Source organism: Microbacterium sp. SL75, assembly GCF_026625865.1.
Classification (GTDB): domain Bacteria; phylum Actinomycetota; class Actinomycetes; order Actinomycetales; family Microbacteriaceae; genus Microbacterium.
Genome location: NZ_CP113067.1, coordinates 400890 through 455322, shown reverse-complemented (window position 1 = coordinate 455322; position 54433 = coordinate 400890). Strand labels below are relative to the sequence as shown.

Genomic DNA, 54433 nt, shown 5'->3' with positions numbered 1-54433 from the left:
CGCGTGCTCATGGGTGCGGGTGCCGCCGCAGGCGGTGTCGTGGCCGCGGCCATCATCCGCGACCTGTTCGGCGGTCGCCGGCTCGTCGTGATGCTCTCGCGCATGGCCATGGTCTCGGGCGTCGCGCCCGTGCTGGCGCCCCTCGCCGGCTCCGCTCTGCTGCTGGTGATGAACTGGCGCGGCATCTTCGTCGTCCTCGCCGTCTACGGCGCCGTCATGCTCGTCTCGGCGATCCTGTTCGTACCTGAGACCCTTCCGCCGGCTCGCCGCGGCGGACCCGGTGCCACGACCGTCTGGCAGCGCTACGCGAGCGTGTTCCGCGACCGCGTCTTCATCGGGGTGCTCATCATCGGTGCGATGACCTTCAGCGGGCTGTTCTCGTACCTGTCGGCATCCTCGTTCCTCTTCCAGGTGACCTACCAGTTCAGCGCGCAGGGTTACGGCGTGCTGTTCGCCGCGAACTCCATCGGCGTCGTCGTCGGCGTGCAGGTGGCCTCGCGCCTCGCCGCCCGGTTCGGGCCGCAGTGGGTGCTGGCCGTCTCGACAGCGGTGCTCGTGCTTGCGGGCGGTGCCATCGTGCTGACCGACCAGCTGGGCCTCGGACTGTGGGGCACGATCGTGCCGCTGTTCTTCTTCATGACCGCGTGCGGATTCACGTTCCCGTGCGCCCAGGTGCTCGCCCTCGACCGCCACGGCAAGGCCGCGGGAACCGCGCAGTCGATCATCGGTGCGGCGAACTTCGGCGTGGCCGGGATCATCTCGCCGCTGGTCGGTCTGCTCGCCACCGGTTCGGGAATCACCGCGACGACCATGGCCTCGGTCATGCTCGGCTGCGCGGTCATCGGCGTGCTGTCGCTGTGGCTGCTCGTGCGTCCGCGCACGGTGGAGCGCCTCGCGCCCTGACCAGCCTCGCCAGCCGGTCGGCGGCGCGCACATTACCAGGTCGGTCCCGGGGGTTCGCTCCCGGGACCGACCCATTCCCCCGTCGCCGCCGAGGCGGCATCATGAGGCGATGGATGCCTCCGCGATCGACGACGTGCTGAACACGCGCCCGCAGCGATTCCGTGCGACGGTGGGCGTGGTGTGCATCGCCCTCGCGTGCGCGCTCGGCGCATGGGTGTTCTTCCGCGGACCGAGTCCGTTCGCGCTCGACGTGTGGTGGAACCAGCTCTTCGCGTCGTCGCCGTCCCAGCCGCTGCTGATCTTCTCGATCGTGATGGACACGGTCGGGGGTCATCTCACCGCCGTCGTGATCGTGCCGGTCCTGGGTGCTCTGGCACTCTTCCTCTCGCGTAGGCGATGGTCGGCGCTGTACTTCCTGACCGCCTCGGTGGGCAGCGCTCTGCTCGTGCAGGTCGTCAAGCACACGTTCGGCCGCGCGCGACCGGAAGACATCCTCATCATCAGCGATTACGGATCGTTCCCCTCGGGGCACACGGCCAACGCGGCGACCATCGCGGTCGTCGCCGCCGTGCTCTTTCCCGCGTTCTGGGTACGGATTGTGGGGGTGGCGTGGGTGGTGCTGATGGCGTTCAGCCGCACGTACCTGCACGCGCACTGGCTCTCGGACACCGCGGGTGGAGCGCTCATCGGCGCCGGTGCCGCCCTCGTCCTGGCGGCGGCGTTCTCGCGTCTGCGCGCCCGCGACGAAGACCGACTGGCGATTCGCAAGACACGCGAATCGGATGCCAGGGCATCGGTCGAGTCGTAGGCTGTCGCGCATGAGCGAGCCCGGCGACGCGCCCTCCGTTTCCGTCGAAGATCGATCGGCGGCCGATGCCGAGGTCGCGCGTCTGCGCGCCGAGGCCGACGCGGCCGAAGCCGAGCTCCGGCTGGCGCGCGCTCGCGCCGACCTCGCCGCGGCGGAGGCGGCCGCTGCGGCGGCGCGTGCTCGGGCGGCGGGTGCGGCAGCGCCCGGCTCCGCGTCGGTCGTGCCGCCGGAGGAGCGGTCGGCGACGCCCCCCGCGTCGACCGACACTGCCGCGACGTCGACGCCCCCCGACACGGCCCCGGCCCCGGCCCCGGCCTCGCCCCCGGCCCCGGCCCCGGCCCCCGTCTCGTCCGTCGACGGCCCCCTCTCCGCCGCGCAGATCGCCGAGATCGCCGCCGGATACGCCGCCACCGGCGCAACCCTCGACCTGGGCGTGCTCGTGAACGGTGGACCGGTGGCATCCGTACCCGTACGTATTCCCCTCGCGATGACGAACCGCCACGGTCTCGTGGCCGGCGCGACGGGAACGGGTAAGACACGCACGCTGCAGCTGCTCGCGGAGCAGCTGTCCGAGAACGGCGTGCCGGTGTTCGCCGCCGACATCAAGGGCGATCTGTCGGGCTTGGCCGCCGAGGGCGTCTCGAGCGAGAAGCTCCTCGCGCGCACCGCCGCTCTCGGCCAGGCCTGGTCGGCGCGATCGTTCCCGACGGAGTTCTTCGCCCTCGGCGACGACGTGGGGTCGGGCATTCCGGTGCGAGCGACGGTGTCGGGTTTCGGCCCCCTGCTGCTCAGCCGTGTGCTCGGTCTCAACCCGACCCAGGAGTCGAGCCTCGGCCTCGTCTTCCACTACGCCGACGAGAAGGGACTGGCGCTCGTCGACCTGTCCGACCTGCGCACGGTGCTGACCTACCTCACGAGCGAAGAGGGCAAGCCGGAGCTGAAGGGCATCGGCGGGCTCTCGGCCGCGACGGCGGGCGTCATCCTCCGGGAGCTGGTGGCTTTCACCGCCGTCGGCGCCGACACCTTCTTCGGCGAGCCCGAGCTCGACGTCTCGGTGTTCTTGAGGACGGATGCTGCGGGCGCGGGCATCGTGAGCTTGCTCGAGGTGCCCAACGTCGCGGCACGGCCCCAGCTGTACTCGACGTTCCTCATGTACCTGCTCGCGGAGCTGTACGAGGCCCTCCCCGAGGTGGGCGATCTCGACAAGCCCAAGCTCGTGTTCTTCTTCGACGAGGCGCACCTGCTGTTCCGGGACGCGTCGAAGGCGTTTCTCGAGGCGATCACCCAGACCGTGCGGCTGATCCGCTCGAAGGGCGTCGGCGTCTTCTTCGTCACTCAGACGCCGAAGGACGTCCCCGGCGACGTGCTCGCGCAGCTCGGCTCGCGGGTGCAGCACGCTCTGCGTGCTTTCACTCCCGACGACGCCACGGCCCTGCGAGCCTCTGTGCGCACCTACCCCGACTCGGGTTACGACCTCGAGCGGGTCCTTCAGGAGCTCGGGACGGGCGAGGCGATCATCACCGTGATGAGCGAACGCGGGGCGCCCACCCCGGTCGCGTGGACGCGGATCTTCGCGCCGCGTGCGTCGATGTCGCCCCTCCCCGCCGAGGCGATGGCGTCGGCGGTGTCGGCATCCCCCCTCTTCTCCGCCTACGGAACACCGATCGATCGCGAGTCGGCACGCGAGATCCTCGGTGCGCGCATGCAGGCGGCGGCCGAGGCGAAGGACGCGGCGGAGCGGGCGAAGAGAGAGGCCGCGGACGCCGCCGAGTACGCCAAGCAGAAAGCGGCGATCGACAAGGCCAACGCCGAAGCGCAGAAGAAGGCGCAGCGCGAGTACGAGCGGATCCTCAAGAGCACCGCGGCTCCGCGCTCTCGCACCGCCACACCGACCGCCGGACTGGACGGCCTGCTCGGGCGCGGGGCGACCAAGAGCATCGTCAACGGGGTCATTCGCGGACTGTTCGGCAACGGGCGGCGCCGCTAGCTCCCCATCGACGACGAGACGGGACCGGATGCCGGTCACCCGGCATCCGATCCCGACGTCGTGGTCGCGGCTTAGGGGCGGTGCAGCTCGAGCGGCATGGTGGACGTGTCGATGAGCGGGTCGTCGTCCTGGCGCGCCACCAGGGCCTTCGCCTCGCCGGGAGTCTCGACCGTGGGGACCGAGCCGAGCAGCGGCCGCTTGGCCGTCTCGGGCATCGCGATGAGGGCGACCAGACCCATGGCGGCGAAGAACATGATGTAGAACGCCGGCATGAGGGTGTTGCCCGTCCAGTCGATCAGCGCCTGGCTGAACAGCGGGGTCGTGCCGCCGAACAGCGAGACCGACACGTTGTAGGCGATCGCCATCGCCCCGAAGCGCGAGGCGGTGGGAAAGAGCGCGGGAAGAGTGGATGCCGCGATGCTCGCGTAGAACGCCACGGGTACCGCCGCGAGGACAAGGGCGATCATCACGGCCCACAGCTCGCCGATCTGCATGATGAGGAAGGCCGGCACGAGCAGCACGAGAGCGGAGCCGGCCGCGAGGACGTAGATGGGCTTGCGGCCGACCTTGTCGCTCAGCCGTCCGAAGATCGGGAGCATGGCGGACATCAGCAGCAGGACGGGGACGGTGGCGACCGCCGACCCGACGTTCGAGATGCCGACCTCCTTCTCGAGGTACACCGGCATGTAGCTGGTGAGCGCGTAACCGGCGGTGTTGGTCGCGGCGACCAGGGCGATCGCGATGAGCAGTGGCTTCCAGTGATGGCGCACGATGCCGGTGAGACCCTGTCGCGACATCGGATCGTCCTTGTCGATCTCGTTCTGGGCCTCGGCCGCGTGCGTCTGCTCGAACGAGGGGGTCTCGGGGATCTTGAGCCGGAACCAGATCGCGACGATACCGAGGGGCACCGCGAGAAGGAACGGGATGCGCCAGCCGTACTCGGTCATCGCGTCGGGGCCCGAGACGCTCGTGACGACCGCCGTGGTGATGGCCACGGCGCCGGCGCCCGCGGCGAAGCCGACGTAGGAGCCCACGTCGAGCCACGACGACCAGAAGCCGCGGCGCTTGTCGGGGGAGAACTCCGATACGTAGGTGGTCGCACCGGCGTACTCGCCGCCGGTGGAGAAGCCTTGGACCATCTTCAGCAGGTACAGCGGGACGATGGCCCAGAGTCCGATCTGAGCGGAGGTCGGCAGGATGCCGATGAGGGCGGTGGCCGTGGCCATCATCGCCATCGTGAGGAAGAGCACCTTCTGTCGGCCGATGCGGTCGCCGAGCGGGCCGAGGACGAAGCCGCCGAAGGGGCGGACGAGGAAGGAGATGGCGAATCCGAGGAGGGTGACCAGCAGACCCCACGGGTCGGGCAGATCGGAGGCGAAGACGGCGGTGAGCGTCACGGCGAGGTATCCGTAGATGCCGAAGTCGAACCACTCCATGAAGTTGCCGACGACGGTGCCGCCGATGGCGGTGCGCACGCGCTTCTTGTCGACGACGATGACGTCGTCGACCTCGAGCCGGGGGGCTTCCGATGTCGAGGGGGGTTTCTCGTTTATCCTTCTACCGTTACCCGCATCCGTCCTTCGTTTCCAGTCCGGCCGGTGCGTGCGGGCGGTGTGATAACCAGGCGGGAGTGCTGCCACGTCAAGCCCCCGAGGATGTCGGGGGTCCGGCGTACCGTGACGGGCATGCCCGAGCTCTCCGCCCCCACCGGTCGCGAACCGGCGCTCATCGCCCAGCCCCGCCCCGACGGATCGGCGCCGCGCGCGCTGGTGCTCGGAGCCACCGGTTACCTGGGGGGAAGGCTCGTGCCGCGGCTGCTGTCGGCCGGCTACCGGGTGCGCGTCCTCGCGCGCGATGCGCGCCGGGTCGAGGCCTTCCCGTGGGGTGACGACGTCGAGACCGCCACCGGCGACGCGACCGACGCCGATGCCGTCCGCGCCGCGGTCGAGGGCGTCGACGTGCTCTACTACCTGATCCACTCGATGGGCAGCGGCCGGGATTTCGAGGCGACCGATCGCGTGGCGGCCCAGACCGTCGCCGACGCCGCCTCGGCGGCATCCGTCTCGCGCATCGTCTACCTCGGCGGCCTGCACCCCGATGACGCCACCCTGTCGGCGCACCTGCGCTCGCGTGTGGAAGTGGGCGAGATCCTGCTGCACAGCGGCGTGCCCACCCTGGTCTTGCAGGCCGGGGTCGTGATCGGCTCGGGCTCGGCGTCGTTCGAGATGGTTCGCCACCTCACCGATGTGCTGCCGTACATGCCCGCGCCCAAATGGGTGCGCAACCACATCCAGCCGATCGCCGTGCGCGACGTGCTGCACTACCTGCTGGGGGCGGCGCGTGTGGCGCCGAACGTCAACCGCGCCGTCGACATCGGCGGGCCCGACGTGCTGCGCTACGGGCAGATGATGAACGGCTACGCGATGGAGGCCGGGCTGCCGCAGCGCGCGATCGCCCCGCTGCCGGTGCTCACCCCGCGCCTCGCCTCGCACTGGGTGAACCTCGTCACCCCGATTCCCCGGGCCATCGCCCGGCCGCTCGTGGAGTCGTTGCAGAACGACTGCGTGGTCAAGGACCGCGCGATCGACGATCTGGTCCCGCGACCCGAGGGCGGCCTGCTGCCCTACCGCGAGGCCGTGCGCCGGGCCCTGGGCCGCGTGAACGATGACGCGATCGAGACGAGTTGGCAGGACTCCGAGGTCTCGGGCGCCCCGAGCGACCCCCTGCCGAGCGACCCCGAGTGGTCGGGACGATTGGTCTACACCGACGTGCGCTCGATGACCACGAAGGCGAGTTCGGCGCAGCTGTGGTCGGTGATCGAGGGGATCGGCGGAGAGAACGGCTGGTACTCCTCGCCGGTGCTCTGGGCGATCCGCGGGTGGATGGACCGACTTGTCGGCGGGGTGGGCCTGGCCCGCGGTCGTCGGAGCCGGTCGGTGGTGACGGTGGGCGACGCCCTCGACTTCTGGCGCGTCGAGGCGATCGAGCCCGGCCATCTGCTGCGCCTGCGCGCCGAGATGAAGGTGCCGGGCGGGGCGTGGCTCGAGCTGCGGGCGACGCCCGACGGCGAGGGGGCGCGCTTCGACCAGCGGGCGCTGTTCTTTCCCACGGGCCTCGCCGGCCGTCTGTACTGGCTCGCGGTGCTGCCTTTCCACGGACTGATCTTCAGCGGCATGGCCCGACGCATCACCGCCGCGGCCGAGCACGTGCAGCGCGACGATCTCGAGCCGAAGTCGAAGGCGGGCCGTATCGCGCCCGAGATCGCCGAGGTCGAGACGACCGCCGCGCCCTCGTCCGAGGACGTCTCCTCGGGTCGGGCGACAGCCCGCCGCCCCGGCGGCCGCAGCGCTTAGGCTGATCGGCGTGCCCCATGTCGCCCGCGTCCTGACCGTCTCCGATCGCTCGGCCGCGGGCCTGCGAGAGGACCGCGGGGGTCCGCTCGCCGTCTCCCTGTTGCGCGAGGCGGGCTTCGTCTGCGCCGACCCGGTGGTCGTGCCCGACGGTGCCGACAGCGTCGAGCGGGCGCTGCGCGATCTCGTCGCAGACGGCGCGGGGCTCGTCGTCACCACCGGAGGCACCGGGATCGCCCCCACCGACCGCACACCCGAGGGCACCGCGCGTGTTCTCGACCGCGAGCTGCCCGGCATTGCCGAGGAGCTGCGGCGTCGGGGCCTCGCCGACACCCCCATGGCGGTGATCTCTCGAGGGCTCGCGGGGATCGTCGACCCCGGCACGCTCGTCGTCAACCTTCCCGGGTCGACGAGGGCCGTGGCATCCGGGATCGCCGTCGTCTCAGAGCTGGCCCCGCACATCCTCGACCAGCTCTCCGGAGGAGACCACGCATGAGCGCTGTCCGCATCGCCCGCTTGTCCGAGACCCCGCTCGACCTCGACGAGCACCTGGACGCCGTCGAGGAGTCGTCGTCGGGGGCGGTGACGACCTTCGTCGGACGCGTGCGCGACATCGACCCCGACGCCTCGGGCGCGGTCGTGGCGCTCGAATACAGCGCGCACCCTGACGCCGAGCAGACCCTGCACCGCATCGCCGAGACCGCGGCGGCGGGGACCGATGCGATCGTCGCCGTCAGCCACCGCGTCGGCCGTTTGGGCGTCGGAGAGGCCGCGGTCGTGATCGCCGTGGCATCCGGTCACCGCGCCGAGGCGTTCGAGGTCTGCCGCGCCGTGATCGAGACCATCAAGACCGAGCTCCCCGTGTGGAAGCGTCAGGTCGAGGCCGACGGCACAACGGAGTGGAAGGGCCTCGGGGGCTGACGGCTTCTCACGCCCGCAACGGATTCGGATGATCGGGGCGCATCCGGAGACCGCAGCGAGGGTGCGCCCGGATCCCATGCACGGATCCGCATCCGGTGGGCGGCGCGCGCCCCGGGCTCAGCCGCCCCGGGCTCAGCCGCCCGCGAAGGGCGGGAGCACGTCGACGTACGTGACGCCGTCGAGGGGGACGTCGTCGTCGTGGCGCGTGCCGTCGACGAGCACGGCGCAGCGATCCAGGATGCCGCCGAGCGCGGGGTGGTCGGCGACGACGGCCGTGCGCAGAGCGGCGAGGGTCGGTTCGGTGCGATCCTCGGCATCGGTTCCCGCCGCCTCCGCCGCCGCGGCGAAGTAGCGCACGCGCACGCTCACGCGGGTTCTCCCTCGGCGGTGGCGTCTTCGCCCGGGCGCAGCCAGTCGCCGGACTTGCCGCCGGTCTTCGACACGATGCGCACGTTCTCGATGAAGGTGCCCTTGTCCATGCCCTTCACCATGTCGACGACGGCGAGAGCGGCGACCGACACGCTCGTCAGCGCCTCCATCTCCACGCCCGTGCGGTCGGCGGTGCCGACGGTCGCCTCGATCTCGACGCCTTCGTCGGTGACCTCGAGATCCACCGAGGCGCGGTGCACACCGATGACGTGCGCGAGGGGGAGAAGGGCGGGAGTGGACTTCGCGGCCTGGATGCCGGAGATCCGCGCCACGGCCAGCACATCGCCCTTGGGGGCGGTGCCGTCGCGGAGGGCGGCGACCACCTCGGGCGCGCAGCGCACGAAACCGCGCGCGGTCGCGGTGCGGACGGTGGGCTGCTTGAGCGTGACGTCGACCATGCGGGCGTGGCCCGCGGCATCCAGATGGGTGAAGGTCATGGAATCAGCATGACATCGAGCGGGTCGCCCACCGACACGGTGGACACCTCGGCGGGGACGATCGCGAAGGCCTCGGCGCGGGCGAGGGAGGCGGCCAGGTGCGAGCCGGAGCCGCCCGCGGTGGCGGGGCGGACGGTGCCCTCGACGAGGTCGATCGCCGCCGGAAGGTACTGGCGTCGGCCGGGGGGCGTCGTCCAGCTCTCGGATGCCGTGAGTCGGGCCAGGCGTCGGTCGATGACCGTGCGCCCCTGCAGTGCCAGCAGCGCGGGGCGCACGAACACCTCGAACGACACCGCGACACTCACGGGGTTGCCGGGGAGACCGAAGACGAGGCGGCCGTCGTCGAGGGCGCCGAAGGCCTGCGGCTTGCCGGGCTGCATCGCGACCTTGTCGAAAGAGATGCGGTCGGAGAGGGCGAGGCGGACGGGCTCGTAGGCCCCGGCGCTCACACCGCCCGTGAAGACGACGACGTCGGCGTCGACGGCGCGCGAGAGCACTGCGTCGATACCGGCGGGGTCGTCGCCGACACGGTCGACGAGCACGACGTCGGCGTCGGATGCCGCGACCATCTCGGCGAGGAGCGTCGCGTTGGAATCGGGCGTCTGACCGCGTCCCGGAGCCGTGCCGGGAGCGACCAGCTCGCTGCCGGTCGACACCACGGCCACGCGAGGACGGCGCCGCACCACGACCTCGGCGACGCCGGCGGCAGCCGCCGCCGCCAGAGCAAAGGATCCCAGGCGCTCGCCGGCGGAGAGCACGTCTGCTCCGGCCTGCGTGTCGCCGCCCCGGCGCCGGATGAATGCACCCGCGGCGGCCGGAGCCCGCCGCACCTCGACCGCGCCGAGTGAATCGGCGAGGCCCCCCGCGGTGTCTTCGAACGGGACGATCGCGTCGGCGTCGGCGGGGACGGCGGCCCCCGTCATGATGCGTGCGGCCTCACCGGGTGCCAGGGCGGGGTCGTCGTCGGAACCGGCCGGCAGATCGGCGACCACTCTCACCGACACCGGGTGGTCGGCATCCGCCCCCTCGACGTCGGCGAGGCGCACCGCGAAGCCGTCCATCGACGAGTTGTCGAAACCGGGGAGGTCGTGCGCGGCGCGCACGGGCTCGGCGAGCGTGCGACCGCTCGCGTCGGAGAGGACGACGGTCTCGGCGGGCAGGGCCGAGACGGCGGCGAGCACGCGGGCGCGGTGCTCCTCGACGGTGAGCAGCGGGGTCATCGGGGCCTCCGGGGTCAGGGTGAGACGGCAGGGCGTGCCGCCGGGACGAGCGGGATCACGTCGTGCCGGGCGCGCAGGGCGTCGATCACGACGAGCCGGCCGAGCAGGGGGTCGCCGGCGCCGGTGACGAGTTTGATCGCCTCGGTGGCGAGCATGCCGCCGACCTGGACGCAGAGAGAGCCGAGAACGCCGACCTGCGCGCACGTCGGGGGCTCGCCGGCGGAGCCCGCGGGGAACAGATCGCCCAGGACGACCGGGGCGTAGCCCTCGGGCGGGGCCGACCAGAACACCGTGAGCTGCGCCGCCCACTCCTGCACGGCTCCCCAGACGAGGGGGATGCCGAGCTCTTCGGTCGCGGCGGCGACGGCCTCGCGGGTGTCGAAGGTGTCGCTCCCATCGATCACGAGGTGGGCGCCCGCGAAGAGTTCGCGTGCATTGTCGGCGGTGAGTCGCACGTGTCTCTCGTGGACGAGGGTGAGAGGAGAGAGATCGTGCACGGCGCGCGTCGCGGAGGCGGTCTTGGCGGTGCCGATGTCGTCGACGCGGTGCATCAGCTGGCGTTGCAGGTTCGTGCGCTCGACGGTGTCGTCGTCGATCACGACGAGCTCTCCGATCCCCGCGGCGGCGAGGGCGAGCAGCACGGGCGAGCCGAGACCCCCGGCTCCGACCACCGCGATGCGGGCCGAGGCGAGACGGCGCTGGCCCTCTTCGCCGATCGCGACGAGCACGGCGTGACGGGCGGTCCGGATGAGTTCTTCGGGGGCGAGGGAGGCCACCGGCTCGACGAGCGGTCTCATCCGCCGATCGCGCTCATCGTGCGCTCGGGCTGGACGAAGTCGGCACGCGCCAATCCGACGCGGTCGGAGCCGTGGGCGCGGGGCTTGGCCCACATGGCATCCCGCCAGACCTGCGCGATCCCCTCGTCGTCGGCACCCGACCGCAGGGTCGAGAGCAGATCGGTCTCTTCGTGCGAGAACAGGCACGAGCGCACCTTGCCGTCGGCGGTCACGCGGGTGCGCGTGCACGCCGAACAGAACGGCTCGGTGACCGAGGAGATGATGCCGACGTGACCGGCCACCGCGGTCTCGCCGGGGCGGCGCACCTCCCACCGCTCGGCGGGGGCAGCGCCCCGCCCGCGGGGATCGGGGGCGAGCGAGAACGCCGTCTCGATCTCGGTGCGGATGTCGTGCGCCGAGATGACGTTCGTCGCCGTCCACGAGCGGTCCCCGTCGAGGGGCATGTCTTCGATGAAGCGCATCTCGAAGCCGTTCGACACGGCCCAGTCGACCAGCGGAACGATCTCGGTGTCGTTGATGCCGCGCAGCAGCACCGCGTTGATCTTGATGGGCCCCAGACCCGCCGCGCGGGCGGCCTGCAGACCCGCGAGCACCTTGTCGAGGTGCGGGCGACGGGTGAGCTCGGCGAAGGTCTCGGGGTGCAGCGTGTCGAGCGAGACGTTCACGCGGGTCAGTCCCGCGTCTTTCAGCGCCTGGGCCCGACGGTCGAGGCCGACGGCGTTGGTGGTCATCGAGATGGGGAGGTCGGGGTTGTCCTCACGGATGCCGGCGATGATGAACTCGAGGTCTTTGCGCACGAGGGGCTCGCCCCCGGTGAGGCGCAGTTCTTCGGCGCCCAGCGACTGCACCGCCACGCGGACGATGCGGCGGATCTCGTCGGTGCTCATCAGCTGCGACTGCGGGAGCCACGGCATCCCGTCGGCCGGCATGCAGTACGTGCAGCGGAGGTTGCACTTGTCGATGACCGAGACGCGCAGGTCTGTCGCGACGCGACCGAACCGGTCGAGCAGGCCGCCCTCGCGGGGAGCTGCGGCCCCGCTCTCGCGGATCGCGCCGAGAGTGCTCGGGGCGCCGGTGTCGCGCAGTACCGTGGCGCCGAGGGGTACCGCGACCGGTCCCGGGGCGGCGACGTCGTGCGCAGCTTCCATGGGTCGAGCCTAGGTCAGCGCAGACGGGGGTGGGGCGGTGGCGCCTCCGGGGCAGGACCGCGGGGGTACGGTCGGGGGATGCCGAACACCTATCGCATCGCGCAGGCTGCGCGTCTTCTCGGAGTCAGCGACGACACCGTGCGCCGGTGGATCGATCAAGGGGTGCTGCCGACGACCGGGACCTCGCCGACCGAGATCCCCGGAGCAGCCCTCGCGGAGCGGGCCGTGGCGCTCGCCGACGAGCCCGACGACCCGACGGGTATCGCCTCGAGCGCACGCAACCGCTTCGTCGGGATCGTCACGCGTGTGCGCATCGACGGGGTGATGGCGCAGGTCGACCTGCAGTGCGGGCCGCACCGGGTCGTGTCGCTCATGTCGGCCGAGGCGGCCGAGGACCTCGCGCTCGAGCCCGGCTCCCTGGCGGTCGCGTCGGTGAAGGCGACGGTCGTCACGGTCGAGGCGCCGCGCGGTTGAGGCCGACGGACTCCGCGGGCCGAACTCCGGAGATCCGGGGGTCGAGATAGCTCGGTGGGGCGATCGTGGGGCTCGAGAGCCGATTTCTCCGGAGTTCGGCGCACGGGTGCTCGGCGTAGGAATCCGTGGAAACGGGTCCAGCGCGTCCCGGAGTCCGCAGATGCGGAATACTGAGGGCAGAGCGAGCCGTCGGCGTCGCCGAAAGGACTTCTCATGCGCCGAAGTCTCCGCTTCTTCGCCGTTCTCGGTGCCGTCGCCGTGCTCGCCTCGGGCTGCGCGGGCGCGGTGACCGCCCCCGCGGCATCCGAGGACTCCCTCTCGGGGACCGTCGAGGTGTACGCCGCGGCCTCGCTGCAGCGCTCGTTCGACGAGATCGCCTCGGCGTTCGAGTCGGCCCACCCCGGAGTCACCGTCAACGCGGTCTACGACGGATCGAGCACCCTCGCGACGCAGATCGGCGAAGGCGCTCCGGCTGACGTCTTCGCCTCGGCCGACGAGAAGAACATGGCGAAGGTGAAGACGCAGGCCCCCGCCCCTCAGCTCTTCGCCGGCAACACGCTCGTGATCGCCGTGCCGAAGGGAAACCCGGGCGGCGTGGCCACCCTCGCGGACCTCGCCCGCGTCACGACGGTGCTGTGCGCCCCGGAGGTGCCGTGCGGCGCTGCCTCGGCCACCCTGCTGTCGAACGCGGGCGTGAGCGTGACCCCTGCCAGCTCCGAGCAGAACGTCACCGCGGTGCTGACCAAGGTCGCGGCGTCCGAAGCCGATGCGGGCCTCGTCTACGCCACCGACGTCAACGGTCGCGACGACGTCGAGACCATCGTTCCCGCCGGTGCCGACGCGGTCGTCAACCGGTACCCGATCGCCGCGCTGACCGATGCGCCGAACCCCGACGCCGCCGCGGCCTTCGTGGCGTTCGTCCTCGGCGAGGACGGGCAGCGCGTGCTCGCCGACGCCGGGTTCCGCGCCCCGTGAGAGAGACGGGCTACGTCCCCCGCTGGTTGATCGTTCCGGCGGTGGCCGGCTTGCTCTTCCTCCTCGTCCCGCTGACCGCACTCGTGTCGCGCGTGCAGTGGGCGACGCTGTGGAGCGACGTCACCTCCGAGGCCGCCCTCTCGGCTCTCGCCCTGTCGCTGGGCACGGGGGCCGCGGCCACCGCGGTGTGCGCGGTCGTCGGCATCCCACTCGCGCTGCTCATCGCGCGCAGCCCCGCCCGCACGGCAGCCGTGCTGCGGGCCCTGGTGACGGTGCCGCTCGTGCTGCCGCCGATGGTCGGCGGCGTCGCCCTGCTGTACCTGTTCGGGCGCAACGGCTGGTTCGGTTTCCTCGGACTGCCCTTCACCACCCCCGCCGTCGTGCTGGCGCAGGTGTTCGTCGCCCTGCCGTTCCTCGTGCTCGCGGTCGAGGGGGCGCTGCGCAGCACCGGCGTCGAGTTCGAGCGTGCCGCCGCTTCTCTCGGCGCGAGTCGGGCGACGATCCTGCGCCGCATCACGCTCCCGCTCGCGGCCCCCGGCATCGTCGCCGGGGTCGTGCTGTGCTTCGCCCGCGCGATCGGGGAGTTCGGGGCGACCGCGCTGTTCGCCGGCAACCGCCCGGGCGTGACGCAGACCATGCCGCTCGCGATCTACACGGCGTTCAACGGCGCGGGTGTCTCGCAGGGCACCGCGGTGGCGCTGTCTCTCCTGCTGTTGATCACCGCCGTCGCGGTGCTGCTGCTCGTGCGCGGATGGCGGCCGGGGGTGGGCAGATGACGGTCCCGGATGCCGCGGAGCTCCGCGCCCGCATCGCCGTGCGCCGCCGAGACTTCGTCGTCGACATCGCGCTCGACGTCGCCCCGGGCGAGACGGTGGCCGTGATGGGGCGCAGCGGCGCGGGCAAGTCCACGCTGCTCGGGGCCCTCGCCGGGCTGACCCCGCTCGACGAGGGCGAGATCTCCGTCGACGGCCGGGTGCTCGATCGCGCACCGCGGCTGCGCACGGCCCCGATGGAGCGCGGGATCGTACTGCTCGGTCAGGAGGCCCGGCTCTTCCCGCACCTCACCGCGCGCGAGAACGTCGCCTTCGGTCCGCGCTCGGCCGGGGTCCCGGCATCCGTCGCTCGCGCCCTCGCCGATGAATGGCTGGACCGCGTGGGGCTCCCGGGAACGGGTGATCGTCGCCCCGCGCGGTTGTCGGGCGGGGAGCAGCAGCGCGTGGCCGTGGCCCGGGCGCTCGCCGCCGAACCCCGGGTCGTGCTGCTGGACGAACCGCTCGTGGCCCTCGACGCGGTCACGGCTTCGGAGATCCGCGCGATGCTGCTCAAGCGTCTCGCGGGGGTGACCACCGTCGCCGTCACTCACGACGCGATCGATGCCGCCGCTCTCGCCGACCGGCTCGTGATCGTGGAGCGCGGACGGGTGACGCAGGAAGGGCCCGTGCGCGAGGTGCTCTCGGTCCCCGCCACCGACGTGGCGGCGCGGATCGCGGGACTCGAGCGCCTCGAGGGCGTGGCTCGAGGCGGCGCGTTCGTGCGCGGTCAACTGCGGCTGGAGTCGACGGATGCCGCATCCCTCGCCCTCGCGCGGACCGAAGGTATGGCACTGGCCGCCGTCTTCCCCGCGTCGGCCGTGCGTCTCGGGGAGGGGACTCCGGCCCTCGTATCGCACCTCGAGCCCACCCCGACCGGCGTCCGGGTCGTCACCGATCACGGAGCCGCGGAAGTCCCCCCGGCCGAGGCCGCGTCGATCCGACCCGGCGACACGGTGCTCGTGAGCATCGCTGCCGAGCGCGTCCGTTTCGCCGCCGCCTCCTGATTCAGCCCGCCACCACGCGTCCGTTCTCGAGCCTCACCTCGCGGTCGACGAGAGCGTCGGGCACGTCCACGTGCGAGACCAGGATCACCGCGCGATCGCGGTCGACCGCGCCGAGCAGGTCGCGGAGGAGGGCGTCGGATGCCGCGGGGTCGACGCCCGCGGTGGGCTCGTCGAGCACGAGCACGGGAAAGCCGCGCAGGATCGCCCGCGCCAGGGCGAGGCGCTGCGCCTGGCCGCCCGAGACGAGCCCGCCCCGCTCGCCCACGTCGGCGTCGAGCCCCCCACGCTCTCGCGTCCAGTCATCGAGCCCGACGCGCTCGAGCGCCGCCCACAGGTCTTCGTCGGTCGCACTCTCGCGCGCGAACAGCAGGTTCTGGCGCACCGACTCGTCGAAGAGGTACGGCGACTGCTCGATCAGACCGACAGTGCGCCGCAGGTCGTCTCCCGAGATCTCGCGGGCCTCGCGACCGCCGAGCCGGTACGACCCCTCGTAATCGAGGAAGCGGGTGAGCACGTGCGCCAGCGTGGTCTTGCCGGCGCCGCTCGGGCCGGTTACGAGGACGCGCTCGCCGGGACCGACGCGGAGGACGACGTCCTCGAGGCGCCCGGAATCGCCGTCGGTGTCACCGCGCGCCGGCCAGTGGGCACGGATGCCGCTCAGCTCGAGGCCGGCGCCGAGGACGGGGGCCTTGTCGGTCGGGGCCGGTTCGTCGCGGGGGAGGCCGTCGGGGGTGGCTTCGGGCACGGCCTCGGCGATGCGCTCCGCGGCCGACCGCACCTGCCGCCACGAGGCGAGGGCGAGGGGGACCGGGCCGAAGACCTCGAACACCGCCATCGGCAGCAGCACGACGACCGCAAGCCCCGGCCCCGACAGTGCGCCGCCGGTGACAGCGGGGGCGGCGACGAGAAGGGCGACGAGGGAGGCGACGCCGGCCAGCACCGACACCGCGCCCGAGGTCAGCCCCTGGGCTCCGCCGCGTCGGACGACGGCCCGGCGCAGCGCGGCGTCGGCTCGGCGCACGCGCTCGGTCGCGGCGTCCAGGGCTCCGTACGCCGTCAGCACGTCGAGATTGGCGAGCAGGTCGTGCACCGCGTCCGCGACGGCGGCGCGCAGCGGCGCGATCGAGCGCTCGGCGCGGGCGCCCGCGGCCCAGCCGACGGCGACGGCGAGGCCGAAGGCGGCGACGAGGCACACCAGCAGGACGACGGCCGCGGGCCACGAGACGAACGCGGCGAAGATCACGGCGGCGAGAGAGGTCAGCGCGGCGACCGCGAGCGGCAGCACGACCCGCAGGGGCAGGTTCTGCAGCTCTTCGACGTCGTCGACCACGCTCGAGAGCAGCCCTCCGCGGCGGGAGCGGGCGAGACCGTCGGGGGCGAGCGGCACGAGGTCGCGCACGAGGTCGGCGCGGACTCCCGCGAGCTGGTGCAGAGCGGCGTCGTGGCCCGTGAGGCGCTCGAGGTAACGGAAGACCCCGCGCGAGAGCGCGAACGCGCGCACTCCGACCACCGCCATCGACAGGTACATCACGAGCGGTTGCTCGGCGGCCCGGGCGATGAGCCAAGCGCTCGCCGCGAGCAACGCGATCAAGCTCGCCGCGGTGCCGACACCCGACAGCACCGCGGGTGCGAATCGTCGGGGCGAGGGCAGGGCGGAACTCAGGATGCCGCGCACCCGGGCGTTCACGAGCGCACCGCCTGGGCCGCGCGTGGGCTGCCCGACACGGGCGTCCGCTCGTCGGTGCGAACGGCGGACGACGGAGATTCGCGCGGGGGCGTCAGCTCGACCACGCGGTCCGCGATCGCCCGGGCGGAGCGGCGGTGCGAGACGAGAAGGACCCCGCGACCGGCATCGGCCTCGCGGCGCAGGGTCGCCCAGAGATGCGTCTCGGTGTCGGCATCCAGAGCGCTGGAGGGCTCGTCGAGGACGAGTGTCGGCACCCCGCCGACCCGCGCGCGGTAAAGCGCCCGCGCGACCGCGACGCGCTGCGCCTGCCCACCCGAGAGTCCTGCTCCGCCGGCGCCGAGCGCGATGGCGGGATCGATCTCGGCCGCTCCGGCGTCGGCGAGGGACGCGGTGACCCGGGCGGAGTCGACCGGGGAGCCGAACGAGACGTTCTCGGCCACCGTGCCCGTGACGAGACCGGGTCGTTGTCCCGCCCAGGCCACCGAATCCCGAGCGTGCGGCACGGCCACGCCGTCGACCCGCACCTCGCCGTCGTGCGCGGCGAAGCCGAGCAGCGCGGCGATCAACGACGACTTGCCGACGCCGCTGGGGCCGTTCACGAGCACCACCTCGCCGGGTCCCACCGACAGCGAGACGGTGGGCAGAGCGTGCCCCTCGCGGTGCACCCTGACGCCCTCGAGCGCGATCGTCGAGCCGAGCGCCGGGGTGACGGCATCCGGAGTCTGCCCCTCGGGAGTCTCGGCCGAGCGGGCGGCGTCGAGGGCGTCGAAGATCTCGTCGGTGGCCGCGACCCCCTCGGAAGCCGCGTGGAACTGCACGCCGACCTGGCGCAGCGGCAGGTACGCCTCGGGCGCCAGCAGCAGCACGAAGAGTCCGATCAGCAGCGTGAGGTCACCCGAGAGCAGACGGAAGCCGATGGTGACGGCGACGATCGCGACCGAGATGGATGCCAGGAACTCCAGCGCGAAGCCCGAGAGGAACGACACGCGCAGCACCGTCATCGTCTCGCGCTTGTAGTCGCGCGTGATCGTCTCGATCGAGCGCGCCGCGCGGTGCTGGCGTCCGAAGGCCTTGAGCGTGCCGAGGCCCTCGACGGTGTCGGCGAAGCGTGCGGCGAGGCGGCCGAGGGTGCGGTACTGCCGTTCCTGGACGCCACGGGTGGCGAGACCGATCAGCACCATGAACAGCGGGATCAGGGGAATCGTCAGCACCACGATCAGGCCCGAGAGGGGGTCGGCCAGCGTGATGGCGCCGATGAGGATCGGCATGGCGATCGCGGTGGCCACGAGCTGCGGCAGATACCGACCGAAGTAGGCATCGAGTGCGTCGAGACCGTGGCCGGCGGTGAGCGACAGCGAGGCGGAGTTTCGGCGGGCGAGCCAGCCCGGACCCAGGCGTGCGACCGCGCCCACGAGCGCGGCCCGCAACTGCAGCGACGCCGCCGCCGCGCCCCGCGCCGCCGCGCGCTCCGAGGCGGCGATCAGCAGGCCCCTCAGGAGCACGAGCGATGCCGCCACGCCGATGTATCCCCACAGCTCGCCGACCGGTCGGCCCTGGATCGCGCCGACGAGCGCTGCGGCGAGCGCCCACGCGAAGCCGACGGTCACGCCGGTCTGCGCGAGCACGATCGCCGCGGTCACGGCGAAGAAGCCGCGGGAGGCGGTGGCGTAGCGGAGCAACCGCGGGTCGACGGGTTTCATCGGTCAGTGGGCGACGAGCGCGGCCTTCTCGATCCGGGCGCGGGTGACGCGCTTGCGGAACACCCAGTAGGTCCAGCCCTGGTAGGCGAGGATCAGCGGGAGGAAGATGAGCGCCGCCCAGCTCATGATCGTGAGCGTGTAGTCGGTGCTCGAGGCGTTGTCGATCGTGAGGCTCGAGCCCGCAGCGAGCGTGGAGGGCATGACGTTCGGGAACAGCGCGAAGAACAGCGCGGCGACGGCGGCGACGATCGTCACGGCGCCGAGGGTGAAGGCGGTGCCCTCGCGGTCGCGGGCGTTCGCGAGCCACGAGCCGATCAGCGCGAGCGCGGCGATGCCCGAGAGGGCCACCACGCCGAGGAACAGCGGAGCGCTCGCGGCGTTCGCGATCGTCCAGACGAGGAAGAGCGCGGCCAGTGCGATCGTGACCAGGCCCGCGCGCGCTGCGAGACGTCGAGCGTCGGCACGCACCTGCCCGTCCGTCTTGAGTGCGACGAAGTAGAGACCGTGCAGGAAGAACAGGGTCAGGGTGGTGAGTCCCCCGAGGATGCCGTAGGGGTTCAGCAGCGTGAGCACGCTGCCGACGTACTCGTGGTCGGCATCCAGCGGCACGCCCTGCACGATGTTCGCGAAGGCGACGCCCCAGAGGAAGGCGGGGACGGCCGATCCCGCCACGATCATGCGGTCGAAGGTGCGCTTCCACTTCAGGGACTCGCGCTGGTGGCGGTATTCGAACGAGACACCGCGGGCGATCAGGGCGATCAGGATCGCCAGGAGGGGCAGATAGAAGCCGCTGAACAGGGTCGCGTACCACTCGGGGAAGGACGCGAACAGCGCGGCACCGGCGACGATCACCCAGGTCTCGTTGAGGTCCCAGACGGGGCCGATCGTGTTGATGATCTGGCGGCGGGCGATGTCGTCCTTGCCGAGGAAGGGGATCGACATGCCGACGCCGAAGTCGAACCCGTCCAGCACGAAGTAACCGACGAAGAGGAAGGCGACGATCCAGAACCAGAGGTATGCGAGATCCATGAGGGGCTCCTAGTAGACCGTGGTCGGGGTGTTCTCGACCGAGTCGTCTCGCTCGGCGTCGGGATCGGGCAGGGGCTCGGGGCCCTTCTGCGCGAACTTCACGATGAGGCCGAACTCCACGACGGCGAGGGTGACGTAGACGAGGGTGAAGGCGATCAGTGAGATGAGCACGCTCCAGCCGGGGACGCTGGGGGAGACCCCGTCCTGCGTGAGCATGAGGCCGAACACGATCCAGGGCTGACGGCCCATCTCGGTGAAGATCCAGCCGACGAGGCTCGCGAGCATCGGCAGGGGAGCGGCCCAGATCGCCACGCGCCACATCCACGGGGCGACCGGACGGGTCGCCTTCTTGCGGGTGACCCAGAGGCCCGCGACGCTGACGAGCGCAGCGATCCCGCCGAGCGCGATCATCCAGCGGAAGGCCCAGTAGGTGACCCAGAGCACGGGGGCGAAGTTGCCGTCGACCTGGTCGGCGAACTGGGGGAACATCTGCTGGCTGTAGAGGGTGTTCAGGTCGTTGATGCCCTCGACGCAGCCGTCGAGCGAGTGCGTGGAGAGGATGCTGAGCAGGAAGGGCACGCGGATCGAGAACAGCTCGCTCGTTCCGTCGGGCGTTCCGAGCGTGAAGATCGAGAACGAGGCATCCTGTCCGCAGACGGTGTTGAAGGTCGCCTCGGCCGCCGCCATCTTCATCGGCTGCGTGGCGACCATGACCAGGCTCAGCTGGTCGCCCACGATCGCGACGAGCACGAAAGACACCAGCGTCGACCACAGGCCGAAGCGGAGCGTCTTGCGCATCATGTCGGTGTTGCGACCGCGTGCCATGTGCCAGGCCGAGACGGCGACGACGACCATCGCGGCGAACATCCAGCCCGCGAAGATCGTGTGCGGGAAGGCCGCGAGGGCGACGGGATTGGTGAGCATCGCCCAGAAGTCGACGAGCTCGGCGCGGTGGCCGTCGGCCGACATCTGGTAACCGACCGGGTTCTGCATGAAGGCGTTCGCGGCGATGATGAAGTAGGCCGACAGGGTGGCGCCGATCGACGCCATCCAGATGCTCGCGAGGTGCGCGAGGCGCGGGAGCTTGTCCCAGCCGAAGATCCAGAGGCCGATGAAGGTCGCCTCGAGGAAGAAGGCGAGCAGTCCCTCGAAGGCGAGGGGGGCGCCGAACACGTCGCCGACGAAGCGCGAGTACGCCGACCAGTTCATTCCGAACTGGAATTCCTGGACGATTCCGGTGACCACGCCCATGGCGAAGTTGATGAGGAAGATCTTCCCGAAGAAGCGCGTGATGTGAAGCCATCGCACGTCTCCCGTCCGATACCAGGCGGTCTGGAAGATCGCCACGATGAGCGACATGCCGAGCGTCAGAGGCACGAAGAGGAAGTGGTACAGCGTCGTCAACCCGAACTGCCAGCGGGCTAGGGCGAGGGGGTCGAGCCACTCCATGAGGAGCCTCCGATCGAACCGGAATGTGTGGTCAGACCACATGCTACGCCGGGCCTCCTCGGCGCGTCGGGGGATCCCTCGGCGTCGAACGATATACTCGGCAAGTCATTTCTGACCCGCCTGGAGGCGCCGTGTCCGTCCGTCTGAGCCTGCTCGCGATCCTCGACCGCGGCACCTGCTACGGCTCTCAGCTGCGGGCCGAATACGAGCGGCGTACCGGAGCGCGGGTCAATGTCGGCCAGGTGTACACGACCCTCGAGCGCCTCGAGCGCGACGGGCTGGTGCAGGGCGCCGGCCTCGACGACGAGGCGCGCGTGCTGTGGGAGCTGACCGCCGAGGGCCGCGTCGAGGTGCGAGCGTGGCTGGGCGGTGCCTCGCTGGTCGAGGGGCGCGACGACGTCGCCCTCAAGCTCGCCCTCGCGGTGACGCTCCCGGGAGCGGATGTGCCCGGCATCCTGTCGGTCCAGCGCGAAGCGGTCCGTGCGGCGCTCGCCGAGGTGCGGGAGGAGCGGACGGATGCCGTTCCCGCCGCCATCGTGCAGGCGGCGCGCCGTGCGCGGCTCGAGGCGGACCTCCGGTGGCTCGATGAGGTCGAATCGCTCACCGCGGGGGTGGAGCCGTTCGACCTGTCGGAGCAGCGCCCACGCCGCGGTCGCCCCGCGCGCAGCGTCGGCTGATCCCGACGTATCCGTGATCCGCCGTCGCGTCAAGGGCCGCGCGGTTCGGGGGCGGACAGCGCACTCTGGGATGACCTGGAGGAGCCAAGGAGTCGTCGCATGGTCATGGAAGCACCCCTCAGTCGCCCGGGATCATCGAAGGCCGCGGCTCGCGCCGCGGCGAAAGCGGCCCCCTCCTCGACTACGCCCGCCCTCACCGAGATCCCCTGGACGCGCGTTGATCTCGATCTGTACGAGGTCGCCCGCGAGGGGTACATCGTCGGATACGTCGAAGTCGTCGGCGCCGTGTTCGTGGCGCTCGGCGGACCGCGCTACGACCGCGCTGTCGAGATCTCGCAGCACCTCACGTTCCACGCGGCCGTCGACGCGCTGGTGCGTCGCGTCTTCTGAGGCACGCGCCACGCGGAGCGGATTCCCGAGGGTGAGGGATCGCCGTGCCTGCGGCATCCGGTCACCGGACTAGGGTGTACCCGGCCTCGTCGATCGCCGCGGTGAGAGCGGCCTCGTCGGCTGAACCCGTGATGCGCACGAGCGAGGCGTCGCCCGCACGCAGGTCGACGTCGACGACCTCCACGCCGTCGAGCGCGTTGAGCTCTTCGCTCACGGCGCGAACGCAGTGCTCGCAGGTCATCCCCTCGACGCGGAGCACGACGGAGGACGCCTCGTCCGAGGCGACGGCGGGGGTGGATGCCGCGCTCTTGCACCCGCAGCCGTCGCCGCAGCCGCCGGCGGGGGCCGAGGTGAGGCCGAGGTCGATGCGCTGTTCGGTCATGTGCGTCTCCTTACGAGCGGACCAGGCGAGCGATCGCCTGGTTCGCCTCTTTCAGCTTCTCGTCGGCGACGGGGCCGCCCTGTGCGGCCGCTTCGGCCACGCAGTGGGAGAGGTGGTCGTCGAGCAGGGAGAGGGCGACGTTCTCGAGCGCCTTGGTCACGGCCGAGACCTGGGTGAGGATGTCGATGCAGTACTGGTCGTCGTCGACCATGCGCGCGATGCCGCGCACCTGCCCCTCGGCGCGGCGCAGACGCTTGAGGAGGTCGTCTTTGTGGCCCTCGTATCCGTGCATACCCCGATGATACCCCCATGGGGTATGCCTAGCACCGTCTTGCGCCGTGTCAACCCCCTCGGAATCCACGCTCGACGGGCGGATGGTCGGAACATCAGGAGGTCGACATGTTCTCTCGTCGCACCGGTGGTGGTCAGCGATGACCGCCGATCCCTTCCCCACCGGCCCCCACCGCCCCGTGCGCATCCCGCACCTGCCCCCGTTGCGCTCGCAGCGGCGAGAATCGAACGATGACGCGAACACTGGCAGCGCTGCCGGGCGCCGCCCGGAGACTGTGCCTCAGCCGAAGATACGGCGAGATCTGCACCCGTGAAGACGGACACCGCGGCCTTCACCACCGCACCGGCGGACGACTACTCTGGAGCGACCTGCAGGCCGACCCGCCCGAGTGCGTCGCGGGTGGGACTCCCGCCGAACCCGCCCCGACGCTCGATGACGGATTCCCCGGCGGCCGGGCGCTATGCCCGGTCTGCTGGGCGTTCGTGAACCGTGACGACGGCGGTCTGCTCGAACCCCACGACTCGTGGCGAGGGGACGAGTCGCGCGCCGAAGCCGACCGCCGTCGCGAGTGGTTCAACGCGTACGGGTGGTGACGAGCGCCGCGCGCCCGTCCACGATCTCCACCGTCTCGTCGAGGGCGTCGCGGTGCACGAGGTCGTGCGTCACGAGCAGCGTCGCGGTTTCGCGTTCCCGCGTCAGTCGAGACAGCAGAGCCATGATCTCCCCGCCCCGGGCGGTGTCGAGAGCGCTCGTCGGCTCGTCGACCAGCAGTACCCGCGGCTCGTGCACGAGAGCGCGCGCGATCGCCACCCGCTGACGCTGACCGCCGGAGAGCTGGGCGGGCCGACGATCGGCCAGAGCGCCGAGACCGACGGCCTCGAGCAGCTCGTCGACCCGTGAACGAACGAGCGCACGCCGTTCGCGCCGGTCGGGGCCGCCGAGCTCGGCCATGACCCGCAGCTGCTCGCGAGCGGTGAGGGCCGGGAGCAACTGCGGCTGCTGGAACACGATGCCGATGCTCTGGCGCCGCAGCGCCGTCGCCGCCGCGGCGCTGAGCCGGGTGGCATCCGTCCCCGCGACGATCACGCGCCCGGAGTCGGGGCGCACGAGGGTGGCGGCCAGGGCCAGCAGGCTCGACTTGCCCGAACCCGAGGGGCCGGTGATGCCGGTCACGATGCCCGGGCGGCCCTCCAGGGTGACATGGTCGACGGCGGTGACGCGGGCGTCTGCGTCGGGATAGGTGAGGGTGACGTCGTCGAGAAGGATCATCGGGTGCTCCCGAGGGCGGTGAGGGGGTCGGAGGAGGTGACTGTGCGCAGCGACACCGCGGCGCCGAGCAGGCCGAGCACGACCATGACCGCCGCGGGGGCGAGGGTCGTGAGCGGGTTCAGGACGAAGGGCAGCGCTGCGCCGGCGAGGGTGCCGAGCAGGGCGGTCAGTCCGATCCCGATGCCGACTCCGAGCCCCAGCACGACCAGAGCCTGGCCGAGGGCGTCGCGCACGAGTGCGGGAGTGCTCGCCCCGAGCGCCTTGAGCACGGCGATGTCGGCCGAGCGCTGCATCGTCCAGACCGTGAAGAACGCGCCGACCACGAGCGCCGAGACGCCGAACAGCATCGCGATCATCAGCGCCAGCGAGCCGATCTCGGAGCGGAAGGTCGTCAGCGCCGTGAGGCTCGACAGGGGAGTGGATGCCGTGGTCCCGGTGTCGGCGGCCACGGTGTCCCACGCCGGGGAGCCGGTGACGGCGAGAAGCGTCGGTTGCCCCGTGCCGCCCAGGTGCTGATCGAGAGTCGCCCACGCGTGCGCGTCGAGTGTGGCCACGGGGGTGTGGCTGTACCACCGATCGCCTCCGATCGCGGCGACGCGGAAGGAGGACCCCGCCACCGTGACCTCGTCGCCGACCATCGCGCCCAGGCTCTTGGCCGCCCCCGCCGACAGGTCGATCTCATCGTCGCGGTGGGGAGCGTCGAAGCTCGTTCCCGCGTCGAGGCCGAACAGAGCGACGGCGCCGACGGCTCCGGGTCCCTCCGCCCGTGTCTGCGTGATCCCGACGGCGGTGATGGTATCGACCCCCGGGGCCGCGCGCCATGCCGAGACGGTGTCGTCGTCGATCGTGGAGTCGGCGAAGGTCGCGCTCGCGCCGCCGACGGGGTGCAGGACGAGCCGGTCCCCGGGCAGGGCGAGAACGGCCGAGACGTTCTGCGCGGCGAGTCCGCCCGTGAGCCCGGAGAGGAACCCGACGAGCAGGGTGATGAGGGCGACGACCGCCCCGATGAGGGCGAATCGCCCGCGGGCGAACCGCAGATCGCGCCATGCGACGTACACGTCGCCTCCTTCCGCCGGCGTCTCTCGTCGGCTCCGTCCCACCCTCGTCCGGACCGCTCCGGCCGTCATCGGCGGGGTGGGCGAACCCTTCCTCCACCTTTCGGATGATCCGCCGGGGTCCCGGCATCCGTAGCCTGGATCGGGAAATGACCCATCGTCCCCTCGCCCCGGTCTTCGCGGGGCTGCGCACGGGCTTGCACGCTCTCTTCGGCGGACTGCTCGCTCTCGTCGTCGCGCGCGTGCTGCTGACGGACGGGTCCGTGCTCGCCCTCGTGCTCGCGGGAGCGCTGGGCGCGGTGTACCTCGCGGGACTCTGGATCGCCCGCGCGGGGCGATCGCGGCGCGGTGTCGTGTGGGTGGCGGCGCTCACGGTGGTGTGGGCGGCGCTGGTGTGGCTCGTCCCCGAGGCCGCGTATCTCGTCTTCCCGCTGTTCTTCCTGTACCTGCACGTGCTCCCGGGGGGAGCGGGTCCCCTCGCGGTCGTGGGCACGACCGCCCTCACGATCGCGGCCTTCGCCGTCCACGGGGGTCTCACGGTGGGCGTCGTCGTCGGGCCCGTCGTCGGTGCGGGTGTGGCGCTTCTCATCGGCCTGGGCTACAACGCCCTCGAGCGCAGGGCCGCGGAGCGCGAAGCCCTCGTGGCCGAGCTTCTCGCCACGCGCGACCGGCTCGCCGCCGCCGAGCGCGAGCAGGGGACCCTCGCCGAACGAGCGCGCCTGGCCCGCGAGCTGCACGACACCGTGGCGCAGGGACTATCGAGCATCCAGATGCTGCTCCACGCGGCGGAGAGAGCGGATGCCGAGGGTCCCGGCATCGACCACGTACGGCTGGCGCGCCAGACGGCGGCAGACGGCCTCGCCGAGACCCGCCGGTTCATCCGAGAACTGGCCCCGCCGAGCCTCGACCGCGGCCTCGGCTCCGCCCTCGAGCGTCTCGCCGGCGGATGGGGTGCGCGCGAGGGTATCGACGTGGAGGTGGAGGTGGATGCCGTGGTCTCGCTGCCCATGGACGCCCAGACGGCCCTGCTGCGCATCGCCCAGGGGGCCCTCGCGAACGTCGCCCAGCACGCGCGGGCACGCTGCGTGCGCATCCGGCTCGTGCCGCAGCCGGGCGGGGCGCGTCTGACCATCTCCGACGACGGCGCCGGGTTCGACGTGCGTCGCGCCGAGGCCGCGGCATCCGGAACGGACTCCTTCGGCCTCCGGGCCATGCGCGAGCGCGTCGATCAGCTCGACGGCGTGCTCGACGTGGACAGCGCGCCGGGTGCCGGATCCACCATCACCGTGGTGCTGCCGGGGGGAGCGTCGTGATCCGCGTGGTGATCGCCGATGACCACCCGGTCGTACGGGCGGGCGTGCGCGCCCTGCTCGACGCCGAGACCGATATCGAAGTGGTCGGCGAGGCCGCCGACGCCGACGAGGCCGTCGCTCTCTCGGCATCGCTGGCGCCGGAGCTCGTGCTGATGGACCTGCAGTTCGGCGAGCGGGCCGCCGGGGCCGAGGCCACGCGGCGGGTGCGTGCTCTCGCCGCCCCGCCGTACGTCCTCGTCCTGACGAACTACGACACCGACGGCGACATCCTCGGCGCCGTCGAGGCGGGCGCCAGCGGGTACCTGCTGAAGGACGCCCCGCCCCACGAACTGCTCGCCGGCGTCCGCGCCGCCGCCGCGGGGCAGAGCGCCCTGGCCCCGGCGATCGCGGGGCGCCTTCTGGCTCGCCTGCGCGAGCCCCGCGTGACCCTCTCGGCGCGCGAGATCGAAGTGGTGCGACTCGTCGCCCGCGGGGCCTCGAACGCCGAGGTGGCCGCCCGTCTGCACATCACCGACGCGACGGTGAAGTCTCACCTCGCGCACGTCTTCTCGAAGCTCGGCGTCTCGTCGCGCACCGCCGCCGTCTCGGCGGCGCGGGCTCTCGGCATCGTGCGCTGAACCCTCTCGCGACGGGCACTCCCCGTACGATGGCTCCATGATCCGGGTGCGCGTCGTCGGGGTCGCGCTCGACCCGGGTCAGCAGCACGTCATCCTGCTCAAGCCCGTCGACACCGCGACCGACGGCAACCGGGTGCTCCCCGTGTGGATCGGGCCGCAGGAGGCCATGTCGATCCTCGTCGCGATCGAGCGCACCGGCTCGCCGCGGCCCCTCGCGCACGACCTCATGACCGCGATGCTCGGCGAGCTCTCGGCATCCGTGGACCGCGTCGAGATCACCCACCTCGACGAGGGGACCTTCCACGCCCGGGTGGTGCTGAACACCCCGGCGGGGCCCCGGACCTTCGACTCCCGTCCCTCGGACGGCATCGCCCTCGCGTCCCGAGCCGATGCACCGATCCTCGTGGCGAACGCCGTCTTCGACGAGGCCGGTGTGCCGGACGAGGCCGTCGAGCTCGACGGCGGGGGCGCGGACGAAGACCGGGTGGAGGAGTTCCGGCGCTTTCTGGAGGGCGTCGATCCCGAGGATTTCCAGGGCTAGCACCGATCCCTGGTGCCTCCGGACGCTCCTAGACTCGCGGAGGGACCGCGCGGCGCGGCCCGTCATGCACGACGAACGGGGAACCAATGCAACTCGCCATGGTCGGACTCGGACGAATGGGCGCCAACATCGTCCGCAGGCTCATGAAGGACGGTCACGACTGCGTCGTGTTCGACGTGAACCAGGATGCCGTGGCGTCGCTGGTCGCGGAGGGCGCCACCGGGGCGACGAGCATCGCCGACCTGGCTTCGAAGCTGCACAAGCCCCGCGCCGTGTGGCTCATGATCCCCGCCGGTCTCACCGGCACGGTCGTCGACGAGGTGGCCGAGGTGCTCGAGCCGGGCGACATCATCATCGACGGCGGCAACTCGAACTACCGCGACGACGTGCGTCGTGCGAAGAAGCTCGACGAGAGCGGCATCCACTACGTCGATGTGGGCACGAGCGGCGGCGTCTTCGGTCTCGAGCGCGGCTACTGCCTCATGGTGGGCGGCCACGACGAGGCCGTCTCCCACCTCGAGCCCGTGCTGCGCACCATCGCCCCCGGTCCCGGAGAGGTCGAGCGCACGCCCGGCCGCACCGGCGATTACACGACCGAGGAGCGCGGGTACCTGCACTGCGGTCCGTCGGGCTCGGGCCACTTCGTGAAGATGGTCCACAACGGCATCGAGTACGGCATCATGGCCGCGCTCGCCGAGGGGCTGAACGTGCTGAACAACGCCGACGCGGGCCTGCGTCAGGGCGAGCACTCCGCCGAGGTGGCGCCCCTGGAGGAGCCCGAGTACTACCAGTTCGACATCGACACGGCTCGCGTCACCGAGCTCTGGCGCCGAGGCTCGGTCATCTCCTCCTGGTTGCTCGACCTCACCGCCGCGGCGCTCGCGCAGAACCCGACGCTCGACGGTCTGGCCGGCCGCGTCTCGGACTCGGGCGAGGGACGCTGGACCGTCAAGGCCGCCGTCGACACGGGCGTGCCGGTGCCGGTGCTGGCCGCGTCGCTGTTCGAGCGGTTCGCCTCGCGCGGCGAGGACCACTTCGCCAACCAGGTGCTCTCGGCGATGCGCCTGCAGTTCGGCGGACACCAGGAACTGCCCGCGGGCGATGTGCTCGAGGCCGGCCAGAAGAAGGCCGAGAGCGGTCGCGACTGACCCTCGTGCAAGCGCCCCCGCCGTCGGTCGTTCACGCCGGCGGCGGGGGCGTCGTCGTTCGTCCGTGGCGCTGCGGGGGAGACTAGAGGGATGAGCAGTACCGAGTCGCCCGCATCCTCCGACCGCTACGTCGTCGCCACCGACGGCGCCTGCAAGGGCAACCCGGGTCCGGCGGGCTGGGCGTGGGTCGGCGAAGACGGACACTGGGCCGCCGGATCGATCCCCGAGGGCACGAACAACATCGGCGAACTGCTCGGGCTGCTGTACGCGATCACCGATCACGCCGACGTGCGCGAGCTGGTCGTGCAGGCCGACTCGAAGTACGCCATCGACACCTACTCGAAGTGGATGGACGGCCACCGCCGCCGTGGCTGGGTCACGAGCGCGAAGAAGCCGGTCGCCAACCAGGGCATCCTCGAAGCCCTCATCGCCGCGCGCGACGCGCGGCGGGCGGCGGGCCTTCCCGACGTCGTGCTCGAGCACGTGCGCGGGCACTCCGGTCACGTGCTCAACTCGTGGGCCGACGAGCGGGCCGTGCGCGCCTCGCAGCATGCGGCGAAGGGCGAGGAACTCATCTGGACCTCGCTGCGGGGCCTCGACAAGCTCGAGGTGTCGTCGGCGCCTCCGCGTTCTGCGGCTGACCGCAACGGGCGTTAGGCGCCGATGACCTCCGCCTCTTCGGCGGGTGTGAGTCCGGCGCGGCGGGGGCGGTTCAGTCCGCGCTCGCGCTCATCGTCGAGCGCGCGGCGTATCGTCTCGGCGAGGGAGCGGCGACGCCCGCCGGATGCCACGAAGGCGGCGTCGCTGCGCCGCGCGAATCCTCCCGCGCTCTCGGGCAGCCACAGGGGGAGTGAGCGCGGCCCGGCCCAGTAGGCGACGCCGCGCGCGATGAGGGTGTCGTCGTCGAGGGTGACGGTCTCGCTCGCCGTTCCGGCCGCATCGCGGGCCGCCGCGAGCACCGCGGCGAGCGGCAGTTCTTCGCCGACCGCGTTGATCGGGCCCGTGACGCCCGTGCGTCCAGCGTGCGCGATCCACGCGGCGAGATCGTCCACGTCGATCGCCTGGACGTGACGGCCGGCCGCCTCGGGCGCGACGACCCGCCCGCCGCGGGCGTACCGCGCGGGCCAGTAACCGAAGCGGTCGGTGGGATCGCCCGGCCCCGCGATCAGCCCCGCCCGCGCGAGGAGCACCCGGTCACCCAGCCGCGCCGAGGTGAGCCGTTCCGCGTGCACCTTGGCATCCGGATACTGCTCGAGGTCGTTCGGCTCGACGAGCTCCGCCGTCTCGTCGGCGAAGGGGATGTCCGAGCGGGCATACACCGAGACGCTCGAGATCAGGCTCCAGTGCGCTGCGCGGTCGGCGAGGGCGTCGAGGGCGGATGCCACGAACCCCGGGTCCCACGAGAGCTCGACCACCTCGTCCCAGTCGCGCTGCACGCGTGCGTAGGAGTCGGGGTCGTTGCGGTCGGCGCGGATCAGTCGTGCGCCCGGTGCCGTCTCGCCGGACTCGCCGCGGGCGAGGCAGGTGACCTCGGCCCCCTGCGCGAGGGCCTGCGCCGCGACGGCGCGGCCGAGCCATCCGGTTCCACCGAGGATGAGGAGCTGTCGCATGCGGGCCAGCAAACCATCTTCGGCGGCGCCAGGGCGACGGGGTTCGCGGACGGCGGACGAGGACCCGTGGTGGCTCCCCGTGGTTGTCCACAGGTGAAGGGCTCATGGCGTTTTCGGCATGAACTTTCCGCTAGCTTCTCCGCCACGGCATACGGCCCCTCCGGGGGACCCGACGAAGGGGTGGGAAAGATGACGGATATCCACACGCAGCAGATGCTCGGTCGTCCGACCGGAGCGTTCGTGGGAGCCTCGTGGGTGGCACTCGGGCTCGGCGCCTCGGTCTACGTCATCGGCCTCTACAACGCGCACATGACGCTCGCCGAGAAGGGCTTCTGCCTCTCGGTCTTCTTGCTCGGGCTCTTCGCCGCCATCTCGGTGCAGAAGGCGGTGCGCGACCGCGCGGAAGACATCCCGGTCACCGGCGCCTACCTCGGCGTCGCGTGGGGCATGCTTCTCGTCGCGCTCGCCCTCATGGCGGTCGGCCTCTGGAACGCCGAGCTCTTGCTGTCGGAGAAGGGCTTCTACGGCATCGGCTTCGCGATGAGCCTGTTCGCCGTCGTCGCGGTGCAGAAGAACGTGCGCGATCTCGCCGCGTTCCGAAACCTCCACCCCGACACCTCGACCGTCGAGTACACCGGCTACCCCGCGAACGGCTGACGCCTCAGACGACCGGCGTCCCCTGGTGGAACAGGCAACGCGGTGCGGGGTCGCACCGCGAGAGGGACGACCGGCGGCTGACGCGGTTCTCGAATCGCAGCAGATAGGTCAAGAGGACCGTGTCAGGTTCGACGAGCCGACTTTCTCGTTCTTCGACGAGGGGCGAGGAGTCGGTTCCCGGTTCTTCCCGCAGGGCGGCGACGATCGCGTCTCGCGTCCACCGACGGCCGGACTGTCCGACCTCCACGAACTCGGGGTCGAGCAACCGGTTCAGCTCGCGAGGGTTCGAGCGCACAGCCGGATGCAGAAGCATCTCCTCGGCCGCCCAGGCCGTGGCGATGAGGGCGTCGGCATCCAGTGCCCTCCCGTGGATGACGTAGAAGCGCTGGATCCCGGCGGTCTCGCGCCCCCACGTGCTCGCGGCGACGCGGCGCTGGTGGGCGTCGAACGCGGCTTCGTCGACGAAGCGCTCCGACACGCTCCAGACGCCGTCGGTGTCGGTGGGGTCGACGTCGAAAGAGAGGCATCCCGGTTCCGCACGTGTCAGAGCGATGTGCTCGGCGAGATGGGCGCGCACGCGCTGCGCCTCGGTGGCGTCGGCGCAGCGCAACTCGCCGCGGAGCGTCACCTCGGGGCCGCGCGGCACGGGTGTCGTATCGCCGCTCGCCCAGTCGCGGCGCAGAACGCTGTAGGCGACGGATGCCAGGGGGGCGCCGCCCTCGACGGGCCAGCCGTCGCGGTAATGCGCCTCGAGCACCCAGCCGCATCGTTCGAAGACCCGCCGCATGGCGACGTTGTCGTCGCGGGTCTGTCCCTCGAATCGGATGACGCCGGGGTGGTGAGAGAAGACGAGGTCGGTCGCGGCCGACAACGCCGCCGAGCCGAAGCCTCGACCTCGGGCGCCGTCGGCGAGCCGCAGATCGACCATCGCGGTGGCGTCCTGCAGATCCTCCAACCGGATCACCCCGACGCGGCCGTCGGTCTCGTCATCGATCCAATAGGTGTCGACATCGTCTCCACCCCACGAGCCGCCGCGAAGGGCGTCCTCGATCTGCGCGACCGTCGACTGCGCGCGCACATGGAACGGGAAGACGTTCGAGGTGAGGAACGCCGTCAGCGCGGCGCGGTCATCCGCACTCGAGAGGTCGACGCGCGTCAGAGAAATGCCCACGTGCCCACCGTAGACACGAACGCCCCGCGGAGGCGGATCGAGGCGCGGGTACCCTGGGAAGCCGTCCTCGCCCGCGATCTTCGGCGGGTTCGGTTCCCCGCCTTCGCCCCCATCCCAGGAGCACTCCATCGCCGCCTCGCCCTCTCCGACACAGATCCGCGCCCTCCGCACCGCATCCCTCACCACTGCCGGTGTCGGCGCCGCGATCACCATGGGGGCGCTGGGACCGTGGTTCACCCCCGTCATCCTCCTCGTCGCGACGGCGGGAGCTCTGCTGGTCATCTGGCGCACCGGCGCGGGTGTCATCGGCGCGCGGGCGATCGGGCCGGTACTCGCGGTGGTCGTCGTGCTGACGGTCGCGGCGTTGCTCGGGCTCATCGGCGTCCTGCCCTCCGCGTGGGTGTGGGCCGCTCTCGGCGCGTACGCGGTGGCATGGGGCGAGTACCTCGTGTCGCAGACCATCGCCCGCTCGCGCGGGCTGACGGGCTACCGGTGATCCCGGTCCCGTTTCGTCTCGTCGCTGCGGTGGCGCGCGCTCACGAGCGCGGCTGGCAGGGGATCCGCATCAACACGAACCTCTACCCGACGGGGCACTGGCGGTGCCGCGTGTTCGTTCCCGAACCGAGCGAGACGCACGACAGTCCTCTCGAGCGGGAGAGCAATGTCGTGCTGAGGTACTCCAGCGCGGGCGGAGAGGACGTCTTCCAGGACGGACGCACCGACTGGACGACCGAGACCCTGGCCGACCGCTTCATCGAGCTCGCGCGGCCCCACGCCGCGGCCTCCGAACCGGACCCGGGGTACGCGACCTGGCTCGCCGAGCTGCGCCGTCGAACCGCAGGCGGAGCGTTCTGGATGGTCGAGGACGCGATGAGCCGCCAAGCCCTGTGGCGCGAGCGGGGACTCGTCTGCCTCTGGTATGCCGACGCTCAGGCGGAGCAGGCGGATGCCACGGGCGCCGTCGATCAGAACGGGTGGACGCTCGACGGCACGATGCGGGTGCCGCCGTCGCGCTGAGCAGCGCGGTTCGGGTCACCGCAGCTCGAGGCACATGAGCCCCGGCCGATCGTCCCACGACGGGACGACCTCGAAACCCGCAGCGCGGTACATCCGCACCGCGGGCTCACGCCAATCCCAGACCGACAGACGCACCGGTCGCACGGCTCCGGTGAGCGCAGCCGTGAGCAACGCGGTTCCGACGCCTCGCCCCCGGGCGCGCGGATCGGTCCACACGCGCGAGAGTTCTGTTCCTTCGGGCACGCTCGACGAGACGACGAGCCCGACATCTGCGCCGTCGACGGTGGCGATGAGGGCGTGCCGGCCCGCGAATGCCGCCGCCGGGTCGTCGATCTCCCGCGCGTAGCGCTCGGGAAACGCGTCGGCGGCGAGCCCGCGTTCGATCTTCTCTGCCTCCGTCTGCCGCAGGTACGCCCCGACGAGGGCGCTGACGGCCGCGCCGTCTCGCGGGAAGACGGCTTCGCGGATGGTGACGCTCACCCTCTCACCGTACGACTCGGCGCGAAACGCCGAACGGACCCGGATGCCGATCAAGTCGGCATCCGGATCCGTTCGGGGAGTCGTTCAGACCGTCGCGAGGGTCGACTGCCATCCGAGGGCGGGGGCGACGTGCTTCGCGAAGTTCTCGACGAGGCGGAGGTTGAACTCCACGCCCATCTGAGAGGGGATTGTCAGCATGAGCGTGTCGGCGCTCATCACGGCGGCATCGTTCTGCAACTGCTCCACGAGCTTGTCGGGGGTGGCCGCATACGTCTTGCCGAAGGTCGAGCGCATGCCGTCGATGACGCCGATCTGGTCGCTGCCGGCCGAGCCGCCGAAGTACATCTCATCCTCGGCGGTGACGATGGGGAAGATGCTGCGGCTGACCGAGGTGCGCGGCTCACCGTCGTGACCGGCCTCGCGCCACGCGGCGCGGAAGGCGTCGAGCTGCTGCGCCTGCAGGAGGTCGAAGGGCGTGCCGTCGGCCTCGGTGAGCAGCGTCGACGACATGAGGTTCACGCCGATCCGCCCGGCCCACTCCGCGGTGGCCGTGGTGCCGGCGCCCCACCAGATGCGCTTGCGAAGCCCCGGGGAGTGCGGCTCGATGCGCTGCAGGCCCGTGCCGCCGCCGAAGGGGCTCATCGGGTCCCGCTCGGCGAGACCCTCGCCGTCGATCGCGCGGAGGAACAGGTCGAAGTGCTCGCGGGCGATGTCGCCGCCGCGCGGGTCCTCGGACCCGGTGTAGCCGAAGGCCTCGTAGCCGCGGACGACTGTCTCGGGTGACCCGCGGCTCACGCCGAGCGCGAGGCGGTTGGCGCTGATGAGGTCGACGGATGCCGCCTCTTCGGCGAGCATGAGGGGGTTCTCGTATCGCATGTCGATGACGCCGGTGCCGACCTCGATGCGCGAGGTGCGTGCGGCGATCGCGGCGAGCAGGGGCATGGGAGCCGCCTGCTGGCGGGCGAAGTGGTGGACGCGGAACGAGACGCCGTTGACCCCAAGGTCGTCCATGCCCTGGGCGAGGTCGATCGCCTGGAGCATCGAGTCGCCGGCGGTGAGCTGGCGACCGCCGCCGAGGGGGCCGTAATGGCCGAAGGAGAGTGTGCCGAAGGAGCGCATACCGGGTGCAACGTCGTGGTCGGCGATCTATTCCCGCGCATATACCGGGAGTCGGCCCCCGCCCTCGGGAGGTGTGGAACCATTCTGGATATGGACGACGACGTGCGTGAGGAGCTGCGTCTGTTGCGCGCGCGGGCCTACGGCCCCGAGGCCGACATCGCCGACGACCCGGTCGCGGTGTCGCGCCTGCGCGAACTCGAGAACCTCGAGCGCGAGGATCGGCTTCGTCCACCCGCGACCCCGCCCTCGCCGGCCGCATCGGCCGGTTCGCGCCTCCCGGACGAATCCGTCCCGGACGAAGACGCGGACGGTGAGGAGATCCCCCGCGAGCGCGCTCCCCTCGTGCACTCGAAGCGCCGCCTGTGGGCATGGGCGATCTCACTGGCCGTGGTCGCCGCCCTCGCGAGCGCGGCGACCGCGATGAGCGTGTCGTTCGTGCCCGTGACCGCGACAGCGGGAGCGCCCCAGGTCGACACGCTCGTGCCCGACCCGGACTCCTCGGCTCCCGCCGTGTTCGGTGAGCGCACGGGCGCGGAACGCGGCTACGAGAACTACTACGGGGTGGCCGCCTTCACCGGGCGGGCGCCCACCGACGCGACCGACAACCGCAACCCCTGTCTCTACCTGCTCGACGCCGACGAGGTGGACACCGACGACACACGCGGCTTCCGCGGCAACTTCGTCTACGGCGGCTGCGGAGCCGGGGTCTTCCCCGCCACGGTCCAGTTCGTCGTCGCCGACGGCATGCCCGACGCCTTCATCCAGCGCTTCCCGATCGGTACGAGCGTGCAGTTCGTCTTCGACGGCGAGAACGTCGGGGTCTTCAGCGATCGCGGGTGAGGCCGCGTGCGTCCCCTCGCCTGTCGCGGGCTGCGCTCGCCCCCTGAATGAGAGGGTGGGGGAGTGACCCCCCTTCTCGAGAACGTCCCCGTGGGCGCCGATCCGGATGCCGTGTACCTGGGCTTCGTCGAATGGGCGGCCTCGCGAGGGCTCACGCTCTACCCCGCGCAAGACGAAGCGGTGATCGAGATCGTGTCGGGCGCGAACGTGATCTTGTCGACCCCGACCGGCACGGGCAAGTCGCTCGTCGCGGTGGCCGCGCACGCGGCATCCCTCGCCCGGGGCGGCCGCACCTATTACACGGCGCCGATCAAGGCCCTGGTGAGCGAGAAGTTCTTCGCCCTCGTCGAGATCTTCGGCGCCGAGAACGTGGGCATGGTCACGGGGGACTCCTCGGTGAATTCCGATGCCCCGATCATCTGCTGCACGGCCGAGATCCTGGCGAACCTGGCCCTCCGACAGGGCGCCGACGCCGACGTCGACCAGGTCGTGATGGACGAGTTCCACTACTACGGCGAGGCCGACCGCGGCTGGGCATGGCAGGTGCCACTGCTGTTGCTCACGCGCGCGCAGTTCATCCTCATGTCGGCCACGCTCGGCGACGTCGAGGACATCGCCGACGACCTGACGCGCCGCACCGGCCGGAACACCGCGCGGGTGACGGGCGTCGAACGACCGGTACCTCTGCACTTCGAGTACGCCCGAACGCCCGTGCACGAGACGGTGCAGGAACTGCTCGACACCAAGCAGGCGCCGATCTACGTCGTGCACTTCTCTCAGGCCGCCGCGATGGAGCGGGCGCAGGCGCTGTCGTCCATCCGCATCATCGGACGCGAGCAGCGCGACGAGATCGCGGACGCCATCGGCGGCTTCCGCTTCACGACCGGCTTCGGCAAGACCCTCTCGCGCTACGTTCGCGCGGGCATCGGCGTGCACCACGCCGGCATGCTGCCGCGGTACCGGCGGCTCGTCGAGACTCTCGCGCAGCGCGGGCTGCTGCGGGTCATCTGCGGCACCGACACCCTCGGCGTCGGCATCAACGTGCCGATTCGCACCGTGCTGATGACGGCGCTCACCAAGTACGACGGCACGCGCATGCGCCAGCTCTCGGCGCGCGAGTTCCACCAGATCGCCGGCCGCGCCGGTCGCGCAGGCTATGACACCGCGGGGACGGTCGTCGTCATGGCCCCCGACCACGAGATCGAGAACGCCGCGCAGATCCTCAAGGCCGGCGACGACCTCAAGAAGCAGAAGAAGATCGTCCGCAAGAAGGCGCCGCAGGGCTTCGTCAACTGGACTGAGCAGAGCTACGACCGCCTGGTCGCGGCCGAGCCCGAGCCGCTCGTCCCGCAGATGAAGCTCTCGGCCGCCATGCTCATCAACGTCATCGCGCGCGGCGGAGACGTCTTCGCGAACGTCCGCTCGCTCGTCTTCGACAACCACGAGCCTCGCGCCCGCCAGTACGAGCTCGCCCGCCGGGCCCTCGCGATCTTCCGCACCCTCGTTCAGGCGGGGGTCGTCGAGGCCGGGACCGACGGCATCCGTCTCACCGTCGATCTGCAGCCGAACTTCGCCCTCAACCAGCCGCTGTCTCCGTTCGCGCTCGCCGCGATCGAGATGCTCGACCCCGAGGTCGAACTCGGAAGGGGCCCGGATGCCGCGCCCCCGGCGTCATCGGTCGGCACCGGCCACTACGCGCTCGACGTCGTCAGCGTCATCGAGGCGACGCTCGACGACCCGCGCCCGATCCTGTCGCAGCAGCAGTTCCGCGCCCGCGGCGAAGCGGTCGCGGCGATGAAGCGCGAGGGCATCGAGTACGACGAGCGTATGGAGCTGCTCGAGCAGATCACCTGGCCCAAGCCGCTGGACGAGCTGCTCGCACAGGCCTACGAGGTGTTCGCGTCGAGCCAGCCGTGGATCCGCGACTTCGAGCTGTCACCCAAGTCCGTCGTGCGCGACATGTTCGAGCGGGCGTGCTCGTTCGGCGAGTACGTGTCGCTGTACCAGCTCGCCCGCAGCGAAGGTCTGGTGCTGCGCTACCTCAGCGACGCGTATCGCGCGATCCGCCAGACGGTGCCGGTCGATGCGCAGACACCCGATCTGCTCGACCTCATCGCCTGGCTCGGCGAGGTGGTGCGTCAAGTCGACTCGAGCCTGGTCGACGAGTGGGAGCAGCTCGTCAACCCCGCGGACGACCCGGATGCCCCGGTGGTGCCGCCCGCGCCGCCGTCGATCCTCACCAATCGTCGCGCCTTCGTCGTGCTCGTGCGCAATGAGATGTTCCGGCGTGTGCAGCTGGCGGCGCTGCAGCGCGACGACGAGCTGGTCGAGCTGGACCCCGACGTCGACTGGCCGGGGGTGCTCGACGACTTCTTCGACGAGCACGACGCGATCGGCACCGGCGGAGCGGCGCGTTCGTCTTCCCTCGTGGTCATCGACGAGTCCTCGGCGGCCGAGGGCGTCTGGCGGGTCGAGCAGATCCTCGACGACCCCGCCGGAGACCACGACTGGCGCATCCGAGCCGAAGTCGACCTCGCCGCCTCCGAGGAGGAGGGCACCGCGATCGTGCGGGTGACCGAGGTGCTGCGGCTCTGATCGCTTCTTCCGAGGGCGGCCCGGGTGAAGTTCTCCACTGTTCGATAGTCATCCCCGCGGGGCGGGAGCACGGTGCTCTACAGTCATTGCATCCCACCCCGAAAGGATTGCCCGATGGAGACTCTTCCTCTGCTCTCGACGGCGGTCGGTCTGGTCGTGACGCTGTCCGTCACAATCCTGAGCGGGATGAAGTGGATGCTCGGCCGTGTCGAGCACCGGACCGATGCCCGCTTCGCGGAAATGGACGCGCGCTTCGAGCGGATGGACGCGCGGTTCGACCGGATGGACGCGCGGTTCGACCGGATGGAAACCCGCACCGATGAGCGCTTCGCGGAGGTCGGAGCGTCTCTCATGGAGGTCAAGCTCGGTCTCGCCCGCCTCGAAGGCCCGCACCCGCCGTTCCTCATCGCGCGCGGCTGAGCCGTCGCGCGGACGTGAGCCGTGGCGCGGACGGAACCACCGCACGAACGACGGATGCCGAGGCCCGAAGGCCCCGGCATCCGATGTGTTCTGCGGTGATTACGACTTGCGGGCGACGCGGTTCTCGGCGCTGACCATCCACGACAGCTGCTCGAGGCGCTCGAGCACGCCGTGCAGGATGTCGGCGCTGGTCGGGTCTTCGTCATCGACGTCATCGTGCACGTCGCGGACGGTGCCGACGGTCGCGTCGAGACGCTCGGTGATGAGGTCGATCACCTCGGCCGTGTCGACCTCGCCCTGGGGGAACTCCGGCAGGGTGGTGGTCTCGGCGATGGTGTCGCTGCGTCCGTCGGGCAGAGCGTGCAGGGCACGCATGCGCTCGGCGATCTCGTCGCTGAACTCACGGGCGGCGTCGATGATCTCGTCGAGCTGCAGGTGGGTGTCGCGGAAGTTCTTGCCCACGACGTTCCAGTGGGCCTGCTTGCCCTGGATCGACAGCTCGATCAGGTCGACGAGGACGGCCTGCAGGCTGTCGGTCAGCTTCTCCGAGGCCTGGAAGCCCTTCTCGGCGTTCTGCTCGTCGGTGGTCTCGGGACCGCTGCCGCCGCGGGCCGGGCGACGACGGTTCTTGGTGGGGGCGTCCTTGGTGGTGGTGGACATGCGCGTTCCTTTCACTCACGGTCGATAGCGACGTTAGGCGGGAAGCCGGAGCGCCCGACGGGGGTTGCGGGTGCGGCGGAGGAGGGGTAATCGGACGCCTGTCCGTAGCCGCTCCCGTCCGATCCGACAACCCCGGCCTGAGCGGAGGGCGTCATTCCTAGCGTGAGAACGTGCCCACGCCTCCCTCCCCGTCCCGACCGCTGCGCGATTACGCCGCGATCGGAGACGGGCGTACCGTCGCCCTGATCGGTCTCGACGGCTCCGTCGACTGGTTGCCGCTGCCCAACATCCACTCGCGGCCGGTGTTCGCACACTTGGTCGACGAGGCCGCGGGCGGGTGCATCCGGTTGGCGCCCGTGGGGGAGTACGAGGTGAGTCGCCGGTACATCCCGAGGACGAATGTTCTGGAGACGACCTTCACCACCAAGACAGGTACCGCAACCCTCACGGACGCGATGGTCACCGGCATCGCGGGCCGGCTGCCCTGGGCGGAGCTCGCGCGCCGCGTCGAGGGCGTGACGGGAGAGGTCGAGTTCGCCTGGTGCGTGCAACCGGGCACGATGCTGCGTTCGGCCGCCCCCTGGACGGAGCGCATCGACGGCTTCTCGGTCATGCGCATCGGGCACGTCTCCCTCGCGGTGGTCGGCCACGAACACGGCATCCATGGTGAACCGGATGCCGGCAACGAGAGCATCGACGGCAGCTTCACGACCGCGGAGGGTTCGCGTCATCTCCTCGTGATCGCCGCGACCGAGGGGGAACCCCTGCGCATCCCCGACGCGCAGAACGTCGACCGCGGGATCGACCGCACCGCCGACGGGTGGGCGATGTGGTCGGATGAGTTCTCGTACGACGGCCCCTGGGCCGACGACGTGCAGCGCAGCGCGCTCGCTCTCAAGCTCCTGCTGTTCAGTCCCACCGGTGCGATCGCGGCCGCGGCGACGACATCGCTCCCCGAGAACCCACGCGGTGGCAAGAACTGGGACTACCGCTACGCCTGGGTGCGCGACCTCGCCTACACCGCGCACGCGTGGGTCGGCTTCGGTCTGCGCGAAGAGACCCACGCGGCGATCTCGTGGCTGCTGCGGACGATCCGCAAGAACGGGCCCGAGGTGCAGGTGATGTACACCCTCGACGGCGACGCCGAGATCGGTCTCGAAAAGCACGACGTTCCGGGGTGGAACGGCAATCAGCCCGTCGTCACCGGCAATCCCGCGCAGGGGCAGCTGCAGCTCGGCGTGTACGGCGACCTCATCGCGCTGTGCCGCACCTACGTCGAGGCGGGCAATCGGCTCGACATCCAGACCGGACGCCTGCTCGCCGATGTCGCCGACCGCACGTGCGACCTGTGGCGCCGCGAGGACTCCGGCATGTGGGAACTGCCCGAGCTGCGGCATTACACCTCGTCGAAGATGGGCTGCTGGAAGGCTCTCGACGACGCGCAGTGGTTGGCCGGCGGCGGGCACATCCCCGACAACGGCGACCGTTGGCGCGCCGAGCGCGATCGCATCCACGCGTGGGTCGACGAGCACTGCTGGTCGCAGGAGCTCGAGGCGTACACGATCGCCCCGGGCAGCCAGGACCTCGATGCATCCGTGCTGCTGCACGCTCCCACCGGCTTCGACCGGGGAGAGCGTATGTCGAAGACGCTGGATGCCATCACCGAACGACTCACGACCGAGAACCACCTCGTCTACCGGTACACCGGCATGGACCAGGAGGAACAGACCTTCGTCGCCTGCGCCTTCTGGCGGGCGACCGCTCTCGCGTGCGTCGGCCGTCATGACGAGGCCATCGAGGCGATGGACGCGCTCGTCGCCCAGGGCAACGACGTGGGCATCTACTCCGAGATGATCGCCGAAGCCGACGGGGCGTTCTGGGGCAACATGCCGCAAGCGCTCAGCCACCTCGCCCTCATCAATGCCGCCCTCGTCATCCGCGAGCTCATCGACGACGCCGAGCTCGGCGACCGCTGAACCTCCGCCGGGGCGCCCCGTCCCGGCATCCATCCCCTCTGAAAGGACTCGCCATGAGCACGCAGTACACCTTCACCGACCCGGCGAAGCTCTACGCCGATATCGACCCGCAGTCGCAGGATCAGACAGAGCCCGGCCTCGACGCCGAGTTGACGCCCAAGGCCGCGCTCGGCGAGGACACCTACGCGGGCAGCGGACGTCTCGAGGGGCGTAAGGCCCTCATCACCGGAGCCGACTCGGGCATCGGTGCGGCCACCGCGATCGCCTTCGCCCGCGAGGGCGCCTCGGTCGCGATGTCCTACCTGCCGGAGGAGAAGGTGGATGCCGACCGCATCGCCGGGATCCTCCGCGAGGCGGGCGCGACCGTCGTTCAGATCCCGGGCGACCTGCGGGAGCGCGAGTATGCCAAGACCCTGGTCGCGGAAGCGGTCGAGGGGCTCGGCGGGCTCGACATCGTCGTCAACAACGGCGGCAAGCAGATCTTCAACGAGGACATCACCACGCTGTCGGACGAGCAGTTCGACGACACCTTCAAGACCAACGTCTACGCGATGTTCTGGATCTGCAAAGAGGCGGTGCCGCATCTCCGGCCCGGCTCCACCATCATCAACACCACGTCGATCCAGGCCTACTCTCCGGCGCCGATCCTCGTCGACTACGCCTCGACCAAGGCGACCATCAACACCTTCACCAAGGCTCTCGGCCAGCAGCTCGCCCCGAAGGGCATCCGCGTGAACGCGGTGGCTCCCGGTCCGATCTGGACGCCGCTGCAGGTGACCGACGGCCAGCCCGACGAGAAGGTCGACGAGTTCGGCGAGGAGACCCCGCTCGGACGCATGGGTCAGCCGGCCGAGCTCGCGCCGGCGTACGTCTACCTCGCCTCGGCGGAGTCGAGCTACGTCATCGGCGAGACGCTGAACGTCAACGGCGGCATGCCCACGCCGTAAGCGGAACGCGAGGGGGCCGTCGTCCGGATTCGGGCGGCGGCCCCTCGGCATCCGCGGTCTCAAGGCACGGGCGGGCGATCAGCGCAGCGCTTTGCGGTAGAAGATCTCGCCGTCGGCGGTCTCTTCGGAGCGGTGGTACCCCTCGCGCTCGTACAGACGCTGGTTGGCCTCGCTGAGTGCGCCGGTGAACAGCTCGGCCTCGGTGGCTCCCGCTTTGCGGCCGCGGTCCTCGACGGCGGCGAGCAACAGCGTGCCGAGGCCTTCGCCCTGCTGGTCGGGAGCGATGGCGAGACGACCGATGAGCAGCAGCTCGCCGTCGAGACGAGCGCGAACGGCCCCCACGATGCGACGATCCGTGACGGCGACGCATCCGAGGTTCTCGACGAGCTCCGCGCGCAGCTCCTCGAGGGTCTGCGTCAGCGGAGGCATGTCGGCATCGCCGTAGATGAGCGCCTCGCTCGCGAAAGCGGCGCGTTGGATGGTCAACACCTCACCCGCGTCGTCGGTATCGATGGGGCGGATGGAGGCAGAATCGGCCATCGGGGTCCTTTCGAGGGGGAGGCTTCGGGATAACTATCATGAGCAGGAGCGCCCCGCCTTTCCGGCGGTCGACGCCCCTCTTCATGAACGAATTCTTCGACACCAGCGTCCGCACGAGTGACGTCGCCGAAACGCAAGCCTGGCTGCAAGCGCAGTACGGGCAGGTCGATGTGCAAGCGGATCGCGGCACCTTCGCGGAGCACGCCGTCGGCGACACCGCGTTCTCGATGCGCCGGCTGATCTGGCAGTGCCGCGCCGAGGTGGTCTTCGAGGCGGACCGGTTCTACTTCGCGACATCGACGCCGGGATACGCATGGACGATCGGGTCCGAGACGGGGGAGTACAGCGTGGAGCCGGGCCTGGTGCAGCCGGGCCACGAACTGATCGGTCGCCCGGACGACACCGACCTGCGCCTGATCGCCTTCGATACCGGCTGGCTGACCGACACGGCGCGGGCGATCTACGGCGACGACGAACTCGCCGTGCGCTTCGCCGGCACGGCTCCCGTGTCGCGCCGCCTGCGTGACCACTGGCTCGCGACGGTGCGCTGGTCGCTCACGCAGGTGCCTCTGCTGAACGAGCCGCTGGTGCGCGCCCACGTGCGCCGCACTCTGGCGACCGCGACCCTCGAAGCCTTCCCTCTCGTCGGCGACCCCCGCGAGCGCCGGGCGTCGGCGATCGAGCAGGCGTCGATCTACACCTCGGCGGCGTCGTGGATCGACGACCACGCCTCGCTGCCGGTCACCATCGACGACGTCGCCCGCGCCGTGGGGACCTCGGTCGCGGGCCTGCGTCGGGCGTTCGTCGCGAACGCCCAGCTCAGCGCGACGCCCGAGGACTACCTCTCCGCCGCCCGGCTGAGCGCGGCGCACACCGATCTGGTCGATGCCGATCCCACCCGCGTCAGCGTCGGCGAGATCGCCGCCCGATGGGGATTCACCGACGCCGCGGCCTTCGTCGACGCCTATCACCGCGCGTACCGGGCCGACCCGCGTCGCACGCTCGAACGCTGACGTCTCAGCGATCGCGGTCGGTGTACTCGCCGGGGTCGTCGACGTTCTCGCGCGCCTCGCGGCCGCTGGGCCGCTCGACGTCGGTGTAGGCGCCGGCCTCGTCGGAGCGGGGCCGCGATTCGCTCCCGTCGGCGTTCTCGCGGTCGACGTACTCACCGGCGAGGTCGGAGCTCCCGCGGTCGGCGGTGCCGTCGGGCAACTGTACGTCGGTGTACTCGCCCTCCGTGGGCCCGGTGCCGTGTCCTGAGTCGTGTCCGTTGACGTCGCGCTCGGCCATTGCCGCCTCCTGGGTTGGTTGGTGTCCCCGACGTTAGACCCCGGATGCCGAGCCCAGAGCGGTCTTGACACGCGCAGTGTCGCGGGCCGCTCGCCCTGTCAAGGCCGGGGAGCGGGGCCCGATATCGGAGCAGAGTGGGGCCCATGCCAGCTCTCGCCATCATCCTCGTCATCGTGGGCCTCGTGCTCCTGTTCCTCGGCATCTTCGTCGAGGCCGTGAAGTTCCTGCTGTGGATCGGTGTGATCATCCTCATCATCGGGATCGTCGCCGCGCTCATGCGTTTCATCCGCCGTCAGGTCTGACCTCCGGTCCCCCCTCGCGGGATCGTTCGACGCCGCCCCCGTCCGACACCTCCGTCGGTGCGGGGGCGGCGTGCGTTCCGGTAGTCAGCGTGAGAAGAGGTCGCGCGCCCGAGCGGGCCGCACCGTCACGACGGCGTCGAGAGCCGGGCCGATCTGCGGGTACCGGAACGAGAACCCCGCCTCCGTCAGCACCCGGGGCACCGCCCACCTGCTCTTGAGCACGAGCTCGGGCTCGTTGCGCAGCACCGCCATCGCCGGGTCGAGCATCTACCGGAAAGCCGGCAGCCCGAAGGGAGCGCGGGCGACGCGGCGCAGCTCGCGCATGAGCGTGCGGTTGTCGGTGACGCCGGGAGCCGAGAGGTTGACCGGCCCGGCGATCTCGTCGTGGTCGCGGATGAAGCGGACGGATGCCACCACATCGTCGATGTGGATCCAGCTGAAGCGCTGTCGCCCCGATGTCCTGCTCCAGCTCGAGCGCACGGGGCCCGTGGGACGGGGGCCGATTCCGCGGTAGCGACGGTGCGGGAACCACCAGCTGTCGATCTGGGGGCCGCCGAGACCGAGTCGCGCGAGGGCCAGGAGGATTCGGGTCGCCGGCCCGTCGCCGAACACGATCGCCATGCGCAGGGCCACGCGGCGCGTGGAGGGGAGGTCCCCCTCGAACAGGGCGCGTTCCCAGTTGGTCGCCACGTCGACCGAGAAGCCCTCGCCCGTGACGCCGTCCATCTCGTCGTTGCCCCGCTCGGTTTCGTGCCGATACAGGGTCGCGGTCGACGCGTTCATCCAGACCCGGGGAGGGTGCTCCGCGGTCGCGACGGCGTCGCGGAGCGCGCGGGTGGTGTCGACTCTGGAGCGCAGGATCTCGTCGCGATTCGCGTCGGTGTACCGGCACGACACGATCTTGCCCGCGAGGTTGATCAGCACGTCGGCTCCATCGACCCGCTGCGCGATCGCGTCCGCGTCCGTCCACACGGCGTCTCCGGTCCGTCCCACCGTCGCCACCTCGTAGCCGTCCGCGCGAAAGGCGTCGACGAGCGCGTGGCCGATGAAACCGCTTGCGCCGGCGATCACGACACGGGGTGGGGTCACGGCATCCTCCTGGCCTGGGTGGGTTTCAGCCTAGGGGCGGGCTTCGTCGCGGCGGGTCTGGTGATGGGCAACGCGAACGCGAGGTATCTCGCCGTCGTCGGCTCGTCGTCGCTCTGACCACCGGGGGGGGGTATCTCCTCTCCGGCCGGCGACACCCGTCCGGCTCGGGCGCCCGCGCCTGACACAATGAGTTCCATGCGACGACAGGCCCGGGCGACGCGCGTAGCGCGCGGCACCGCCGCGGCATCCGTCGCCACCTTCGTCGCTCTGCTCTCGCACGTCAGCGGCGGAGGAGAGATTCCCGGCCTGTTCGGTGTCGCCGTGCCGCTCGCTCTGTCGTTCGTCGTGTGCACGGTGTTGGCCGGGCGCCGCCTGTCGACCTGGCGCCTCGCGGTGGCCGTTGCGGTGAGCCAAGTGCTGTTCCACACGCTGTTCGTGCTCGGCAGCTACGACCTGGCCGCCGCGGCGCACGTCCACGGCTCCGCTCTACCGGTGCTCACGGGCACCGCGCTCCCGGCGGTGAGCCCGGATGCCGTGATGTGGCTCGGCCACGCTGCCGCTGCTGTCGCCACCACCGTGGCCCTGCACCGGGGCGAGCGGACGCTCGCAGCCCTGCGCGTCCTCGCGGAGCGCAGCGTCGTCTGGCTCCGCGCGCGGGTGCGCGTCGTGCTGACCCTTCCTGCGGCACCGTCCGTGCGGCGAACCGTGCCCGCCGTCGTCGTCGCGGTGCGTCCGCACTCGGCCCTCGTGGTCTCGTCCGCGCACCGGCGCGGGCCTCCTCTCGCGGCATCCTGAGTCTCGCTCCGCCCGCCTCTCGCGGCGGTGGAGCGATCGACCGCTGTGCCGTGCACCTCGCCGGATCAGCGCGATCGTCGACGTGTCTTCGGGCGCGTCCCACCCTTCCGGCCCACGCCGTCGCCCCTGAGGAGGGGCCGCCGTGGGCGACGGCGTCCGCACTGCGCGGCGTCCTGTCGCGAGCGCATCCTGCGCTCGGAAAGAGACCTCGATGTTTCCTGCTCGTCCCCTCACGCCGATCCCGGCCCCGCCGTCGATCGGAGCCCGCGCGTGACCGCCGTGGGCGCTGACCCGAAAGCCACACCGTCCGCTCCCTCTGCCGCAGCGGGGGCGTCCTCTCGCGGGTGGTTCACTGCGCTGCTGCGGCGCCTGCACTTCTTCGCGGGCCTGCTGGTGGGGCCGTTCATCCTCGTCGCGGCGGTGAGCGGCGCGCTGTATGCGATCACCCCGACCCTCGAGAGCACCCTGTACGCGCACGAGCTCACCGCGGCCACGACGGCGCCGGCGGTACCGCTCGCCGAACAGGTGTCGGCCGCGGAGCAGTACGTCGGCGGCGGGGCGACTCCCGTCGCCGTGCGTCCGGCACCCCAGGCCGGGGCGACCACGCGCGTGATGTTCGCCGACGACACCTTGCCCGAGAGCACGACGAGGGCGATCTTCGTCGACCCCGCCACCACCGAGATCCGCGGCGACCTGCCGGCCTACGGCACGAGCGGTGCGCTGCCGTTGCGGCATTGGATCAGCGACCTGCACCGCTCGCTGCACCTCGGAGACGTCGGTCGCTGGTACAGCGAGCTCGCGGCATCCTGGCTCGGGATCGTGGCGCTGGCGGGACTGGGACTCTGGATCGGACGCTTCGTGCGCAGCCGCCGGGGGCGCCGCGATCTGCTGCGACCGAACCGACGGCACACGGGTTACCGGCGTCTGTCGGGCTGGCATTCGGCCGTGGGCATCTGGGTCGTGGTCGGGGCGCTGTTCCTGTCGGCCACGGGCATCACGTGGTCGACGTTCGCGGGCGCGAACGTGGCCGAGCTTCGCACCCTCGTGGGTGGGGGAACTCCCGCCCTCACCACCACCCTCGACGGGGCGGCCGCGGCCGGAGGCGAGCACGCGCACCACGGCGGCGGGCATTCGTCGGGTGCGCCGTCCGCGGATCCTGCGACCTTCGACGCGGTGTGGGCCGTGGCCCGAGACGCGAACGTGAACTCCGGCGACCTCGAGATCCGCCCTCCCGCGTCCGCGGGCAAGGCCTGGGTCGTGCAGGAGATCCACCGGAGTTTCCCGACCGAGGTGGATGCCGTGGCCGTCGACCCATCGACCCTGCGGGTGACCGACCGGGTCGAGTTCGCCGATTACCCGCTGCTGGCCAAGCTCTCGCGCTGGGGCGTCGATCTGCACATGGGAACCATGTTCGGCCTGGCGAACCAGCTCGTGCTGTTCGCTCTCGCGATCGGCATCGCCGCTCTCGTGGTGCTGGGGTACTTGATGTGGTGGAAGCGTCGTCCGACGGGAGGAGCCACGGGCGCCCCCGCCCGCGGCGTGCTGCGCCTGGCACCGTGGTGGGGGACCGGGGCGGTGCTGGTCGCGTCGGTGGCGATCGGGTTGGTGCTGCCGCTGGTCGGGTACACGCTCGCGGTGTTCGTGCTGGTCGACGTGGTGATGGGGTGGCGTGCGCGGCGCACCCTGAGATCCCTCTCGAGAGGGAGGTGACGACGAGGCGGCGTGCGTAGCGTGGGATTCTCTCCCCCCGGAAGGAACCCCGTGACTCTCGCCCGCCGCCTCGCCGCCGTCCTCTCCGCCGCCGCCGTCGCGGCCCTCACCGCTTGCGCCAGCGCGGCACCGGATACGCCCGCGAGCCCGGCGGCATCCGTCGACGTTCCGAACACCCCCGTCGGGGAGCGCGTGACGTGGATCATCGACAAGCTGGAGGCCGAGGCCGACACCACCCCCGGCGAGTGGGCCCGCGTCCTGCATGAGAGCTTCCTCGCGCAGGTTCCGGCGGAGCAGGTCGCCGAGCTCGTCAACCGTCAGTTGCGACCGGCCGCCCCGTTCACCGTCACGGCCTACCAGGGCACCGAGACCCAGGCGGTGGCGACCCTCGCGGGCGCCCTCGGCGACCCCTTCGATCTCTCGCTCACGATCGACGGCGCGAGCCGCATCACCGGGATGGTCTTCGGCCCCGTGGCGAAGCCGTGGACCCCCTCGACCTCTCTCGACGAGGTCGAGCAGCGCCTCGCCGACCTCCCGGGCGAGGTCAGCGCCCTCGTGCTTCGCGGGGACGAGGAGGCGCTCGCCGTCGATGCGAACCGGTTGGCCCCTCTCGCCTCGGGCTTCAAGCTGTACGTGCTTCTGGCGGTGGCGGATGCCGTGGCCTCCGGCGACCTGTCGTGGGACGAGAAGCTCGTCCTCCGTGACACCGACCGGAGCCTCCCCTCCGGCGAGCTGCAGACCGCGCCCACCGGGACCGAGGTGTCGGTGCGGGACGCAGCCTCCGCGATGATCCGCATCAGCGACAACACCGCGACCGATCTGCTGATCACGCGGCTCGGGCGCGAGCGCGTGGAGGCGGCGGTGGTGCGGTCGGGTCACAGCGACCCGTCCGTGCTCTCGCCCTTCCTCTCGACCAAGGAGCTGTTCACCCTCGGCTGGGGCGACGCCTCGCTGCGGGCCGAGTGGGCCGCCGCCGACGACGCGGGAAAACGCGCCGTACTCGACCGCATCGACGCGGCGCCCCTCGCCGTGGAGGTCGCCGACGTCACCACCCCCGTGTGGCAGGACGGATTCGACTGGTTCGCCAGTGCGAACGACATCGCCGCCGTCCACCGCGCGCTGCAGCAGACGCAGGATGCCGAGGTGCTCGGCATCCTGAGCGAGAACCCCGGGCAGGGGCTCGATCTCGGAACGTGGCCGTACGCCGCCTTCAAGGGCGGGTCGAGCCTCGGTGTGCTGACGGGCAGCTGGTTCGCGCGCGACGGCGATCGCGAGGCGACCGTGGTGTGGCTCCTGTCGGACGACGACGCTCAGGCGGTCACGGGGGCGATGAGCGACTTCTTCCACCTGGCTCAGGACGCCCTGCGCCTCGCCCACTGAGACGACCGATCCGCGCACCCCGCGCGAGAGGCACGGGGTGCGCGGATCGTCGAGGCGCGCGTCAGGCGTCGTCGGGGTGGGGCAGGCTCTGCGCGATCTTGCTCGACGCGGCCGAGTCGCGTCCGACGCCCGGCTGGAATCTCGCGATGGGGTCGTCGCCGTCGACATGCGGCTCGCCGCCGTCCTTCGACCGCGGCGGGGAGGCGGGAGTGCGGATCGCCCCGTCTTGCGTGTCGTCGTGCGGCTGAGGCTCGGGGCGGCCGGTGTCCTCGGTGTGGCGCGAGGTGGATCCACCCTCGCGACGGGCCTCGTCGGTTCCGCGCTCGGTCATGCCGTCGGCGGCACGCGTGCCGACGCCGGGAAGGTCGTTCTGGCTCGAGATGCCCTGGAGGCGCGCCTCGTCGTCGGGGTCGATACGGGCCGTGCCCACGGCGCCGGAGTCCGCACCGGCGGCACCCGCGGGGACATCGGCGGCGAGGCCGTCGGATTCGGGGACGAGGTTCTCTTCGTCGGCTCCGGGGAGTCGGTCGGCGGGGATGTCCATGGTGTTCCTTCCGTGGGTGTTCCGCCACGCTAGGCGCGCCGCGGTCGCGGCCGGACGGGGTTGACGCGGCCCGCGATGCCAGGGGGCTGGCTAGGCTCGGATCACGCGTCGAAAGGAAACCGCAATGCAGCAGCGCCCTCTCTCTAGAACCGGCCGTCAGGTCTCGGCCATCGGTCTCGGTACCTGGCAACTCGGCGCCGACTGGGGCGATGTCAGCGAAGACGACGCGCGCGCCGTCCTGGCGGCTTCGGCAGAGGCCGGAGTCACCCTCTTCGACACCGCCGACGTCTACGGAGACGGTCGATCCGAGCAGATCATCGGCGCGTTCTTGAAGGACCGGGGGTCCGACGACATCACCGTGGCGACCAAGATGGGCCGCCGCGAAGACCAGGTTCCCGAGAACTACGTCATGGAGAACTTCCGCGGCTGGCTCGACCGCTCGCGGCGTCTGCTCGACACCGAGACGCTCGACCTCGTCCAGCTGCACTGCCCGCCGTCGGCCGTCATCGACGACGACGCCACGTGGGACGCTCTCGACCAGCTCGTGTCGGAGGGCGTGATCGCCGCCTACGGCGCCTCGGTCGAGACGATGGATCAGGCCCTGTCGGCGCTGAAGCGGTCGAACCTCACCAACCTGCAGATCATCTTCAATCCGTTCCGCCTCAAGCCGCTCGACGAGGTGCTGCCGCTCGCGGCCGAGAAGAACGTCGCGGTGTTCGCGCGTGTGCCGCTGGCCAGCGGCCTGCTGTCGGGCAGATACACGCGCAACACCACGTTCGAGGAGAACGACCACCGTTCGTACAACCGCAACGGCGAGGCCTTCGACAAGGGCGAGACGTTCTCGGGCGTTCCCTTCGACGAGGGCGTCGCCGCGGCCGATGAGCTGAAGGCATCGCTCCCCGAGGGCGTGACGCTGCCGGCCGCGACTCTCGCGTGGATCGCCTCGCGCGAGGGTGTCACCTCGGTGATCCCGGGAGCACGCTCGGTCGAACAGGCGACGGCCAACGCCCAGGCAGCCGAGCTGCTCGAGGGCGGCTTCGACCTCGGTGCCTTCGACACCCTGGTTCGCGACGTCTACGACCGTCGTCTGCGGGCGGAGATCCACCCGCAGTGGTGACGCGCACATGACAGAAGCCGGGCCCGTCCCTCGCGGACGGACCCGGCTTCTGTCGTCGGAGGACGTCAGCTGACGTCGCCGCGCCACGCTCCGGATTCGGCGCCGCGCGACTCGATGTACTTCTTGAAGTTCTCGAGGTCCTTCTTGACCGAGTGGTCGTCGGCGCCGAAGGCGGCCCCGAGCTTCTCGAGGACACCGGCGGGCGCCCAGTCGATCTGGACCGTGACGCGCGTCTCGTCGTCAGAAAGACGGTGGAAGGTCACGACACCGGCGTGGTTCTCGTCGCCCCCCACGCTGTTCCACGCGACGCGCTCGTCGGGGTGCTGCTCGGTGATCTCGGCGTCGAACTCGCGCTCGGCACCGGCGATCTTGACCTTCCAGTGCGTGAGGGTGTCGCTCTTCTGCGTGATGGACTCCACGAAGCTCATGAAGTGCGGGAACTCCTCGAACTGCGTCCACTGGTTGTACGCGACGCGGACGGGAACGTTGACGTCGATGGTTTCGATGACCTGTGCCATGCTGTCCTCTTTTCGTGTGGTTTCCGGGGCTTCCCCCAGCTTCGACCGATGCCGCCGACCCGCCCCCGGGGTTGAGGGATGAGCCTTCGTGCCCTATACGCGTGGGCGAGAGGTCGTCGCGTCATCCGCCCGCTCTTGCGGCTCGCGGATCCCGACGGGGAGGGCGCGCGCCCGCATCATCCCCGTCCGCGCAAGATCAGGTGCCAGTACACCCACGGCAGGATCCGGCGGTCGGCCATCCACGACATGCGGCGCTCGCGATACAGCGAGCGCCAGAACGGCACCGTCGGCTGCAGCCGGCCCATCCGGTCGAACTCGGCGAACACGACCGTGCCGCGCGAGACGGTGAACGGAACGACGCTGTAGCCGTTGTACTTCGCGGACGGCGTCCGCCCGGCCAGCGCGGCCTTCATGTTCTTCACCAGCGCTTTCGCTTGCGGACGAATCGCCCCTCCCGACCGTCGCGTCGCGACGGTGGCGGCATCTCCCACGGCCCAGATCTCCGGGTGGCGGGTGTGCTGGAAGGTCTCGGGATCGACGTCGACGAAGCCGTACGGATCATCGGATGCCGAGAGCCCGCTGCCGGCGATCCACTCCGGCGCCCGCTGCGGGGGGACGGCGTGCAGCACGTCGTAGGCCAACGTCTCCTCGGCGTCGCCGCGACCGATCACGAGCGTGCGGGAGTTGGCATCCACCCGTCGGACGTCCCGGCTGTAATGCACCTCGATGCCGTACTCGTCGAGCTTGCGGCGCAGTTCGGCGTCGATGGCGGGAATGCCGAAGGGCACGGGGTCCGGGCACACGAACACGACGCGGAGGTCCTCGCGCACCCCGATCGCCCGCCACCAGTCGCACGCGAGGTACATCGGCTTCTGGGCCGCGGCTCCGCACGAGGCGGGCTCCGGCGGCTGGGTGAAGACCACCGTGCCCGAGCGGAGGTCGCGCAGCACGGGTGACGCCTTCGCGGCGAGTTCGAAGTCGTAGTTCGAGATGCCGGTGGGGGCGGCCATCGCCTCGGGGAGACCGGGGATCTGCTCCCACGCCATGCGCATTCCGGCGCAGACCACGAGCTGGTCGTAATCGATGCGCCCGCCCGAGACGAGATGCACGCGTCGGGCATCGGCATCCACCGTGAAGGCTTCGTCGCGCAGCCACCGCACACCCGGAGGGATCACCTCGGCCTGCGTCCGAGCGGCCTCGGACGCCCGAGCGGCGCCACCCGCGATGTGCGACTGGAGGGGGGCGAAGACGTGGGTCGTGCGCGGTTCGATCACGGTGATGTCGCCGAGGCGTGCGCGGTGCAGGCGCCCGGCGACGGACAGGCCGGCGTTTCCGCCGCCGATCACGACGATGCGCGGGGATTCGGTCATGGGGGATCCTCTCGTCTCCCTCACGGTGCGGCCTCGCGCGTCCCCCGGCCAGCGCCTTGACACCGCCGCGTGCGCGGTCGACTCGTCGGGCGCGCGGTTCGACCCCGGTGGTCGCGGCGCCGACGAGGGACTCCGTCCCCGGTGGCCGTACGAAGGCGGGGGCGTGCGTGTCAAGGGGCGGGGCTCGAGGCGAGGAGCCCCGTTGGATGAGGGGACCGCCGATGTCGGCGGTGACGTGCGCCCCACGAAAGGACCCCCATGAGCGACGCTTCGATCGACCCGACCCCCGACGCCACGACCCCGGCCGCCGACGCGGGCATCGCGGGCGTGCAGCCCCTCCGCGACGGCGACACCTCCATCGAGCCCGACCCCGCGCTCGACCCCGCCCAGGCGGAGTGGGACGCGACGACCGCGCTCGACGAGGGTGCGGACCCCGCCGACATCAACCCCGCCACCGCGACGGGCGCCGACCCGGCCGAGATCCCGGCCGACGACAGCGATATCCCGCTCGAGGACATTCACCCCGACTCGACCGGCACCGACTCGCAGGGGGAGGATCCCGGCGTCGTCGAGCTCGGCGAAGAGGGCCAGGGCGACCTCGCCCCCGAAGACCTCTGACACGCCTTCGATGCCCCGGGCCCGTTCGCGGCGTCCGGGGCATCGTGCTGCGGGGGCGTCGGGTCGTGAGCGCGGTAGCGTCGGAGGGTGACGGATGCCGCGGCAGGGCCGCCCCTCGTGCGCGCGTTCTGGGGCGCCACCCACCCGGGCCCGACCCTCGTGGTCACCCTCCTCTCGCTCGCCCTCGGCATCGCGGCGGGCGTCGAGCCGTGGCGCCTGGCCGTGCTGGTCGTCGCCGTCTTCGCCGGTCAGGTCTCGGTCGGGCTCTCGAACGACGCGATCGACGGCGCGCGCGACGCGGCTGTCGGTCGGACCGACAAGCCCATCGCCGGGGGAGCGATCACCCCGGAGCGCGCGCTCGCGGTGGCCGTGGCATCCGCGGTCCTCGCCGTCGCGCTGTCGCTCCCGCTCGGACCGGCTCTGGTAGCCGCCCACGCCCTGGCGCTCGCCTCCGCCTGGGCGTACAACGCGGGCCTCAAATCGACGCCGTTCTCGATCGTGCCGTTCGTGCTGAGCTTCGGGCTGTTCCCCTCGTTCGCGACGCTGTCGCTCTCGCCGCCCGCGCTCGCCGCGTGGTGGGCGTCTCTCGCGGGGGCGGCCCTGGGAGCGGCCGTCCACCTCACGAACGTCGTGCGGGACCTCGACGACGACAGGCGCACGGGAGTACGGGGCCTGCCGCACCGTCTGGGTGCCCGGGCGTCCGTGGCGATCGCGGCGCTGGGGATCGTGGCCGGAGCGGTCGCCGTCTTGGTCGGAACGGATGCCACGGTCACCGGCGTGGTCTTCTTCGCCGCGGTCACGGCGGTCGCCGTCGGCGTCGTCGTGCTCGTGTACGTGAGATCGCCCGGGCGGGC

General features: G+C 71.3%; 58 protein-coding genes and 1 pseudogene (2 of these 59 only partly in view). 34 read left to right on the top strand and 25 right to left on the bottom strand.

Going from position 1 to position 54433, the window contains the following annotated elements; genetic code table 11:
- The 3 genes from OVA17_RS02120 to OVA17_RS02110 all read left to right on the top strand — a co-directional run.
- A protein-coding gene (locus OVA17_RS02120) for a multidrug effflux MFS transporter (protein WP_210073369.1) crosses the window boundary here: on the top strand, positions 1-903 show its 3' portion. It extends 435 nt beyond the left edge of the window; the window shows 903 of its 1338 coding nt (coding positions 436-1338); the start codon falls outside the window, past its left edge; the stop codon is at positions 901-903.
- A gap of 109 nt (positions 904-1012) precedes the next feature.
- Positions 1013-1711, top strand: coding sequence for a phosphatase PAP2 family protein (locus OVA17_RS02115; RefSeq protein WP_267787855.1), 699 nt, complete (start codon positions 1013-1015; stop codon positions 1709-1711).
- A 10-nt stretch (positions 1712-1721) separates the two neighbouring features.
- Positions 1722-3698, top strand: a complete 1977-nt coding sequence (locus tag OVA17_RS02110) for a helicase HerA-like domain-containing protein (RefSeq protein WP_267787854.1) — start codon at positions 1722-1724, stop codon at positions 3696-3698.
- A 71-nt stretch (positions 3699-3769) separates the two neighbouring features.
- Here OVA17_RS02110 and OVA17_RS02105 read toward each other — a convergent pair whose 3' ends face one another.
- Entirely contained in the window at positions 3770-5251 is a 1482-nt protein-coding gene (locus tag OVA17_RS02105; RefSeq protein ID WP_210073375.1) for an MFS transporter, read from the bottom strand.
- A gap of 132 nt (positions 5252-5383) precedes the next feature.
- Between OVA17_RS02105 and OVA17_RS02100 the strand changes: the two genes are divergently transcribed.
- The 3 genes from OVA17_RS02100 to OVA17_RS02090 are packed head-to-tail and all read left to right on the top strand — an operon-like array spanning position 5384 to position 7969.
- On the top strand, positions 5384-7051 hold the full coding sequence (locus OVA17_RS02100; RefSeq protein WP_267787852.1) for an SDR family oxidoreductase: 1668 nt from the start codon (positions 5384-5386) through the stop codon (positions 7049-7051).
- 10 nt (positions 7052-7061) lie between these two features.
- Positions 7062-7544: a MogA/MoaB family molybdenum cofactor biosynthesis protein gene (locus tag OVA17_RS02095; protein WP_267787850.1), complete on the top strand. Its 483-nt coding sequence runs from the start codon at positions 7062-7064 to the stop codon at positions 7542-7544.
- Positions 7541-7969: a molybdenum cofactor biosynthesis protein MoaE gene (locus OVA17_RS02090; RefSeq protein WP_267787849.1), complete on the top strand. Its 429-nt coding sequence runs from the start codon at positions 7541-7543 to the stop codon at positions 7967-7969. Before OVA17_RS02095 ends, OVA17_RS02090 begins: the two co-directional genes overlap by 4 nt.
- 132 nt (positions 7970-8101) lie before the next feature.
- Here the strand turns inward: OVA17_RS02090 and OVA17_RS02085 are convergent, their stop codons facing one another.
- The 5 genes from OVA17_RS02085 to moaA are packed head-to-tail and all read right to left on the bottom strand — an operon-like array spanning position 8102 to position 12000.
- Positions 8102-8338, bottom strand: coding sequence for a MoaD/ThiS family protein (locus tag OVA17_RS02085; protein WP_267787848.1), 237 nt, complete (start codon positions 8336-8338; stop codon positions 8102-8104).
- Positions 8335-8835 (bottom strand): cyclic pyranopterin monophosphate synthase MoaC, encoded by a 501-nt coding sequence (gene moaC, locus OVA17_RS02080; RefSeq protein WP_267787847.1) that lies wholly within the window; start codon positions 8833-8835, stop codon positions 8335-8337. Before moaC ends, OVA17_RS02085 begins: the two co-directional genes overlap by 4 nt.
- Entirely contained in the window at positions 8832-10055 is a 1224-nt protein-coding gene (glp, locus tag OVA17_RS02075) for a gephyrin-like molybdotransferase Glp (RefSeq protein WP_267787846.1), read from the bottom strand. Before glp ends, moaC begins: the two co-directional genes overlap by 4 nt.
- A 14-nt stretch (positions 10056-10069) precedes the next feature.
- Positions 10070-10852 (bottom strand): HesA/MoeB/ThiF family protein, encoded by a 783-nt coding sequence (locus tag OVA17_RS02070; RefSeq protein ID WP_267787845.1) that lies wholly within the window; start codon positions 10850-10852, stop codon positions 10070-10072.
- Positions 10849-12000: a GTP 3',8-cyclase MoaA gene (gene moaA / locus OVA17_RS02065; RefSeq protein ID WP_267787844.1), complete on the bottom strand. Its 1152-nt coding sequence runs from the start codon at positions 11998-12000 to the stop codon at positions 10849-10851. Before moaA ends, OVA17_RS02070 begins: the two co-directional genes overlap by 4 nt.
- 78 nt (positions 12001-12078) lie before the next feature.
- Between moaA and OVA17_RS02060 the strand changes: the two genes are divergently transcribed.
- The 4 genes from OVA17_RS02060 to OVA17_RS02045 all read left to right on the top strand — a co-directional run bounded on the left by OVA17_RS02060 (position 12079) and on the right by OVA17_RS02045 (position 15265).
- Complete coding sequence (locus OVA17_RS02060; protein WP_267787843.1) at positions 12079-12474, top strand: TOBE domain-containing protein; 396 nt, start codon at positions 12079-12081, stop codon at positions 12472-12474.
- Positions 12475-12687: 213 nt separating this feature from the next.
- On the top strand, positions 12688-13449 hold the full coding sequence (gene modA, locus OVA17_RS02055) for a molybdate ABC transporter substrate-binding protein (protein WP_267787841.1): 762 nt from the start codon (positions 12688-12690) through the stop codon (positions 13447-13449).
- Entirely contained in the window at positions 13446-14225 is a 780-nt protein-coding gene (gene modB, locus OVA17_RS02050) for a molybdate ABC transporter permease subunit (protein ID WP_267787839.1), read from the top strand. Before modA ends, modB begins: the two co-directional genes overlap by 4 nt.
- Positions 14222-15265: a sulfate/molybdate ABC transporter ATP-binding protein gene (locus OVA17_RS02045; RefSeq protein ID WP_267787837.1), complete on the top strand. Its 1044-nt coding sequence runs from the start codon at positions 14222-14224 to the stop codon at positions 15263-15265. The genes modB and OVA17_RS02045 overlap by 4 nt, the downstream gene beginning before the upstream one ends.
- Before the next feature lies 1 nt (position 15266).
- Here OVA17_RS02045 and cydC read toward each other — a convergent pair whose 3' ends face one another.
- Genes cydC through OVA17_RS02025 form a run of 4 tightly spaced genes read right to left on the bottom strand, consistent with a single transcriptional unit; the run spans position 15267 to position 21130 of the window.
- A complete protein-coding gene (gene cydC / locus OVA17_RS02040) occupies positions 15267-16952 on the bottom strand; it encodes a thiol reductant ABC exporter subunit CydC (RefSeq protein ID WP_267787836.1) in 1686 nt (561 codons plus the stop codon).
- Complete coding sequence (gene cydD / locus OVA17_RS02035; RefSeq protein ID WP_267787835.1) at positions 16949-18652, bottom strand: thiol reductant ABC exporter subunit CydD; 1704 nt, start codon at positions 18650-18652, stop codon at positions 16949-16951. The genes cydC and cydD overlap by 4 nt, the downstream gene beginning before the upstream one ends.
- 3 nt (positions 18653-18655) lie before the next feature.
- Entirely contained in the window at positions 18656-19681 is a 1026-nt protein-coding gene (gene cydB / locus OVA17_RS02030; RefSeq protein WP_267787834.1) for a cytochrome d ubiquinol oxidase subunit II, read from the bottom strand.
- A gap of 9 nt (positions 19682-19690) precedes the next feature.
- Entirely contained in the window at positions 19691-21130 is a 1440-nt protein-coding gene (locus OVA17_RS02025) for a cytochrome ubiquinol oxidase subunit I (RefSeq protein WP_267787832.1), read from the bottom strand.
- A 131-nt stretch (positions 21131-21261) separates the two neighbouring features.
- Here OVA17_RS02025 and OVA17_RS02020 point away from each other — a divergent pair, with 131 nt between their 5' ends.
- Together OVA17_RS02020 and OVA17_RS02015 are read left to right on the top strand one after the other, a co-directional pair.
- A complete protein-coding gene (locus OVA17_RS02020) occupies positions 21262-21807 on the top strand; it encodes a PadR family transcriptional regulator (RefSeq protein ID WP_267787830.1) in 546 nt (181 codons plus the stop codon).
- Between the two features lie 99 nt (positions 21808-21906).
- Positions 21907-22197 (top strand): hypothetical protein, encoded by a 291-nt coding sequence (locus OVA17_RS02015; protein WP_267787829.1) that lies wholly within the window; start codon positions 21907-21909, stop codon positions 22195-22197.
- A gap of 61 nt (positions 22198-22258) precedes the next feature.
- Here OVA17_RS02015 and OVA17_RS02010 read toward each other — a convergent pair whose 3' ends face one another.
- Both OVA17_RS02010 and OVA17_RS02005 read right to left on the bottom strand, forming a co-directional pair.
- Complete coding sequence (locus OVA17_RS02010) at positions 22259-22579, bottom strand: heavy-metal-associated domain-containing protein (RefSeq protein ID WP_210073417.1); 321 nt, start codon at positions 22577-22579, stop codon at positions 22259-22261.
- A gap of 10 nt (positions 22580-22589) precedes the next feature.
- A complete protein-coding gene (locus OVA17_RS02005) occupies positions 22590-22871 on the bottom strand; it encodes a metal-sensitive transcriptional regulator (protein WP_210073419.1) in 282 nt (93 codons plus the stop codon).
- Positions 22872-23101: 230 nt separating this feature from the next.
- Between OVA17_RS02005 and OVA17_RS02000 the strand changes: the two genes are divergently transcribed.
- Positions 23102-23464, top strand: coding sequence for a hypothetical protein (locus OVA17_RS02000; protein ID WP_267787827.1), 363 nt, complete (start codon positions 23102-23104; stop codon positions 23462-23464).
- On the opposite strand, the gene OVA17_RS01995 is transcribed toward OVA17_RS02000, so the two are convergent.
- Positions 23445-24140: an ABC transporter ATP-binding protein gene (locus OVA17_RS01995; protein ID WP_267787826.1), complete on the bottom strand. Its 696-nt coding sequence runs from the start codon at positions 24138-24140 to the stop codon at positions 23445-23447. The two genes, OVA17_RS02000 and OVA17_RS01995, sit on opposite strands and share 20 nt — an antisense overlap.
- Positions 24137-25198: an ABC transporter permease gene (locus tag OVA17_RS01990; protein WP_267787824.1), complete on the bottom strand. Its 1062-nt coding sequence runs from the start codon at positions 25196-25198 to the stop codon at positions 24137-24139. Before OVA17_RS01990 ends, OVA17_RS01995 begins: the two co-directional genes overlap by 4 nt.
- Before the next feature lie 146 nt (positions 25199-25344).
- On the opposite strand from OVA17_RS01990, the gene OVA17_RS01985 reads away from it, so the two are divergent.
- From OVA17_RS01985 to OVA17_RS01965, 5 genes are all read left to right on the top strand, one after another.
- Positions 25345-26508, top strand: a complete 1164-nt coding sequence (locus tag OVA17_RS01985) for a sensor histidine kinase (RefSeq protein WP_267787823.1) — start codon at positions 25345-25347, stop codon at positions 26506-26508.
- On the top strand, positions 26505-27125 hold the full coding sequence (locus OVA17_RS01980) for a response regulator (RefSeq protein ID WP_210073427.1): 621 nt from the start codon (positions 26505-26507) through the stop codon (positions 27123-27125). The genes OVA17_RS01985 and OVA17_RS01980 overlap by 4 nt, the downstream gene beginning before the upstream one ends.
- 37 nt (positions 27126-27162) lie before the next feature.
- Positions 27163-27666, top strand: coding sequence for a bifunctional nuclease family protein (locus OVA17_RS01975; RefSeq protein WP_210073429.1), 504 nt, complete (start codon positions 27163-27165; stop codon positions 27664-27666).
- An 86-nt stretch (positions 27667-27752) separates the two neighbouring features.
- Positions 27753-28814 (top strand): phosphogluconate dehydrogenase (NAD(+)-dependent, decarboxylating), encoded by a 1062-nt coding sequence (gnd, locus tag OVA17_RS01970; RefSeq protein ID WP_267787821.1) that lies wholly within the window; start codon positions 27753-27755, stop codon positions 28812-28814.
- 90 nt (positions 28815-28904) lie between these two features.
- On the top strand, positions 28905-29471 hold the full coding sequence (locus OVA17_RS01965) for a ribonuclease H family protein (protein WP_267787820.1): 567 nt from the start codon (positions 28905-28907) through the stop codon (positions 29469-29471).
- On the opposite strand, the gene OVA17_RS01960 is transcribed toward OVA17_RS01965, so the two are convergent.
- On the bottom strand, positions 29468-30424 hold the full coding sequence (locus OVA17_RS01960; RefSeq protein ID WP_267787818.1) for an NAD-dependent epimerase/dehydratase family protein: 957 nt from the start codon (positions 30422-30424) through the stop codon (positions 29468-29470). The genes OVA17_RS01965 and OVA17_RS01960 overlap by 4 nt on opposite strands.
- A gap of 189 nt (positions 30425-30613) precedes the next feature.
- On the opposite strand from OVA17_RS01960, the gene yiaA reads away from it, so the two are divergent.
- On the top strand, positions 30614-31081 hold the full coding sequence (gene yiaA / locus OVA17_RS01955; RefSeq protein ID WP_267787816.1) for an inner membrane protein YiaA: 468 nt from the start codon (positions 30614-30616) through the stop codon (positions 31079-31081).
- Positions 31082-31085: 4 nt separating this feature from the next.
- Here the strand turns inward: yiaA and OVA17_RS16370 are convergent, their stop codons facing one another.
- Positions 31086-32252 (bottom strand): GNAT family N-acetyltransferase, encoded by a 1167-nt coding sequence (locus tag OVA17_RS16370; RefSeq protein WP_324289906.1) that lies wholly within the window; start codon positions 32250-32252, stop codon positions 31086-31088.
- A 211-nt stretch (positions 32253-32463) separates the two neighbouring features.
- Between OVA17_RS16370 and OVA17_RS01940 the strand changes: the two genes are divergently transcribed.
- On the top strand, positions 32464-32748 hold the full coding sequence (locus OVA17_RS01940; protein ID WP_210073439.1) for a hypothetical protein: 285 nt from the start codon (positions 32464-32466) through the stop codon (positions 32746-32748).
- Positions 32749-32777: 29 nt separating this feature from the next.
- Positions 32778-33269 carry a hypothetical protein gene (locus OVA17_RS01935; protein ID WP_267787814.1) on the top strand — a complete coding sequence of 164 codons (492 nt, stop codon included), beginning with the start codon at positions 32778-32780 and terminating at the stop codon, positions 33267-33269.
- A 15-nt stretch (positions 33270-33284) separates the two neighbouring features.
- On the opposite strand, the gene OVA17_RS01930 is transcribed toward OVA17_RS01935, so the two are convergent.
- Together OVA17_RS01930 and OVA17_RS01925 are read right to left on the bottom strand one after the other, a co-directional pair.
- Positions 33285-33749: a GNAT family N-acetyltransferase gene (locus OVA17_RS01930; protein ID WP_267787812.1), complete on the bottom strand. Its 465-nt coding sequence runs from the start codon at positions 33747-33749 to the stop codon at positions 33285-33287.
- Positions 33750-33833: 84 nt separating this feature from the next.
- Complete coding sequence (locus OVA17_RS01925; RefSeq protein WP_267787810.1) at positions 33834-34868, bottom strand: LLM class flavin-dependent oxidoreductase; 1035 nt, start codon at positions 34866-34868, stop codon at positions 33834-33836.
- 90 nt (positions 34869-34958) lie between these two features.
- Here OVA17_RS01925 and OVA17_RS01920 point away from each other — a divergent pair, with 90 nt between their 5' ends.
- From OVA17_RS01920 to OVA17_RS01910, 3 genes are all read left to right on the top strand, one after another.
- Positions 34959-35708 carry a hypothetical protein gene (locus OVA17_RS01920; RefSeq protein WP_267787808.1) on the top strand — a complete coding sequence of 250 codons (750 nt, stop codon included), beginning with the start codon at positions 34959-34961 and terminating at the stop codon, positions 35706-35708.
- A 63-nt stretch (positions 35709-35771) separates the two neighbouring features.
- Entirely contained in the window at positions 35772-38303 is a 2532-nt protein-coding gene (locus tag OVA17_RS01915; RefSeq protein WP_267787807.1) for a DEAD/DEAH box helicase, read from the top strand.
- A gap of 114 nt (positions 38304-38417) precedes the next feature.
- Positions 38418-38723, top strand: coding sequence for a response regulator (locus OVA17_RS01910; RefSeq protein WP_267787805.1), 306 nt, complete (start codon positions 38418-38420; stop codon positions 38721-38723).
- A gap of 99 nt (positions 38724-38822) precedes the next feature.
- On the opposite strand, the gene OVA17_RS01905 is transcribed toward OVA17_RS01910, so the two are convergent.
- Entirely contained in the window at positions 38823-39383 is a 561-nt protein-coding gene (locus OVA17_RS01905; protein WP_103206025.1) for a Dps family protein, read from the bottom strand.
- 170 nt (positions 39384-39553) lie between these two features.
- Here OVA17_RS01905 and OVA17_RS01900 point away from each other — a divergent pair, with 170 nt between their 5' ends.
- A complete protein-coding gene (locus OVA17_RS01900) occupies positions 39554-41359 on the top strand; it encodes a glycoside hydrolase family 15 protein (RefSeq protein WP_267787804.1) in 1806 nt (601 codons plus the stop codon).
- A gap of 53 nt (positions 41360-41412) precedes the next feature.
- The gene (locus OVA17_RS01895) at positions 41413-42306 is read left to right on the top strand and encodes an SDR family oxidoreductase (RefSeq protein WP_267787803.1); all 894 of its coding nucleotides are present in this window, start codon (positions 41413-41415) and stop codon (positions 42304-42306) included.
- A 78-nt stretch (positions 42307-42384) separates the two neighbouring features.
- Here OVA17_RS01895 and OVA17_RS01890 read toward each other — a convergent pair whose 3' ends face one another.
- Positions 42385-42846 (bottom strand): GNAT family N-acetyltransferase, encoded by a 462-nt coding sequence (locus tag OVA17_RS01890; protein ID WP_267787802.1) that lies wholly within the window; start codon positions 42844-42846, stop codon positions 42385-42387.
- Positions 42847-42929: 83 nt separating this feature from the next.
- On the opposite strand from OVA17_RS01890, the gene OVA17_RS01885 reads away from it, so the two are divergent.
- Positions 42930-43859: a helix-turn-helix transcriptional regulator gene (locus OVA17_RS01885; protein ID WP_267787800.1), complete on the top strand. Its 930-nt coding sequence runs from the start codon at positions 42930-42932 to the stop codon at positions 43857-43859.
- Between the two features lie 4 nt (positions 43860-43863).
- Here the strand turns inward: OVA17_RS01885 and OVA17_RS01880 are convergent, their stop codons facing one another.
- Complete coding sequence (locus OVA17_RS01880; RefSeq protein WP_210073484.1) at positions 43864-44136, bottom strand: hypothetical protein; 273 nt, start codon at positions 44134-44136, stop codon at positions 43864-43866.
- 143 nt (positions 44137-44279) lie between these two features.
- On the opposite strand from OVA17_RS01880, the gene OVA17_RS01875 reads away from it, so the two are divergent.
- Positions 44280-44438, top strand: coding sequence for a hypothetical protein (locus OVA17_RS01875; protein WP_210073487.1), 159 nt, complete (start codon positions 44280-44282; stop codon positions 44436-44438).
- Positions 44439-44522: 84 nt separating this feature from the next.
- Here OVA17_RS01875 and OVA17_RS01870 read toward each other — a convergent pair.
- Positions 44523-45527, bottom strand: a pseudogene (locus OVA17_RS01870) (epimerase).
- Between the two features lie 195 nt (positions 45528-45722).
- Between OVA17_RS01870 and OVA17_RS01865 the strand changes: the two are divergent.
- The 3 genes from OVA17_RS01865 (at position 45723) to OVA17_RS01855 (ending at position 49412) form a co-directional block, all read left to right on the top strand.
- The gene (locus tag OVA17_RS01865; RefSeq protein ID WP_267787798.1) at positions 45723-46322 is read left to right on the top strand and encodes a hypothetical protein; all 600 of its coding nucleotides are present in this window, start codon (positions 45723-45725) and stop codon (positions 46320-46322) included.
- A 270-nt stretch (positions 46323-46592) separates the two neighbouring features.
- The gene (locus OVA17_RS01860) at positions 46593-48032 is read left to right on the top strand and encodes a PepSY-associated TM helix domain-containing protein (RefSeq protein ID WP_420712427.1); all 1440 of its coding nucleotides are present in this window, start codon (positions 46593-46595) and stop codon (positions 48030-48032) included.
- A gap of 51 nt (positions 48033-48083) precedes the next feature.
- Entirely contained in the window at positions 48084-49412 is a 1329-nt protein-coding gene (locus OVA17_RS01855; RefSeq protein WP_267787797.1) for a Cpe/LpqF family protein, read from the top strand.
- Between the two features lie 61 nt (positions 49413-49473).
- Here OVA17_RS01855 and OVA17_RS01850 read toward each other — a convergent pair whose 3' ends face one another.
- Complete coding sequence (locus OVA17_RS01850) at positions 49474-49956, bottom strand: hypothetical protein (protein WP_267787795.1); 483 nt, start codon at positions 49954-49956, stop codon at positions 49474-49476.
- A gap of 124 nt (positions 49957-50080) precedes the next feature.
- Here OVA17_RS01850 and OVA17_RS01845 point away from each other — a divergent pair, with 124 nt between their 5' ends.
- Entirely contained in the window at positions 50081-51073 is a 993-nt protein-coding gene (locus tag OVA17_RS01845; RefSeq protein ID WP_267787793.1) for an aldo/keto reductase, read from the top strand.
- A 65-nt stretch (positions 51074-51138) separates the two neighbouring features.
- On the opposite strand, the gene OVA17_RS01840 is transcribed toward OVA17_RS01845, so the two are convergent.
- Positions 51139-51591, bottom strand: coding sequence for an SRPBCC family protein (locus tag OVA17_RS01840; protein WP_267787792.1), 453 nt, complete (start codon positions 51589-51591; stop codon positions 51139-51141).
- Positions 51592-51767: 176 nt separating this feature from the next.
- Positions 51768-52961 carry an NAD(P)/FAD-dependent oxidoreductase gene (locus OVA17_RS01835; protein ID WP_267787790.1) on the bottom strand — a complete coding sequence of 398 codons (1194 nt, stop codon included), beginning with the start codon at positions 52959-52961 and terminating at the stop codon, positions 51768-51770.
- A gap of 258 nt (positions 52962-53219) precedes the next feature.
- On the opposite strand from OVA17_RS01835, the gene OVA17_RS01830 reads away from it, so the two are divergent.
- The gene (locus OVA17_RS01830) at positions 53220-53579 is read left to right on the top strand and encodes a sugar ABC transporter ATPase (protein WP_267787788.1); all 360 of its coding nucleotides are present in this window, start codon (positions 53220-53222) and stop codon (positions 53577-53579) included.
- Between the two features lie 87 nt (positions 53580-53666).
- Positions 53667-54433: the 5' portion of a UbiA family prenyltransferase gene (locus OVA17_RS01825; RefSeq protein ID WP_267787786.1), read on the top strand. Its footprint extends 61 nt past the window's final position; 767 of the gene's 828 nt are visible here — the first part of the coding sequence; the start codon lies at positions 53667-53669; its stop codon lies beyond the right edge, outside the window.

Bases quoted from the DNA above. Each gene is read 5' to 3' on its own strand.
- OVA17_RS02115 (WP_267787855.1), top strand. From the start codon at position 1,013: ATGGATGCCTCCGCGATCGACGACGTGCTGAACACGCGCCCGCAGCGA.
- OVA17_RS02110 (WP_267787854.1), top strand. From the start codon at position 1,722: ATGAGCGAGCCCGGCGACGCGCCCTCCGTTTCCGTCGAAGATCGATCG.
- OVA17_RS02100 (WP_267787852.1), top strand. From the start codon at position 5,384: ATGCCCGAGCTCTCCGCCCCCACCGGTCGCGAACCGGCGCTCATCGCC.
- OVA17_RS02090 (WP_267787849.1), top strand. From the start codon at position 7,541: ATGAGCGCTGTCCGCATCGCCCGCTTGTCCGAGACCCCGCTCGACCTC.
- moaC (WP_267787847.1), bottom strand. From the start codon at position 8,835: ATGACCTTCACCCATCTGGATGCCGCGGGCCACGCCCGCATGGTCGAC.
- glp (WP_267787846.1), bottom strand. From the start codon at position 10,055: ATGACCCCGCTGCTCACCGTCGAGGAGCACCGCGCCCGCGTGCTCGCC.
- OVA17_RS02070 (WP_267787845.1), bottom strand. From the start codon at position 10,852: ATGAGACCGCTCGTCGAGCCGGTGGCCTCCCTCGCCCCCGAAGAACTC.
- moaA (WP_267787844.1), bottom strand. From the start codon at position 12,000: ATGGAAGCTGCGCACGACGTCGCCGCCCCGGGACCGGTCGCGGTACCC.
- OVA17_RS02060 (WP_267787843.1), top strand. From the start codon at position 12,079: ATGCCGAACACCTATCGCATCGCGCAGGCTGCGCGTCTTCTCGGAGTC.
- modA (WP_267787841.1), top strand. From the start codon at position 12,688: ATGCGCCGAAGTCTCCGCTTCTTCGCCGTTCTCGGTGCCGTCGCCGTG.
- OVA17_RS02045 (WP_267787837.1), top strand. From the start codon at position 14,222: ATGACGGTCCCGGATGCCGCGGAGCTCCGCGCCCGCATCGCCGTGCGC.
- cydD (WP_267787835.1), bottom strand. From the start codon at position 18,652: ATGAAACCCGTCGACCCGCGGTTGCTCCGCTACGCCACCGCCTCCCGC.
- cydB (WP_267787834.1), bottom strand. From the start codon at position 19,681: ATGGATCTCGCATACCTCTGGTTCTGGATCGTCGCCTTCCTCTTCGTC.
- OVA17_RS02025 (WP_267787832.1), bottom strand. From the start codon at position 21,130: ATGGAGTGGCTCGACCCCCTCGCCCTAGCCCGCTGGCAGTTCGGGTTG.
- OVA17_RS02015 (WP_267787829.1), top strand. From the start codon at position 21,907: ATGGTCATGGAAGCACCCCTCAGTCGCCCGGGATCATCGAAGGCCGCG.
- OVA17_RS02010 (WP_210073417.1), bottom strand. From the start codon at position 22,579: ATGACCGAACAGCGCATCGACCTCGGCCTCACCTCGGCCCCCGCCGGC.
- OVA17_RS02005 (WP_210073419.1), bottom strand. From the start codon at position 22,871: ATGCACGGATACGAGGGCCACAAAGACGACCTCCTCAAGCGTCTGCGC.
- OVA17_RS02000 (WP_267787827.1), top strand. From the start codon at position 23,102: ATGACGCGAACACTGGCAGCGCTGCCGGGCGCCGCCCGGAGACTGTGC.
- OVA17_RS01995 (WP_267787826.1), bottom strand. From the start codon at position 24,140: ATGATCCTTCTCGACGACGTCACCCTCACCTATCCCGACGCAGACGCC.
- OVA17_RS01985 (WP_267787823.1), top strand. From the start codon at position 25,345: ATGACCCATCGTCCCCTCGCCCCGGTCTTCGCGGGGCTGCGCACGGGC.
- OVA17_RS01975 (WP_210073429.1), top strand. From the start codon at position 27,163: ATGATCCGGGTGCGCGTCGTCGGGGTCGCGCTCGACCCGGGTCAGCAG.
- gnd (WP_267787821.1), top strand. From the start codon at position 27,753: ATGCAACTCGCCATGGTCGGACTCGGACGAATGGGCGCCAACATCGTC.
- OVA17_RS01965 (WP_267787820.1), top strand. From the start codon at position 28,905: ATGAGCAGTACCGAGTCGCCCGCATCCTCCGACCGCTACGTCGTCGCC.
- OVA17_RS01960 (WP_267787818.1), bottom strand. From the start codon at position 30,424: ATGCGACAGCTCCTCATCCTCGGTGGAACCGGATGGCTCGGCCGCGCC.
- yiaA (WP_267787816.1), top strand. From the start codon at position 30,614: ATGACGGATATCCACACGCAGCAGATGCTCGGTCGTCCGACCGGAGCG.
- OVA17_RS01940 (WP_210073439.1), top strand. From the start codon at position 32,464: ATGGGGGCGCTGGGACCGTGGTTCACCCCCGTCATCCTCCTCGTCGCG.
- OVA17_RS01925 (WP_267787810.1), bottom strand. From the start codon at position 34,868: ATGCGCTCCTTCGGCACACTCTCCTTCGGCCATTACGGCCCCCTCGGC.
- OVA17_RS01920 (WP_267787808.1), top strand. From the start codon at position 34,959: ATGGACGACGACGTGCGTGAGGAGCTGCGTCTGTTGCGCGCGCGGGCC.
- OVA17_RS01910 (WP_267787805.1), top strand. From the start codon at position 38,418: ATGGAGACTCTTCCTCTGCTCTCGACGGCGGTCGGTCTGGTCGTGACG.
- OVA17_RS01905 (WP_103206025.1), bottom strand. From the start codon at position 39,383: ATGTCCACCACCACCAAGGACGCCCCCACCAAGAACCGTCGTCGCCCG.
- OVA17_RS01895 (WP_267787803.1), top strand. From the start codon at position 41,413: ATGAGCACGCAGTACACCTTCACCGACCCGGCGAAGCTCTACGCCGAT.
- OVA17_RS01890 (WP_267787802.1), bottom strand. From the start codon at position 42,846: ATGGCCGATTCTGCCTCCATCCGCCCCATCGATACCGACGACGCGGGT.
- OVA17_RS01885 (WP_267787800.1), top strand. From the start codon at position 42,930: ATGAACGAATTCTTCGACACCAGCGTCCGCACGAGTGACGTCGCCGAA.
- OVA17_RS01880 (WP_210073484.1), bottom strand. From the start codon at position 44,136: ATGGCCGAGCGCGACGTCAACGGACACGACTCAGGACACGGCACCGGG.
- OVA17_RS01875 (WP_210073487.1), top strand. From the start codon at position 44,280: ATGCCAGCTCTCGCCATCATCCTCGTCATCGTGGGCCTCGTGCTCCTG.
- OVA17_RS01865 (WP_267787798.1), top strand. From the start codon at position 45,723: ATGCGACGACAGGCCCGGGCGACGCGCGTAGCGCGCGGCACCGCCGCG.
- OVA17_RS01850 (WP_267787795.1), bottom strand. From the start codon at position 49,956: ATGGACATCCCCGCCGACCGACTCCCCGGAGCCGACGAAGAGAACCTC.
- OVA17_RS01845 (WP_267787793.1), top strand. From the start codon at position 50,081: ATGCAGCAGCGCCCTCTCTCTAGAACCGGCCGTCAGGTCTCGGCCATC.
- OVA17_RS01840 (WP_267787792.1), bottom strand. From the start codon at position 51,591: ATGGCACAGGTCATCGAAACCATCGACGTCAACGTTCCCGTCCGCGTC.
- OVA17_RS01835 (WP_267787790.1), bottom strand. From the start codon at position 52,961: ATGACCGAATCCCCGCGCATCGTCGTGATCGGCGGCGGAAACGCCGGC.
- OVA17_RS01830 (WP_267787788.1), top strand. From the start codon at position 53,220: ATGAGCGACGCTTCGATCGACCCGACCCCCGACGCCACGACCCCGGCC.